Origin of the sequence: Buttiauxella sp. BIGb0471 (assembly GCF_024807715.1) — a bacterium.
GTDB classification, from domain to species: domain Bacteria; phylum Pseudomonadota; class Gammaproteobacteria; order Enterobacterales; family Enterobacteriaceae; genus Buttiauxella; species Buttiauxella agrestis.
The window spans coordinates 115,344-173,014 of the sequence record NZ_JANUEU010000003.1 but is presented as its reverse complement, the minus strand read 5'-3'; the positions used below and the strand labels follow the sequence as shown (position 1 = coordinate 173,014).

Annotated in this window: 46 protein-coding genes and 3 tRNA genes (2 of these 49 cut by a window edge); 36 read left to right on the top strand and 13 right to left on the bottom strand. The window is 50.6% G+C overall.

From position 1 onward, the window contains the following. The 11 genes from ptsP to recD form a co-directional block, all read left to right on the top strand. Positions 1-409: the 3' end of a phosphoenolpyruvate--protein phosphotransferase gene (gene ptsP / locus M2371_RS11610; protein ID WP_115627433.1), read on the top strand. 1,838 nt of this gene lie to the left of the window's left edge; only the last 409 of its 2,247 coding nucleotides appear in the window; its start codon lies off the left edge, out of view; the stop codon is at positions 407-409. A 161-nt stretch (positions 410-570) separates the two neighbouring features. Then, positions 571-1,446 (top strand): prolipoprotein diacylglyceryl transferase, encoded by an 876-nt coding sequence (gene lgt / locus M2371_RS11605; protein ID WP_034498063.1) that lies wholly within the window; start codon positions 571-573, stop codon positions 1,444-1,446. 6 nt (positions 1,447-1,452) lie between these two features. Further along, positions 1,453-2,247, top strand: coding sequence for a thymidylate synthase (gene thyA / locus M2371_RS11600; RefSeq protein WP_172893362.1), 795 nt, complete (start codon positions 1,453-1,455; stop codon positions 2,245-2,247). Between the two features lie 184 nt (positions 2,248-2,431). Next, positions 2,432-2,905, top strand: a complete 474-nt coding sequence (locus M2371_RS11595; RefSeq protein WP_172893363.1) for a prepilin peptidase-dependent protein — start codon at positions 2,432-2,434, stop codon at positions 2,903-2,905. Continuing rightward, on the top strand, positions 2,896-3,456 hold the full coding sequence (locus M2371_RS11590) for a prepilin peptidase-dependent protein (RefSeq protein ID WP_172893364.1): 561 nt from the start codon (positions 2,896-2,898) through the stop codon (positions 3,454-3,456). Before M2371_RS11595 ends, M2371_RS11590 begins: the two co-directional genes overlap by 10 nt. After that, complete coding sequence (locus tag M2371_RS11585; protein WP_259267769.1) at positions 3,453-3,887, top strand: YgdB family protein; 435 nt, start codon at positions 3,453-3,455, stop codon at positions 3,885-3,887. Before M2371_RS11590 ends, M2371_RS11585 begins: the two co-directional genes overlap by 4 nt. After that, positions 3,884-4,210 carry a prepilin-type N-terminal cleavage/methylation domain-containing protein gene (locus tag M2371_RS11580; protein ID WP_259267768.1) on the top strand — a complete coding sequence of 109 codons (327 nt, stop codon included), beginning with the start codon at positions 3,884-3,886 and terminating at the stop codon, positions 4,208-4,210. The genes M2371_RS11585 and M2371_RS11580 overlap by 4 nt, the downstream gene beginning before the upstream one ends. A 7-nt stretch (positions 4,211-4,217) precedes the next feature. After that, entirely contained in the window at positions 4,218-7,592 is a 3,375-nt protein-coding gene (recC, locus tag M2371_RS11575) for an exodeoxyribonuclease V subunit gamma (protein WP_259267767.1), read from the top strand. Between the two features lie 143 nt (positions 7,593-7,735). Next, positions 7,736-10,621, top strand: a complete 2,886-nt coding sequence (gene ptrA, locus M2371_RS11570; protein WP_259267766.1) for a pitrilysin — start codon at positions 7,736-7,738, stop codon at positions 10,619-10,621. A 43-nt stretch (positions 10,622-10,664) separates the two neighbouring features. Further along, entirely contained in the window at positions 10,665-14,207 is a 3,543-nt protein-coding gene (recB, locus tag M2371_RS11565; protein ID WP_259267765.1) for an exodeoxyribonuclease V subunit beta, read from the top strand. Beyond that, positions 14,204-16,039, top strand: a complete 1,836-nt coding sequence (gene recD, locus M2371_RS11560; protein ID WP_259267764.1) for an exodeoxyribonuclease V subunit alpha — start codon at positions 14,204-14,206, stop codon at positions 16,037-16,039. Before recB ends, recD begins: the two co-directional genes overlap by 4 nt. Positions 16,040-16,061: 22 nt before the next feature. Here the strand turns inward: recD and argA are convergent, their stop codons facing one another. Further along, entirely contained in the window at positions 16,062-17,393 is a 1,332-nt protein-coding gene (gene argA / locus M2371_RS11555; protein ID WP_034498150.1) for an amino-acid N-acetyltransferase, read from the bottom strand. A gap of 234 nt (positions 17,394-17,627) precedes the next feature. Here argA and amiC point away from each other — a divergent pair, with 234 nt between their 5' ends. Beyond that, positions 17,628-18,884 carry an N-acetylmuramoyl-L-alanine amidase AmiC gene (gene amiC / locus M2371_RS11550; protein ID WP_259267763.1) on the top strand — a complete coding sequence of 419 codons (1,257 nt, stop codon included), beginning with the start codon at positions 17,628-17,630 and terminating at the stop codon, positions 18,882-18,884. A gap of 125 nt (positions 18,885-19,009) precedes the next feature. Here amiC and M2371_RS11545 read toward each other — a convergent pair. From M2371_RS11545 to M2371_RS11535, 3 genes are all read right to left on the bottom strand, one after another. Beyond that, positions 19,010-19,086 (bottom strand) — tRNA-Met (locus tag M2371_RS11545). Positions 19,087-19,148: 62 nt separating this feature from the next. Then, positions 19,149-19,225: transfer RNA gene (locus M2371_RS11540), tRNA-Met, on the bottom strand. 69 nt (positions 19,226-19,294) lie between these two features. Further along, a tRNA-Met gene (locus tag M2371_RS11535) sits at positions 19,295-19,371 on the bottom strand. Between the two features lie 207 nt (positions 19,372-19,578). Here M2371_RS11535 and mltA point away from each other — a divergent pair. Next, complete coding sequence (gene mltA / locus M2371_RS11530) at positions 19,579-20,679, top strand: murein transglycosylase A (RefSeq protein WP_259267762.1); 1,101 nt, start codon at positions 19,579-19,581, stop codon at positions 20,677-20,679. An 81-nt stretch (positions 20,680-20,760) separates the two neighbouring features. Further along, positions 20,761-21,573, top strand: a complete 813-nt coding sequence (gene tcdA, locus M2371_RS11525) for a tRNA cyclic N6-threonylcarbamoyladenosine(37) synthase TcdA (protein WP_259267761.1) — start codon at positions 20,761-20,763, stop codon at positions 21,571-21,573. Here tcdA and csdE read toward each other — a convergent pair. Both csdE and csdA read right to left on the bottom strand, forming a co-directional pair. Beyond that, the gene (csdE, locus tag M2371_RS11520; RefSeq protein ID WP_172893373.1) at positions 21,561-22,004 is read right to left on the bottom strand and encodes a cysteine desulfurase sulfur acceptor subunit CsdE; all 444 of its coding nucleotides are present in this window, start codon (positions 22,002-22,004) and stop codon (positions 21,561-21,563) included. The two genes, tcdA and csdE, sit on opposite strands and share 13 nt — an antisense overlap. Continuing rightward, positions 22,005-23,210 carry a cysteine desulfurase CsdA gene (gene csdA, locus M2371_RS11515; protein WP_172893374.1) on the bottom strand — a complete coding sequence of 402 codons (1,206 nt, stop codon included), beginning with the start codon at positions 23,208-23,210 and terminating at the stop codon, positions 22,005-22,007. Between the two features lie 194 nt (positions 23,211-23,404). On the opposite strand from csdA, the gene M2371_RS11510 reads away from it, so the two are divergent. From M2371_RS11510 to rlmM, 4 genes are all read left to right on the top strand, one after another. Continuing rightward, the gene (locus tag M2371_RS11510; protein WP_034498036.1) at positions 23,405-23,632 is read left to right on the top strand and encodes a YgdI/YgdR family lipoprotein; all 228 of its coding nucleotides are present in this window, start codon (positions 23,405-23,407) and stop codon (positions 23,630-23,632) included. Positions 23,633-23,975: 343 nt separating this feature from the next. After that, a complete protein-coding gene (gene gcvA / locus M2371_RS11505; protein ID WP_034498034.1) occupies positions 23,976-24,893 on the top strand; it encodes a glycine cleavage system transcriptional regulator GcvA in 918 nt (305 codons plus the stop codon). 49 nt (positions 24,894-24,942) lie between these two features. Continuing rightward, positions 24,943-25,338, top strand: a complete 396-nt coding sequence (locus M2371_RS11500; protein ID WP_034498032.1) for a DUF423 domain-containing protein — start codon at positions 24,943-24,945, stop codon at positions 25,336-25,338. Then, complete coding sequence (gene rlmM / locus M2371_RS11495) at positions 25,331-26,431, top strand: 23S rRNA (cytidine(2498)-2'-O)-methyltransferase RlmM (RefSeq protein ID WP_034498030.1); 1,101 nt, start codon at positions 25,331-25,333, stop codon at positions 26,429-26,431. The genes M2371_RS11500 and rlmM overlap by 8 nt, the downstream gene beginning before the upstream one ends. Positions 26,432-26,469: 38 nt before the next feature. Here the strand turns inward: rlmM and xni are convergent, their stop codons facing one another. After that, positions 26,470-27,225, bottom strand: coding sequence for a flap endonuclease Xni (gene xni / locus M2371_RS11490; RefSeq protein WP_259267760.1), 756 nt, complete (start codon positions 27,223-27,225; stop codon positions 26,470-26,472). Positions 27,226-27,400: 175 nt separating this feature from the next. Here xni and M2371_RS11485 point away from each other — a divergent pair, with 175 nt between their 5' ends. After that, positions 27,401-28,585, top strand: coding sequence for a PLP-dependent aminotransferase family protein (locus tag M2371_RS11485; protein ID WP_259267759.1), 1,185 nt, complete (start codon positions 27,401-27,403; stop codon positions 28,583-28,585). Between the two features lie 52 nt (positions 28,586-28,637). On the opposite strand, the gene kdgT is transcribed toward M2371_RS11485, so the two are convergent. Beyond that, positions 28,638-29,633 (bottom strand): 2-keto-3-deoxygluconate transporter, encoded by a 996-nt coding sequence (gene kdgT, locus M2371_RS11480; RefSeq protein WP_034498024.1) that lies wholly within the window; start codon positions 29,631-29,633, stop codon positions 28,638-28,640. Between the two features lie 414 nt (positions 29,634-30,047). On the opposite strand from kdgT, the gene kduI reads away from it, so the two are divergent. Continuing rightward, on the top strand, positions 30,048-30,884 hold the full coding sequence (gene kduI, locus M2371_RS11475) for a 5-dehydro-4-deoxy-D-glucuronate isomerase (RefSeq protein ID WP_124025536.1): 837 nt from the start codon (positions 30,048-30,050) through the stop codon (positions 30,882-30,884). 45 nt (positions 30,885-30,929) lie between these two features. Here the strand turns inward: kduI and M2371_RS11470 are convergent, their stop codons facing one another. From M2371_RS11470 to queF, 4 genes are all read right to left on the bottom strand, one after another. Further along, positions 30,930-32,294 (bottom strand): L-serine ammonia-lyase, encoded by a 1,365-nt coding sequence (locus M2371_RS11470; protein WP_034498020.1) that lies wholly within the window; start codon positions 32,292-32,294, stop codon positions 30,930-30,932. Between the two features lie 68 nt (positions 32,295-32,362). Next, positions 32,363-33,667: an HAAAP family serine/threonine permease gene (locus tag M2371_RS11465; RefSeq protein WP_034498019.1), complete on the bottom strand. Its 1,305-nt coding sequence runs from the start codon at positions 33,665-33,667 to the stop codon at positions 32,363-32,365. A 477-nt stretch (positions 33,668-34,144) separates the two neighbouring features. Then, positions 34,145-35,509 (bottom strand): nucleotide 5'-monophosphate nucleosidase PpnN, encoded by a 1,365-nt coding sequence (gene ppnN / locus M2371_RS11460; RefSeq protein ID WP_259267758.1) that lies wholly within the window; start codon positions 35,507-35,509, stop codon positions 34,145-34,147. A 115-nt stretch (positions 35,510-35,624) separates the two neighbouring features. After that, entirely contained in the window at positions 35,625-36,467 is an 843-nt protein-coding gene (gene queF / locus M2371_RS11455) for an NADPH-dependent 7-cyano-7-deazaguanine reductase QueF (RefSeq protein ID WP_259267757.1), read from the bottom strand. Positions 36,468-36,535: 68 nt separating this feature from the next. Between queF and syd the strand changes: the two genes are divergently transcribed. From syd to M2371_RS11415, 8 genes are all read left to right on the top strand, one after another. Further along, complete coding sequence (syd, locus tag M2371_RS11450) at positions 36,536-37,084, top strand: SecY-interacting protein (protein WP_172893379.1); 549 nt, start codon at positions 36,536-36,538, stop codon at positions 37,082-37,084. Between the two features lie 655 nt (positions 37,085-37,739). After that, the gene (locus M2371_RS11445) at positions 37,740-38,069 is read left to right on the top strand and encodes a YqcC family protein (protein ID WP_034498147.1); all 330 of its coding nucleotides are present in this window, start codon (positions 37,740-37,742) and stop codon (positions 38,067-38,069) included. Next, complete coding sequence (truC, locus tag M2371_RS11440) at positions 38,069-38,839, top strand: tRNA pseudouridine(65) synthase TruC (protein WP_034498013.1); 771 nt, start codon at positions 38,069-38,071, stop codon at positions 38,837-38,839. Before M2371_RS11445 ends, truC begins: the two co-directional genes overlap by 1 nt. A 27-nt stretch (positions 38,840-38,866) precedes the next feature. Beyond that, positions 38,867-39,316 carry a flavodoxin gene (locus tag M2371_RS11435; protein ID WP_115627457.1) on the top strand — a complete coding sequence of 150 codons (450 nt, stop codon included), beginning with the start codon at positions 38,867-38,869 and terminating at the stop codon, positions 39,314-39,316. Positions 39,317-39,660: 344 nt separating this feature from the next. Further along, complete coding sequence (locus tag M2371_RS11430) at positions 39,661-41,022, top strand: MFS transporter (protein ID WP_172893381.1); 1,362 nt, start codon at positions 39,661-39,663, stop codon at positions 41,020-41,022. Beyond that, a complete protein-coding gene (locus M2371_RS11425; protein WP_259267756.1) occupies positions 41,019-42,359 on the top strand; it encodes a glucarate dehydratase family protein in 1,341 nt (446 codons plus the stop codon). The genes M2371_RS11430 and M2371_RS11425 overlap by 4 nt, the downstream gene beginning before the upstream one ends. Positions 42,360-42,387: 28 nt before the next feature. Beyond that, the gene (gudD, locus tag M2371_RS11420; protein WP_259267755.1) at positions 42,388-43,722 is read left to right on the top strand and encodes a glucarate dehydratase; all 1,335 of its coding nucleotides are present in this window, start codon (positions 42,388-42,390) and stop codon (positions 43,720-43,722) included. Between the two features lie 71 nt (positions 43,723-43,793). Continuing rightward, positions 43,794-44,945, top strand: a complete 1,152-nt coding sequence (locus M2371_RS11415) for a glycerate kinase (protein WP_259267754.1) — start codon at positions 43,794-43,796, stop codon at positions 44,943-44,945. A gap of 75 nt (positions 44,946-45,020) precedes the next feature. Here the strand turns inward: M2371_RS11415 and barA are convergent, their stop codons facing one another. Then, positions 45,021-47,780, bottom strand: a complete 2,760-nt coding sequence (gene barA, locus M2371_RS11410) for a two-component sensor histidine kinase BarA (RefSeq protein WP_259267753.1) — start codon at positions 47,778-47,780, stop codon at positions 45,021-45,023. 60 nt (positions 47,781-47,840) lie between these two features. Between barA and rlmD the strand changes: the two genes are divergently transcribed. The 8 genes from rlmD to adhP form a co-directional block, all read left to right on the top strand. Beyond that, complete coding sequence (gene rlmD / locus M2371_RS11405; RefSeq protein WP_259267752.1) at positions 47,841-49,166, top strand: 23S rRNA (uracil(1939)-C(5))-methyltransferase RlmD; 1,326 nt, start codon at positions 47,841-47,843, stop codon at positions 49,164-49,166. A 57-nt stretch (positions 49,167-49,223) separates the two neighbouring features. After that, positions 49,224-51,452, top strand: coding sequence for a GTP diphosphokinase (relA, locus tag M2371_RS11400; RefSeq protein WP_034497996.1), 2,229 nt, complete (start codon positions 49,224-49,226; stop codon positions 51,450-51,452). 131 nt (positions 51,453-51,583) lie between these two features. Continuing rightward, the gene (locus tag M2371_RS11395; RefSeq protein WP_259267751.1) at positions 51,584-52,060 is read left to right on the top strand and encodes an Hcp family type VI secretion system effector; all 477 of its coding nucleotides are present in this window, start codon (positions 51,584-51,586) and stop codon (positions 52,058-52,060) included. Continuing rightward, positions 52,057-52,842 (top strand): DUF4225 domain-containing protein, encoded by a 786-nt coding sequence (locus M2371_RS11390; protein WP_259267750.1) that lies wholly within the window; start codon positions 52,057-52,059, stop codon positions 52,840-52,842. Before M2371_RS11395 ends, M2371_RS11390 begins: the two co-directional genes overlap by 4 nt. A 396-nt stretch (positions 52,843-53,238) precedes the next feature. After that, a complete protein-coding gene (mazG, locus tag M2371_RS11385) occupies positions 53,239-54,033 on the top strand; it encodes a nucleoside triphosphate pyrophosphohydrolase (RefSeq protein WP_172893388.1) in 795 nt (264 codons plus the stop codon). Between the two features lie 225 nt (positions 54,034-54,258). Further along, positions 54,259-55,899, top strand: coding sequence for a glutamine hydrolyzing CTP synthase (gene pyrG, locus M2371_RS11380; RefSeq protein WP_034497987.1), 1,641 nt, complete (start codon positions 54,259-54,261; stop codon positions 55,897-55,899). An 83-nt stretch (positions 55,900-55,982) separates the two neighbouring features. Further along, positions 55,983-57,287, top strand: coding sequence for a phosphopyruvate hydratase (gene eno / locus M2371_RS11375; RefSeq protein WP_034497984.1), 1,305 nt, complete (start codon positions 55,983-55,985; stop codon positions 57,285-57,287). A gap of 170 nt (positions 57,288-57,457) precedes the next feature. Further along, positions 57,458-57,671, top strand: the beginning of a protein-coding gene (gene adhP / locus M2371_RS11370; protein ID WP_034497982.1) for an alcohol dehydrogenase AdhP. Its footprint extends 803 nt past the window's final position; only the first 214 of its 1,017 coding nucleotides appear in the window; its start codon is at positions 57,458-57,460; the stop codon falls past the right edge of the window.

Genomic DNA, 57,671 nt, shown 5'->3' with positions numbered 1-57,671 from the left:
TTTCATCTCGGTTGGCACCAATGACCTTACGCAGTATTTGCTGGCAGTTGATCGTAATAACACTCGCGTGGCAAGCCTGTACGATTCTCTGCATCCGGCAATGCTACGAGCGTTGAACCATATTGCCAAAGAAGCGGAACGTAACGGGATCGATCTTTGTTTATGTGGCGAAATGGCAGGTGACCCAATGTGTGTGGCACTGCTGGTTGGCATGGGTTATCGCCATTTATCGATGAACGGTCGTTCGGTGGCTCGCGTCAAATATCTGTTGCGCCACATTAGCCTCGAAGAAGCACAACTTCTCGCACAGCGCAGCCTTGAGGCGCAGCTTGCGACGGAAGTGCGCCATCAGGTCGCGTCCTTCATGGAACGTAGAGGGATGGGTGGGTTAATTCGCGGCGGGCGCTAGGCACCTGGCCCATCAGGCATTACACATCTTTTACAAGATCCTCGACTTAACCCTTGAGCCCTTTGTGCTATGATCCGCTCCCTTCGGAGCGCATCTGCACAGATGCGTACTTGCAACCCATCGTCTATTTTCGATGGGGTAACAATGGTTTGTGGTGACAGATGAATAGTGGCTATCTGCATTTCCCTGAATTTGACCCGGTGATTTTCTCCATCGGGCCAGTCTCTTTGCACTGGTATGGTGTGATGTACCTGGTCGGCTTCGTGTTCGCCATGTGGCTTGCGGGTCGTCGTGCTAATAAGCCTGGCAGTGGCTGGACGAAAAACGAAGTCGAAAACCTGCTGTATGCAGGCTTCCTTGGGGTATTCCTCGGTGGGCGTCTTGGTTATGTCTTCTTCTACAATCTGCCATCTTTCCTGGCCGATCCACTCTACCTGTTTAAAGTGTGGGACGGCGGCATGTCCTTCCACGGCGGCCTGGTCGGTGTCATCTGCGTAATGATATGGTTTGCGCGCCGAACCCATCGTTCCTTCTTCCAGGTTTCTGATTTCATAGCGCCACTGATTCCATTTGGCTTGGGCGCGGGTCGCCTTGGTAACTTTATCAATGGCGAGCTGTGGGGGCGTGTTGACCCGAACTTCCAGTGGGCGATGCTGTTCCCAGGTTCCCGCAGCGAAGATATCGGTCTGCTGGCGACTCACCCTGAATGGCAGTCGCTCTTTAACACCTACGGTGTTTTGCCGCGCCACCCATCTCAGTTGTATGAAATGGTTCTGGAAGGCATCGTGCTGTTCATCATCCTGAATCTGTTTATCCGTAAACCACGTCCGATGGGGTCTGTATCTGGCCTGTTCCTGATTGGTTACGGTGCGTTCCGTATCATCGTCGAATTCTTCCGCCAGCCAGATGCGCAGTTTACCGGTGAGTGGGTGCAGTACATCAGCATGGGGCAAATCCTTTCGATTCCGATGATTGTCGCTGGTGTGGCAATGATGGTTTGGGCATATCGCCGTCGCCCCCAGCAACAGCTTTCGTGAGGAAATATGAAACAGTATCTTGATTTGATGAAACATGTGCTGGAAAACGGCACGCCAAAAGATGACCGTACCGGTACCGGCACATTGTCGATTTTCGGTCATCAGATGCGCTTCAATCTGCAAGATGGCTTCCCACTGGTTACCACTAAGCGTTGCCATTTACGTTCCATCATTCATGAGCTGCTGTGGTTCCTGAAAGGTGAGACTAACGTTGCTTATCTGCATGAAAATAATGTCTCCATCTGGGACGAATGGGCGGATGAAAACGGCGATTTGGGGCCTGTGTACGGTAAACAGTGGCGCTCATGGGCAACACCTGATGGCCGCTATATTGATCAGCTGACTACCGTTATTAACCAACTGAAAAACGATCCCGACTCACGCCGTATTATTGTTTCGGCGTGGAACGTGGGTGAGCTGGATAAAATGGCATTGGCTCCTTGCCATGCGTTTTTCCAGTTCTACGTGGCGGATGGCAAGCTTTCCTGCCAGCTTTATCAGCGTTCATGCGATATATTCCTTGGCCTGCCGTTTAATATCGCCAGCTACGCTTTACTGGTGCATATGATGGGGCAGCAATGCGAGCTGGAAGTGGGTGATTTTGTCTGGACAGGTGGTGATACCCACTTGTACAGCAACCACCTTGAGCAGACTCGTTTGCAATTAACGCGTGAGCCACGCGCATTGCCGAAGCTAGTAATCAATCGCAAACCAGAATCACTGTTTGATTACCGTTTCGAAGATTTTGAAATTGAGGGTTACGATCCTCATCCGGCAATCAAAGCTCCAGTCGCTATCTAACGGTTAATAACCTGCCATAACCGGTGCCCTATGTGCGCCGGTTTTTTTTACCTCAATTTCGGCTTTGCGATCCTGTTTCCAGCAGTTCTGCAATTCTACGCAACAATAAAACTTCCCTTCGAGAAGCCTCGAGAAACGAGTTATTGCTGCTGGCGCGTAATTTCGCAGCTGGCACACTCCCACCATGAAAACAAAACAGTCTGGCTTCAGCCTGATAGAAATGATGATAGTCATTGTCATTGTCGCAATGCTCAGTGCTGGCGGTGTCTACGGGTGGCAACAATGGCAGCAACAGCAGCGCTTGCGGATAACCACTCAGCAGATTCGACATTTACTTGAACAGTTACGCAGCGATGCAAACTGGAATAATCGCGACCATTTGCTTGTGGTGAAGCGCTCAGGAAAATCGTGGTGTCTGGCAAGCAAAATGAATGCAGGGAGTGTCTGTAACGCAAGCCAACGCTGGTCATTGCTACAACCATTTGCTGATGTCGATATTGCAGATACCACGCCGGGAATTGGGTTTTACGGGCTTAGGAACACAGCGTGGCCGGGTCATATCACGTTACAAAGCTCCGCCGGAAAGTGGCGAGTTATTCTTTCAACGCAGGGAAGAATTCGCGTCTGCGAAGTTAAAGGGAGCAACAAATGCAGCTAAACCAACAGGGCTTCACAATACTTGAAACGCTTATTGCCATGGCCTTGAGCAGTCTTGTTTTGCTTGGGGCCGGGAGGCTATTTCCAGTGCTTCAGCAGGCGGTATTACTACAGTATCAGAAAGAGACACTGCAAGAATCGCTCTGGCAACTGGCATTCAGTTTAGGTAAACAGCTTCAACGCGCGGGCTATTGTCATGGAAGTTGCCAGGGTGAGGGGCTGGTTATACGCAAAGAGGGCGAGTGTGTCTTGTTGCAATGGGACAATAACAGCAACGGACGCTGGGAACCGTCTGGCCATACCGAAACTGAATTAACCGGTTATAGACTTAATGGCAACAACCTCGAAGCTTTGCGCGGTGCTTCCAGTTGTGAAGGCAGTGGTTGGGAGAAAATCTCCGATCCCGCATCAATGATGATACAAAAATTCTCTGTTACCCGTCTGGCTCGCCACTCACTGCCACCGTTGCTAGTTATCGAGCTGGTTGCCGCTTTTAAAAAAGAGCAAAGCCCTGTGTCTTTGCGCCATATCGTTGTCGGTTATAACCTGTGAATGGGCAATCTGAGAAAGGTAACGCTACCCTGGGCTTTGTGCTGCTGTTGTTTGCCTTAGGAATATTAATGCTGAGCGGGTTGCAGCAGCAGCTAAATCAACAGCGCTACCTGGTCGCAAGCGAAATAGGGTTTCTTAAACAATATGCTGCCGCTGTGTCAGCACAGGCCTGGGGTAGTCAGCTATCCTGGCCGTCGACACCAACCTGGCAGTGCCAGCAACAGTCAGACCAGGGCTGGAATGCTTGCATACTAACGGTGGGGAAAAATGAATTTCTGATGGCGGCTTACGGGAATTTTCCGGGGCAACAATCACCAGTAACTCTTTGGCTGTGGGGTACGTTGGATAACTCACGTTGGATATCAACTCCCCATGGTTGGCTCGACTTTTGCCCTTTAACGGATGCTTCCCGATGCCAGTTACCCCAATGAAATCAAGACAGCGCGGCTTTAGTCTGATTGAAGTGCTGTGTGCTATGGCACTGTTTTCGGTCGTTATGTTGGCATTAATGGGCTACCACCGGGTTCTCCAGCAGGGTTTTCAGTCGCAATGGCAATTTCGTCAGCTCTGGCGCTTAGCTGTAGAAATGGGGGAACCTGAATCGCCTCTGCCCACAAATGAATGGAGAGTCAGCCAGCAGCAGACATCGACGGCAGGATGTGTCAGCATCAATGTTATTATTACCAGCCCTGTCGGGCGTACCGGGCAGTTGTCGCGGTTGCATTGTTCGCAGAAAGAGAAAAGTCAGGAGTAGCGTTTCTATGTTGCGTGTTTACCATTCCAATCGACTGGATGTGCTGGAAGCAATTATGGAGTTTATTGTGGAAAGGCAACCGCTGCCCGACCCTTTTGAACCCGAGGTTGTACTGGTGCAAAGTACCGGTATGGCGCAATGGCTGCAAATGACGCTGGCCCAAAAATTTGGTATCGCGGCTAACATCAGTTTCCCACTTCCGGCGAGCTTTATCTGGGACATGTTTGTGCGCGTACTGCCAAATATTCCTGAGCAGAGTGCTTTCAACAAGCAAAGCATGAGCTGGAAGTTAATGACGCTCATCCCGACGATGCTGGATCAGCCTGAATTCGCTTTGTTAAACCAATATCTGGCAGAAGATGAAAATGGCCGAAAACTCTCTCAGTTAGCCTCAAGAATTGCAGACCTTTATGACCAATACTTGGTTTACCGCCCAGGTTGGTTAAGCCAGTGGGAGAAAGGCGAACTGGTTGATAACGTGGGCGAGGCCCAGTTATGGCAGGCTCCGCTGTGGGCCGCTTTGGTTCGCCACACGCAAGAGCTTGGGCAACCTGAATGGCACCGTGCAAACCTGTACCAACGTTTTATTAACGCTCTGGAATCAAGTAACGAATGCCCGCAAGGTTTGCCTGCCCGAGTCTTTATTTGTGGTATTTCAGCTCTGCCCCCGGTTTATCTTCAGGCATTACAAGCACTGGGTAAGCATATTGACGTGCATTTGCTGTTTACCAACCCGTGCCGCTACTACTGGGGCGATATTAAAGACCCTGCTTATCTTGCACGCTTGATCAGCCGCCGCCGCCGTAGCCATGGGCATGAAGGTATTACTCTTCCGTTATTTAAAGATAGCGACACGGCGTCTTCATTGTTTAATGAAGAGGGTGAGCAAGATATTGGCAACCCGTTGCTGGCCTCGTGGGGAAAATTAGGACGCGATTACACGTTCATGCTTGCTGAGATGCAACGCTTTGAAGAAATTGATGTTTTCGTTGATATCGAACCAGACTGTTTATTGCGCAGTTTGCAGTACGATTTACTTGAGCTGCAAAACAATGCGGTGACAGGTTTGACGCAGGAAGAGTTCGAGCATAGCCACAGTAAAAGAATCCTTTCACCGGATGATAATTCCGTCGCTTTCCATCAATGCCATAGCCCTCAACGTGAAGTCGAAGTATTGCACGACCAGTTGCTGGCGATGCTGGATGCTGACCCAACCCTTACCCCGCGCGATATCATCGTGATGGTGGCGGATATTGACAGCTACAGTCCGTTTATCCAGGCGGTATTTGGCAATGCAGCAGCGGAGCGTCGGTTACCATTTGCGATTTCCGATCGCCGGGCAAGACAAGCGCACCCGGCCCTACAGGCATTTATCTCCCTGCTTTCACTTCCTGATAGCCGTTTTGCTGCGCAGGATGTTTTGGCGTTGCTTGAAGTTCCCGCACTGGCTACTCGCTTCTCAATCAATGAGGAAGGGCTACGCTATTTGCGCCAGTGGGTGAATGAATCCGGAATTCGTTGGGGTATTGATGACGACAATGTCCGTGAATGGGATCTCCCGGCTACCGGGCAGCATACCTGGCGCTTTGGTTTAACGCGCATGCTGTTAGGTTATGCAATGGATAGCCAGGCAGGTGAATGGCAGTCGGTTCTTCCATACGATGAATCAAACGGTTTAATTGCTGAACTGGTTGGGCAACTGGCAGATCTTTTAATGCAGCTTAATAAATGGCGGCATGAACTTACCGTTGCGCGTCCGCTGGCTGAGTGGACTTCCGTTTGCCGTGACATGCTAGCCAGCTTCTTCCTGCCTGATACCGAAACTGAAGGCGCACTGGCGCTGATTGAGCAGCAGTGGCAAGAAATCATTAAATACGGTCTGGAGTCGTGTTATCAGGAAAATGTTTCCCTGATGCTGTTACGTGATGAACTGGCACAGCGCCTCGACCAGGAGCGCATCAGTCAGCGCTTCCTGGCAGGGCCGATAAATTTCTGCACCTTAATGCCCATGCGTTCTATCCCGTTCAAAGTGGTTTGTTTGCTGGGGATGAATGATGGCGTTTATCCACGCACGCTGGCTCCGCTCGGGTTTGATCTTATGAGCCAGAAGCCGCAGCGCGGCGACCGTAGCCGCCGTGACGATGACCGTTACTTGTTCCTCGAAGCGCTCAACTCTGCGCAAGCGCGTTTCTATATCAGTTATATCGGGCGTTCCATTCAGGACAACAGCCAGCGTTATCCCTCAGTGCTGGTAGATGAGTTATTAGATTACATCGCCCAAAGCCATTGCCTGGAACAGGACACAGAACAAACCTGTGACGAAAGCAGCGAGTGGGTAAAAAGGCATCTGGTGCAACTGCATCACCGCACTCCATTTGAAGCCGGAAATTTTGTCTCTGGCGCATCTGCGCAAAGCTATGCCTATGAATGGCTGCCTGCCGCAAGTGAGCAAGGGCAAGCACAAGCCCCGTTCATTCAGCCACTTGAAAACAAAACACATGACGTTATCACGTTGGATCAACTGCAACGTTTCTGGCGCCATCCTGTCCGCGCTTTTTTCCAGATGCGTCTGGGCATTAACTTCCGTCTTGAAGAAACTGAACTGCCTGATGCGGAACCTTTCACCTTAGATAGCCTTGAACGTTTCCAGATGAACCAGGAATTGCTCAATACGCTAGTTCAGGAAGGCGACACGCAGCTGCTATTCAGCCGCTATCGGGCTGCGGGGATATTACCGTTTGGCGCATTCGGTGAAATTTTATGGGAAACCCAGTTAACAGAAATGGAAGAACTGGCGCAAAAAGTGAGAGCCGAGCGACAAAATGGCACCAGCCAGGAAGTCTCGCTCCAGATAGACGGAACAAGTCTGGAAGGTTGGTTGTCGGATGTGCAGGCCGATGGTTTGCTGCGCTGGCGACCGTCGATCCTCAATTCGGCGCATGGATTACAACTGTGGATTGAGCATGTTGTGTGGTGTGCAATGGGAGGAGAAGGAGAAAGTCGTCTGTATGGGCGCGATTCTACTGAGTGGAAATTCCCGCCGATGGATGTTGAACAGGCGAAAAGCTATCTCCAGCAACTTATTGATGGTTATCGGAAAGGATTAGTACAGCCATTGCTATTGCTACCAATAAGTGGAGGGGCATGGATAAAAGCTTGTTACGAACCCGCGAATGATGCCATTTTATGGGATGAGCAAACGCAACAGAAAGCCAAAAGTAAGCTGTTGGCGGCCTGGGAAGGGAATCAGCGAGTCGACGGGGAAGGGGCCGACATGTGGCTGCAACGCCTGTATCGAACGCTCGAGCCTGACTACTACGACGCGATAATCAGTGAAGCCGAGCGCTATTTACTGCCCCTGTTTCGCTTCAATAAAGCTTAAAAAAATGTATAAAAATTGCACAATCCGGCAGGTTCATCTATTATGCGCAGCTTGCTCAGGATTGGCGAAAAAAGAAACAACGACAATGACAGATTGTTTTAAAAGTTGTTAATGATGAGTAAGTTAGTGAATGAGGTTCGTTAATGCCTAAATGCAGCACTTGGTTAAAACCGCTTTTCTTGTTAGTCGCTCTTTGGGCACCATTAAGTCAGGCAGATACGGGTTGGCAGCCTATCCAGGAAACAATCCGTAAAAGTGAAAAAGACAATCGCCAGTACCAGGCAGTACGCCTTGATAATGGTATGACGGTTCTGCTTGTTTCTGACCCGCAAGCTGTTAAGTCATTGTCTGCACTGGTTGTTCCTGTGGGGTCGTTAGAGGATCCGAACGACCATCTCGGCCTTGCTCACTATCTTGAACACATGACACTGATGGGTTCTAAAAAGTATCCAGAGCCTGACAGCCTGTCGGAGTTTCTCAAAAAGCACGGTGGCAGCCATAATGCCAGCACTGCAACCTACCGCACTGCGTTTTACCTCGAAGTGGAAAACGATGCACTGGAAGGGGCAGTAGATCGCTTGTCGGATGCTATCGCTGAACCGAACCTTGCGCCTGAGTACGCTGAACGTGAACGTAATGCGGTCAACGCAGAGCTGACGCTGGCGCGTGCTCGTGACGGCATGCGCATGGCACAAGTCAGTGCCGAAACCATCAACCCAGCTCACCCTGGTTCACGTTTTTCTGGCGGCAATCTGGAAACACTGCGCGACAAACCGGGCAGCAAACTGCTGGATGCGCTGGTGGCTTTCCGCGATAAATACTATTCCGCAAACTTGATGAAAGCGGTTATCTACAGTAATAAGCCATTGCCTGAACTGGCAAAAATTGCGGTAGAAACCTACGGCCGGGTGCCCAATAAAAACATTGAACGTCCGGTGATTGATGTACCAGTAGTGACCGATGCGCAAAAAGGCATTGTGATTCACTACGTGCCAGCATTGCCGCGCAAAGTGGTGCGTGTTGAATTCCGCATCGACAACAATAGCGATAAATTCCGCAGTAAAACGGATGAGTTAATTGGCTATTTGATTGGTAATCGCAGCAATAATACTCTTTCAGATTGGCTGCAAAAACAGGGGCTTGCTGACAGCATTCGCGCTGATTCCGATCCTTTAGTTAACGGTAATAGCGGCGTATTTGCTATTTCGGTGTCGTTAACAGACAAAGGCCTTGCACAGCGTGATGAAGTGGTTGCGGCAATCTTCAGTTACTTGAATAAGCTGCGCGAAAATGGTGTTGATAAAAGCTATTTCGATGAGCTTGCCCATGTTCTGGATCTCGATTTCCGTTACCCATCAATTACACGCGATATGGATTATGTCGAATGGCTGGCAGACACCATGTTACGTGTACCGGTCGAACATACGCTGGATGCGGTTAATATCGCGGATCAATACGATCCCGCAGCGATTAAATCTCGTCTTGATATGATGACGCCGCAGAACGCGCGTGTCTGGTACATCAGCCCGAAAGAACCGCACAACAAGATGGCATATTTTGTTGAAGCCCCTTATCAGGTCGACAAAATCACACCACAAGTCTTTGATGTCTGGCAGCAAAAAGCGGCGACCATCAAGCTGGAATTGCCACAATTAAACCCGTACATTCCTGACAATTTTACGTTGGTTAAACCTGATAAAACTTACGCGCATCCTGAACTGTTGGTGAAAGAACCAGGGTTACGCGTGTTGTATATGCCAAGCCATTACTTCGCGAGCGAGCCTAAAGCTGACGTGACCATGGTGCTGCGTAATCCGCAAGCGATGGATAGCGCTAAAAACCAGGTGCTGTTTGCTCTCAATGATTATCTGGCTGGAATTGCGTTGGATGAATTAAGCAATCAGGCCTCAATCGGCGGAATTGGTTTCTCGACCAATGCTAATAGCGGGTTGATGGTCAACGCCAACGGTTACACACAACGTTTGCCGCAGCTTTTTGAAGCGTTATTAAAGGGCTACTTCTCTTACACGCCAACGCAAGAACAGTTGGATCAAGCGAAGTCCTGGTATGCCCAGATGATGGACTCGGCAGATAAAGGTAAGGCTTACGATCAGGCGATTATGCCGGTGCAAATGATCTCGCAGGTGCCGTATTTCCAGCGTGAAACTCGCCGTGATCTGTTGCCGACGTTAACGTTAAAAGACGTGCTCGATTACCGGGATGGTTTAAAAACCAATGCTAAACCTGAGTTTTTAGTCCTTGGTAATATCACCCCACAGCAAGCTACAGACCTGGCGCATGGGGTGCAAAGCTTGCTCGGGACTAAAGGCAATGAATGGTGCCGCAACAAAGACGTGCTGGTGGATAAACAACATTTATCCATGTTTGAAAAAACCGGCAGCAGCACCGATTCCGCATTAGCTGCTGTATATGTGCCCAAAGGTTTCGATGAGACCACGAGTACGGCTTACAGTTCGATGTTGGGGCAAATCATTCAACCTTGGTTCTACAACCAGTTGCGGACACAGGAACAGTTAGGTTATGCGGTGTTCGCATTCCCGATGTCTGTGGGACGCCAGTGGGGCATTGGTTTCTTGTTGCAAAGTAATGATAAGCAACCGGCCTATTTGTATGAACGATTCAAAGCGTTTTACCCAACAGCCGAGAAAAAGCTGCGTAGCATGAGCGCGGAAGATTTCGCGCAAATGCAGCAGGGAATGATCAGTGAAATTATGCAGGCTCCGCAGACCTTGTCCCAGGAAGCTTCGCAGCTGAGCAAAGATTTTGATCGTGGAAACATGGACTTTGATTCGCGTGATAAAGTAGTCGCCGAAATTAAAAAGCTGACTCCACAAAAACTGGCTGATTTCTTCCATCAGGCTGTAATCGAACAGCAGGGAATGGCGGTACTGTCGCAAGTTTCTGGTAGCCACAATGGTAAAGCAGATTATGCCGCTCCGGATGGTTGGAAAACCTGGAAGGAGGTCAGCGCTCTGCAACAATCACTGCCGCTCGTAGATTCAAAGTGATAGCAGCTAAAATACCTGCAACTTGAAAGACAAAGGGTAAAAAATGACCGGAACCACGCAGCCTCTTGATCCCCTTAGCTTGCCTCTTACGGGGGAGCGGCTGATAGAAGCCTCTGCGGGGACCGGAAAGACTTTTACCATTGCGGCACTGTATTTGCGTCTGCTGTTAGGCCTGGGAGGTAAAAATGCTCATCCCAGGCCGCTTTCTGTCGAAGAGTTGCTGGTCGTAACCTTTACGCAGGCGGCGACGGAAGAGCTTCGTGGCCGTATTCGAGCCAATATCCATGAGCTACGCATCGCATGCGTACGCAATCGTACCGACAATCCTCTGTTCCAGAGTCTGCTGGCTGAAATTCCTGACCTGCATCAGGCGGCGCAGGTTCTGCGTCTGGCCGAACAGCAAATGGATGAAGCGGCGATATTCACCATTCACGGCTTCTGTCAAAGAATGCTGAGTCTGAATGCCTTTGAATCAGGCATGTTGTTTGAACAACAACTCATCGAAGATGAATCACTGTTACGTCGCCATGCTTGTGCTGATTTCTGGCGCCGCCATTGTTATCCGTTGCCTAAACCTGTCGCCCAGGTGATGGCAGAAGAGTGGGCTGGCCCGGAAGAACTGCTCAGAGATATCAATAGCTGGCTGCAAGGCGAACAACCCATTCTGAAACAGCCTCCAGCCGATGACGAAACGTTGCTTGCGCGTCATCAGAAAATCATCGAATCCATTGAAAACGTGAAAGCGCAATGGTGTGTCAGTGCAGATGACATCGCGCAGATCCTGAGTGTGGCGAAGATTGACCGCCGCAGCTATAGCAGTAAAAACTTACCGAACTGGCTGAATATTGTTGGTGTGTGGGCGCAGACAGAAACCACGACCTATAAATTACCCGATCAGCTGGAGCGTTTTTCTCAGTCGATGCTTGATGAGAAAACCAAAGAAGGCCAACCGCCGCAGCATCCTGTTTTCAGGGCGATTAACGATCTGCTGGGCGAACCGCTGACGCTGCGTGATTTAGTCATTGCCCGCGCGATGGCTGAAATCCGCTACACCGTGCAGCAGGAAAAACGCCGCCGTGGCGAACTCGGGTTTGACGATATGTTAACCCGCCTTGATGAAGCGTTGCATAAACCCGGCGGGGATGCGCTGGCAGCGGCGATCCGCAGCCGTTTCCCGGCTGCAATGATTGATGAGTTTCAGGATACCGACCCGCAGCAATATCGTATTTTCAGACGTTTGTATATCAATCAGCCTGATACTGCATTGTTGCTTATCGGTGACCCAAAACAGGCGATTTACGCTTTCCGTGGCGCGGATATTTTTACCTACATGAAAGCCCGGCATGAGGTAAGCGCCCACTACACGCTGGACACCAACTGGCGTTCATCACCGGGGATGATAAACAGCGTAAATACCCTTTTCCAGCAGTTGGATAACCCCTTCTTATTCGCGCAAATTCCATTCTTAGCGGTGAAAGCCGCCCAGAAGAACAATGGCTTACGTTTTACCCTCAAAGGGAAAAACCAGGCGGCGATGTCGTTTTGGGCGCAATCAGGCGATGGCTGCGGTGTGAGTGATTACCAACAAACTATGGCCATGCAGTGCGCACAACAAATTCGGGAATGGTTGAGTGCCGGGCAGCGTGGCGAAGCATTGCTGTGGAAAGGGGAAGAGTCACGCCCGGTACAGTCGTCTGACATCACCATTCTGGTTCGTAGTCGCGGCGAAGCATCGATTGTGCGTGAAGCATTGAGCGCCCTGAATATCCCTTCGGTTTATCTTTCAAACCGTGACTCAGTATTCGCAACGCCGGAATCTCGAGAGATTCTGTGGATTTTGCAGGCGGTACTGGCCCCAGAAATAGAAACGGCGCTGCGTAGCGCCGTCGCCACTAGCATGTTGGGGCTGGATGCCCGAATGATAGAAGCGCTGAACAATGACGAAAATGCCTGGGACTGCCTGGTTGAAGAGTTTTCCGAGTATCGGCAAATTTGGTTACGCCGAGGCGTGATGCCGATGTTACGCGCGCTTATCGCACGACGTCAGGTTGCCGAAAACTTGCTGGCAACACCGGGTGGCGAGCGGCGTCTGACCGATATTTTGCATATCAGCGAGCTGTTGCAAGAAGAAGCCGCGCAAACTGACAGTGAACATGCGCTGGTGCGCTGGTTGGCTCAGCAGGTTGCGGAACCTGACAGTAACGCCTATAGCCAACAACTACGTCTCGAAAGCGACCGACACCTGGTTCAGGTGGTCACTATCCATAAATCAAAAGGGCTGGAATACCCGCTGGTTTGGTTGCCATTCATCGCCAATTATCGGGCGCAAAACAGCGGCCTGTACCATGACCGTTCCACGTTTTCACCTTTGCTGGATTTAAGTGATGACGCGGAAAGCCTGAGTCTGGCAGAAGAAGAGCGCCTGGCGGAAGACTTACGCCTGTTGTACGTCGCGTTGACGCGCTCAATCTGGCATTGCAGTCTTGGCGTCGCACCGTTGTTTAAAGGTAATCGCGCTAAAAAAGGGAACAGCGATTTGCACCTTGGGGCGTTGGGTTATCTTTTACAAAAAGGCGAAGCGAAAGATGCAGCGGGATTACAGATTTGCTTGCAGGAACTGGCGAGCGAGTCGATTAGCGTCGAAGAGCCTAAGTCAGATGATTACACTCCGTGGCAGCCGGTGAGTGAGGCGTTGCCCGAACTTAGCGCACGTACCATGACAAGGCAGGTGGCTGATAACTGGCGAGTCACCAGTTATTCAGGTTTACAGCAGCATGGTAGCAGCCAGGCTCTGGATTTATTGCCGCGCCTGGATGTCGATGCCGCAGGTGCTGCACCGACTCAAAGTGAGCCATTACTTACTCCGCACACCTTTCCACGTGGGGCAGGGCCGGGCACATTTTTGCATAGCTTGTTCGAAGGCATTGATTTTACTCAGCCAATAGATGAAGCGTGGATTGCAAAGCAGTTAAGCGAGCAAGGTTTTGGTGAGCAGTGGCAGCCGATTGTCACCGAGTGGTTGCACACTATTTTGCAGGCACCGTTGAATGACGCGGGCGTGTCGCTTAGCCAGTTAACTCCGCAAGACAGGCAGGTCGAAATGGAGTTCTATTTGCCGATAGAGAGTGATTTGCAGGCAGCACATTTAGATGCCCTCGTGCGGGAATATGACCCGTTATCAAAAGGTTGTCCGCCGTTAAACTTCAAGCAAGTGCGTGGCATGCTGAAAGGGTTTATTGACCTGGTGTTCCGCTGGAAGGGGCGCTACTACCTGCTGGATTACAAATCGAACTGGCTAGGAGAAGACAGCAGCGCTTACACCGGGGAAGCGATGATGGCGGCGATGCAATCTCATCGGTATGATCTGCAATATCAACTGTATACGCTGGCTTTGCACCGTTATTTACGGCACAGAATTCCTGATTATGACTACCAGACTCATTTCGGCGGCGTTATTTATCTCTTTTTACGTGGCATCGAAAGTAATGGCTCCTCACAGGGAATATTTTCAACGTGCCCGGATGAGCAACTGATTGCGAAGATGGACGCACTATTCGCGGCGCAAAAGGACGAGGTGACGCCATGAAAATGTCTGAGCTTTTACAGCAGGCGGTTGAGCAAAAGTTATTGCGTGCGCTGGATGCACAGTTTGCCATGATGATTGCCAGTGATGATCAGCCCGCGGTGATGCTTGCGGCGGCATTGGTCAGCCACGATGCGGGTGAAGGGCATGTCTGCATTCCGCTTTCACGTTTAATCCCGGAGTTCTGTTTTTCCGGGCGTCAGCCAGATTTAGCGGCACAATTTTTTGCGCTTGCCGACCTGAAAAGCGGCTGGCGCGAGACATTGCTGGCTTCCAATGCAGTGAGTGAATACGAAGGCGCGACCCCGCTAAAGCTGATTGGCGAGCGTTTATATCTCAACCGAATGTGGCAAAACGAACAATCCATTGCGCAGTTTTTTGTGCAGGAAAATCGGCCCATTGCGCTTAATGAATCGCAGGTCATTAACGTACTCAATCAGCTTTTTGAGCCGCTGCCCGAGACTGACTGGCAAAAAGTGGCCGCTGCTGTGGCATTAACCCGTCGAATATCGGTGATTTCAGGCGGGCCGGGTACCGGTAAAACCACCACGGTGGCGAAATTGCTCGCCGCGTTAGTCCAGCTTTCGGATGCCCCATCCTTGCGGATTCAACTCGCCGCGCCGACGGGGAAAGCCGCAGCCCGCCTGACGGAATCATTGGGTTCGGCGTTGCGCCGCTTGCCGTTAGATGAAGCGCAAAAAGCCTCATTACCCAACGATGCCTGCACATTGCACCGTTTGTTAGGTGCGCAACCGAACACCCAGCGCCTGCGCTACCACGCCGGAAACCCTTTGCATCTTGATGTGCTGGTGGTGGATGAAGCCTCGATGGTGGATTTGCCGATGATGGCAAAACTGATCAATGCGATGCCTCCTCATGCGCGAGTGATTTTCTTAGGCGACCGCGACCAGTTGGCGTCGGTTGAAGCAGGGGCCGTGCTCGGGGATATTTGCCACTATGTCACGCATGGGTATTCACCTGCGCGTGCGGCAGAGCTGAGTCTGCTCACCGGCTATACGCTTCCTGCGGGAGAAGGTAGTGGCGCGAGCGCGTTGCGTGATGGCTTGTGTTTACTGCAAAAAAGCTACCGCTTTGACAGTAAATCCGGCATCGGGCAACTGGCATTTGCGGTCAATGCCAGCGATGTTAAGCGCGTCAAAACCGTATTTAGCGAAGGTTTTAGCGATATTACTAAACAACCACTGCGTGAAACGGCGGACTACGCCATGATGATTGACGATGCGGTGGAAGGGTATCGACCATACCTGGACTTGATTCGCAATCAGGCAGAGCCCGCTTCTATTCTTGAAGCTTTCGGGCGTTATCAAATGCTATGCGCATTGCGTGAAGGTCCGTTTGGCGTCAGCGGTTTGAATAGCCGCATCGAGCTGGCACTGATTCAAAAACGGTTAATTGAGCGGCCAAATCAGGCGACATCGCGCTGGTATAACGGCAGGCCGATTATGGTTTCTCGTAACGACAGTTCGTTGGGGCTGTTTAACGGGGATATCGGTATCGCGCTGGATAGAGGCGAAGGGTTAAGGGTCTGGTTCCCGATGCCGGATGGCACCATTAAATCCGTACAGCCAAGTCGTTTACCGGGCCACGATACGGCATACGCCATGACGGTGCATAAATCGCAGGGTTCTGAATTTGAACATGCCGCGCTGGTGCTGCCAAACCAGTACACCGCTGTGGTGACGCGTGAACTGGTGTATACGGCGATTACCCGCGCTCGAAATAAGCTGTCGCTGTATGCCGATGATCGGGTGTTAGAAAAGGCAATTGTGACCAGGACTGAACGGCGTAGCGGGTTGATGGAGAGTTTTAGCTAGCCCAGAAGGGCTAGCTTTTTAATTATGCTAAATCTGCCATCAACACTTTTGAACGGCGCTGATAGTTGTACATCTCTTTTTTGCTTTCCGGCAGCAGTTCGACATCCACTGGCATAAACCCGCGTTCCTGGAACCAGTGAATACTGCGGGTTGTCAGCACGAACAACTTGCTTAATCCCATTTGCCGCGCTTGCGTGGCAATGCGTTGCAGCAATACTTCACCGCGTGATGAACTGCGGTAATCCGGATGAACCGCAACACATGCCATTTCACCAATCCCTTCCTCCTGGAATGGATAAAGCGCCGCGCAAGCGATAGTCAGGTTATCGCGCTGGATGATGGTGAACTTGTCGATCTCCATTTCCAGTTGTTCACGCGAGCGGCGCACCAGAATGCCTTGCTGCTCCAGCGGGCGAATCAGCTCCAGAATGCCGCCGATATCGTTAATAGTGGCGCGGCGAATTTGCTCCGCACTTTCCATCACGATTTGTGTCCCGATACCGTCGCGTGAGAAGAGTTCTTGCAACAGCGCCCCGTCTTCCTGATAGCTAATTAAGTGGCTGCGGCGCACACCACTGCGGCAGGCTTTCACCGCGCCACGCAGAAAACGCACGGTGCCAGAGTGGTAATCACCTGCTTCTTCCAGCTCTTCAATACGTTTTTGCGCATCGTTGGGGAACAGTTCTGAAACGATATTGCCGTTGTCGTCGATAACGCCCTGAGAAGAACAGAAGCCGATCATTTTCTCGGCTTTCAGTTTGACCGCCAGCTGCGTGGCAATCTCTTCAGACGTGAGGTTGAAGCTTTCGCCAGTGACAGAAACCGCCACCGGGCCCATCAATACAATTGCACCGTTATCAAGCTGACGATGAATGGCTTCTTCGTCGATGCGACGCACGCGCCCGCTGTGGCAATAATCCACGCCGTCATCCACGCCAAGAGGCTGAGCAATAATAAAATTACCGCTAACGACATTGATGTGCGCACCTTGCAACGGCGTGTTGCCGAGGCTCATGGACAAACGCGCAGTGATATCCAACTGCAACAAACCGGCGGCCTGTTTGACCAGTTCCAGCGTTTTGGCATCGGTGACGCGCGTGTGTTTATGATAGATAGGCTCATGATTATGCGAAGCCAGATTAGTATCAATCTGTGGACGCGCGCCGTAGACCACCACCAGACGAATTCCCAGGCTGTGCAACAGCCCAATATCGTTAACGATACTGGAAAAGTTCTCGTGTTCAATGGCTTCGCCGCCCAGCATAATGACAAACGTTTTTCCCCGATGGGCATTTATATAGGGGACAGTATGGCGGAATCCCTGTACCAGTTCGGTTCTACGTTCCTTCACCACGGCAAGCCCTCACTGCATGATTATTCGTAATTTCTGTATTTTTATTCTTTTATTGCCTCTGGCGCAAGCAGCAATTGCCTCAAAGCTGAAATTTCTGCATCCGCGTAGCCAGGTGCTTGATTGCGAATGTTTACCCTTTAAAGGGTGACAGCCCGAGCGTGTTTCGCTAAAGTTTTCGGCTCAAAAAATAAAATTGGTTATTTGTTTCACGGAAACACACCGCTCAGGAGAGCTATGTCAGATTCCCGTTCGTTAATTAGTCGTCGCCGCTTATTGCAGGGCGCAGGCGCTATGTGGCTACTGAGTGTCAGCCAGGTTGGCTTTGCTGCCTCAAGCCTGGTGGTTGCGGTGCGTGTATGGCCTGCATCGTCATACACTCGTGTCACGCTGGAATCGAACAAGCAGCTTAAGTATAAGCAGTTTGCGTTGAGCAACCCCGATCGCGTGGTTGTCGACATAGAAGGTGTGAATTTAAATTCAGTTTTGAAAGGAATTGGCGGCCAGATTCGCGGCGACGATCCTTTCATCAAGTCAGCACGTGTTGGGCAGTTTGATCCACAAACGGTGCGCATGGTTTTTGAACTCAAGCAGAATGTGACTCCACATCTTTTTGCGCTGGCACCGGTTGCTGAATTTAAAGAACGCCTGGTCATGGATTTGTATCCGGCCAATATGAACAGCGAGCAGGATCCTCTCTTGGCGCTGCTCGAAGATTACAATAACGGCAAGCTGGATAAAGACGCACCGCCGTCTCCGGAGCAAGGGCCGCAACCGGGTAAAGCCGGGCGCGACAGGCCAATTGTTATCATGCTCGATCCCGGCCACGGCGGGGAAGATCCTGGAGCCATTGGGCCGAACAAAACGCGTGAAAAAGATATCGTGCTCAAAATTGCGCGCCGCCTGAAAGCGTTGATTGATAAAGAAGCGAATATGAAAGCCTACATGACGCGCAACGAGGATGTGTTTATCCCGTTAAAAGTCAGGGTGGCAAAAGCGCAGAAGCAGCGTGCGGATCTTTTTGTTTCCATTCATGCGGATGCGTTTACGTCCGGAGCCGCTCGCGGATCGTCAGTATTTGCACTCTCAACCAAAGGTGCCACCAGTACGGCAGCAAAATTCCTCGCCCAAACGCAGAACGCCGCCGACTTAATTGGTGGGGTGAGTAAGAGTGGCGACAGATATCTCGACCATACGATGTTCGATATGGTGCAGTCGCTGACGATTAACGACAGTCTTAAATTCGGTAAAGAAGTGCTGGCCAGATTAGGCAAAGTGAACAAGCTGCATAAAAATAGCGTCGATCAGGCTGGATTCGCCGTGCTGAAAGCCCCGGACATTCCATCCATTCTGGTCGAAACCGCGTTTCTGAGTAATGTAGAAGAAGAGCGCAAGCTGCGTACTGCGACATTCCAGCAGGAAGTGGCTGAATCAATTCTGGCAGGGATTAAGGCGTATTTTGCGGATAGCTCGCGATTAGCGCGGCGCGGCTAATACTTTGTCGGATGACGCTTGCGCTTATCCGACCAACAACGGCATTTCGTCGGGTGGATAAGCGTCATCCACCAAATAACACGAATTTCAGATACAAAAAAACACCCGTTAAGGTGTTTAAATGTTGGTTGCGGGGGCCAGATTTGAACTGACGACCTTCGGGTTATGAGCCCGACGAGCTACCAGGCTGCTCCACCCCGCGTCCGTAAACTTCTTTGTTACCCAAATGATTTTCATCATTGCGCGAATACTCAGCGACTTAGTTGGTTGCGGGGGCCAGATTTGAACTGACGACCTTCGGGTTATGAGCCCGACGAGCTACCAGGCTGCTCCACCCCGCGTCCGTATAACTATTTACTACTCACTGCTAGTGATTTTCATCACCGCGCTAAACTCAGCGACTTTTTAATTGGTTGCGGGGGCCAGATTTGAACTGACGACCTTCGGGTTATGAGCCCGACGAGCTACCAGGCTGCTCCACCCCGCGTCCGTGGAAGCGCACTATACTCTGCTCGGCTTTTGATGCAACCCTTTTTTTAAAAAATACCCGATTTGTCTCATCTAACTGATAATAATTTAATTTAAGTACAAATAACGAACACATCTGGGCTGCGCGAGGCGCAACACGTTTAAATCTTGCAGCGTGTTTGCTATCTTCGCGTGGGATAAAGCGGCGTAACCGGGCGAGGAAGTAATGATAGGACGTTGGACGAAGTACATTTTAACTGGGGTAGTGGTTGCCATTCTGGCGGGCTGCTCCTCAAAACCGACAGATAAAGGTCAGCAATATAAAGACGGGAAGTTTACCCAGCCTTTTTCCCTCGTAAACCAACCGGATGCGGTGGGAGCACCAATAAACGGTGGTGACTTTGCTGAGCAAGTTAACCAGATTCGTTCTGCTTCTCCTCGCCTCTATAATAGCAAGAGCGATGTTTACGGTGCCGTTCAACAGTGGCTGCGTGCCGGTGGCGATACCAGCAAGCTGAGCCAGTACGGTCTTGATGCCTGGCAAATGGAAGGTGCTGACAACTACGGCAACGTGCAATTCACCGGCTACTACACGCCAGTTGTACAGGCGCGTTATACCCGCCAGGGTGAGTTCCAGTATCCAATCTACCGTATGCCACCAAAACGCGGTCGTTTACCGTCTCGTGCGGAGATTTACCGGGGTGGTTTGAGCGAAAGCTACATTATTGCTTACAGCAATTCCTTAATGGATAACTTCATTATGGATGTGCAGGGCAGCGGCTATATCGATTTCGGCGACGGGCAGCCATTAACCTTCTTCGGTTATTCGGGCAAAAATGGCCACGCTTACCGCAGTATCGGCAAAGTGCTTATCGACCGTGGCGAAGTGAAGAAAGAAGATATGTCGATGCAGGCGATTCGCCATTGGGGTGAAACGCACAGCCAGGCTGAAGTGCAGGAACTGCTCGAACAGAATCCATCGTTCGTCTTCTTTAAACCTGCAAGCTTCGCGCCGGTGAAAGGGGCGAGTGCGGTGCCGTTAATTGGCCGTGCGTCGGTTGCGTCTGATCGTTCAATTATTCCTGCGGGCACCACTATTCTTGCGGAAGTGCCGTTACTTGATAACAACGGTAAATTCAGTGGGCAATACGAATTACGCGTGATGGTGGCGCTCGATGTTGGCGGTGCGATAAAAGGTCAGCACTTTGATATCTATCAGGGGATTGGTGCTGACGCCGGTCACCGCGCAGGTTGGTACAATCATTATGGACGCGTTTGGGTGCTGAAAAATGCGCCGGGCACGACCAACAGCGTATTCACGGGTTAATCTTCCCGCAGACGGGCTGTATAATCAGCCCGTCATCTATATCTGCAATAACACCCGCAAAGATTTTCCGAGGATAACGTAATGTCTGTAGTTTTGACCGATGCCTGGCTGCAACGCTTTGGCGGCACGGCCCGTTTGTATGGCCGTGATGCTCTGCAATTGTTTGCTGATGCGCATGTTTGCGTGATTGGCATTGGGGGCGTTGGCTCATGGGCCGCAGAGGCGCTGGCTCGTACTGGTATCGGCGCGATTACGCTTATCGACATGGATGATGTGTGTGTCACTAACACTAACCGCCAGATTCATGCCTTGCGGGACACTGTCGGCCAGGCCAAAACCGAAGTGATGGCGGCGCGTATTCGTGAAATTAACCCGGAATGCCGCGTCACGGTGGTGGATGATTTTATCACTGCTGAAAACACCGCCCAGTTGCTTAATCAGGGTTTTAGTTACGTGATTGACGCCATCGACAGCGTGCGCCCTAAAGCCGCACTGATCGCGTATTGCCGTCGTTATAAGATCCCATTAGTGACAACCGGTGGGGCGGGCGGGCAGATCGATCCTACGCAAATTCAGGTTACCGATCTGGCGAAAACGATTCAGGATCCGCTGGCGGCAAAACTACGTGAAAGGTTAAAAAGCGATTTTGGCGTGGTGAAGAACAGTAAAGGCAAGTTAGGGATCGATTGTGTGTTTTCCACCGAAGCGCTGGTTTACCCTCAGGCTGATGGTTCGGTCTGCGCAATGAAAAGTACGGCTGATGGCCCGAAACGTATGGATTGTGCATCTGGATTTGGTGCGGCAACCATGGTCACCGCCAGCTTTGGTTTTGTGGCGGTATCCCATGTTTTAAAGAAAATGATGGCGAAAGCGGCGCGAACTCAGACTGCCTGAGCCGCAATCTGCACGGCTTGCGCTAATGCTGCAAGCCCGCTGCTGCGAGACGCACTTAATTGATTACGCAGCCCTAAATCGTCAAACAGTGCGAGTGGGTCTTCATTCAGCAACTGTTCAGCTGTTTTCCCTTCAATGGCGGTGAGCAACACCGCCAGCAAACCCCGAACGATTCGCCCTTCGCTGTCACCATAAAAATGCAGCGTGCCATTCGCCTGAAGAGAATGGCCCAACCAGACGCGGTTTTCACACCCGGCAATTTCGATCTTTTCCTGCTTTAAGTCAGCAGGCAGTGCCGGAAGCTGCTTCCCTAACAGGATCAACTGACGGTATTTATCTTCCCATTGCTGCAATGGCGCAAACGTCGAACGCAGGTTATCGGCGGTAATTGAAGTGCCAAAAGGGTGACCGGCTAAAAATCCACTTGTCATTTAATCCCCCAGAATTTCCAGTGCATTGTCGATAGCTTTAACCAGGGCATCGACGTCGCTTTGTGTGTTGTACGGCGCAAACGAAGCACGCAATGTGCCGCTGACACCTAACGCGGCGAGCAACGGTTGCGCACAATGCTGGCCAGCGCGTAGGGATATTCCGGCTTCGGCCAGCAACGTCACCATATCGTTATGGTGAATATTGGCGAAATCGAATGCTAACAGGCTTGAGTCCTGGCAGCGGAAACTACGAAAACCAGGGCGTTTCGCCAGCTCGGCTTCAGCAAGTGTTGCAAGCCCACGGCTATAAGCCTCAGCTTCTTGTAAATCAACAGATTCCAGCCACTCAAGAGCGGCACTCAGGCCAATCACACCCGCGACGTTTGGCGTGCCAGCTTCAAAACGATACGGCACTGGCTGAGTTTTGAATCCTTCAAACGAGACATGAGTGATCATCTTGCCGCCGCCAAGCCATGGCGACATCTCTTCGAGTAACTCAGTTTTACCGTACAGCGCACCGATGCCGGTGGGGCCGTAAAGTTTGTGCGCCGAGAAGGCGTAAAAATCGATATCCAGCGCTTGTACATCCGGTGGGCAATGGACCACACCTTGTGCACCATCAACCATAACAACCGCGCCCGCTGCATGAGCAAGCGTAATCGCTTTTTCCAGGTTCGGGCAGCCGCCTGTGACGTTAGACATTTGACCTAACGCCAGAATTTTTGTGCGTGGGTTTAGAAGCTCAGGGAGTTGGCTTAAATCTGCGAGGTAATCTTTGCCCAGCGGCAATTTTACAATCTTCGCGCCAGTCTGCTCTGCGACCATTAACCACGGCACAAAGTTTGCGTGATGTTCTGCTTCGCTAACGATGATTTCATCGCCGGGCTGTAGACGCGGACGGGCATAACATTGCGCCACGAGGTTAATAGCTTCGGTGGTGCCACGCGTCCAGACAATATCTTTAGCACATGGCGCGTTAAGCAAACCAGCCACGCTATCGCGAGCGGCTTCATATCGTTCTGTCAGGCGTTGGGCTTCGGCAAATTGACTGCGATGAACATTCCCGGCGCTCAGGCTATAAAACTGTCTGGTGGCTTCAATCACCGCGAGAGGTTTAAGTGTGGTTGCTGCGCTGTCGAGATAGACACCGGCATCAGCCAGAGCCGGAAACTGGCTGCGAAATTCGGCTGGATTAAATGATTTCATGATTTTCCTCGTATCCAATGCCGCCGATCGTCGCGCATTTGTCTTAATCGCACAAGGAATACGTAACCTTCGGAATAGTCTGCTTAATCTGGCAAAGTCCGAAAAGACGGTTATGCTAATTAATGTTAGGTGAATCTTTCACCGTGTTTATTTTGAAGTACAAATCAGCATTAAACGCTACTAAGGAGAAGAATATGAACAAGGCAGCCGCAGCAGTATTAGCAGGTGTTATGGTTTTTGGTCTTTCAGCGTGTTCAGGCCCTAATTACGTGATGCACACTAACGATGGTCGGACTATCGTTTCCGATGGCAAACCGCAAACCGATGAAGATACAGGGATGATTCAGTACAAAGACGCTAATGGGAATAAACAGCAGATTAACCGTACTGACGTGAAAGAGATGGTTGAGTTAGATAAGTAAATTTAGAGCAAAAAAAAGCACCGCAATTTGCGGTGCTACATTAATCACTATGGACAGACAGGGTAAATGTACAGGAAGTGAAAAAGGGGTAGCTTAGCTACCGGGGTCTGGAATGCCAGACCAATTGCAAACACAACAACACAACATCACAACCGTAAGCCAAAAGCCCTCCGAAACACGCATTTCAGATAACTTTTCGTTCCGGCTCAGGAAGTGACGCCACTATAGGTATTTGCTGGTGCATCCTCAACGGACAATTTATAATGGCTCAGATAAAAAAAACTAATAGGTTAACTAAGTTCACCTGTTTGTTAATAGACTTTAACATTTAAGCCAATCAACTATGTCCAAGCGTTTGCCCCCTTTAAATGCCTTACGTGTATTTGACGCCGCTGCTCGTCACCTGAGTTTTACTAAAGCGGCCGATGAACTGTTCGTGACTCAGGCCGCCGTTAGCCACCAGATTAAGTCCCTGGAGGATTTCCTCGGCCTTAAATTGTTCCGCCGCCGCAACCGCTCTTTGCTGTTGACGGAAGAGGGGCAGAGTTACTATCTGGACATCAAAGAGATTTTTTCGCAGCTCACCGAAGCCACGCGTAAGCTACAGGCGCGTAGTGCAAAGGGCGCCTTAACGGTCAGCCTGTTGCCTAGTTTTGCCATTCATTGGCTCGTCCCTCGTCTTACTAGCTTTAATACAGCTTATCCGGGAATTGATGTCCGAATTCAGGCGGTTGACCGTCAGGAAGATAAACTTTCGGATGATGTCGACGTCGCAATTTTTTACGGGCGAGGAAACTGGCCTGGCTTGCGTGTGGAAAAATTGTACGCAGAATACTTACTCCCGGTCTGCTCACCAATGCTGTTGACCGGCGAGAAACCGATTAAAACACCTGAAGATTTAGCGCATCATACTTTATTGCATGATGCGTCTCGTCGTGACTGGCAAACCTACACGCGCCAGTTGGGGGTGAGCCATATTAATGTGCAGCAAGGACCAATCTTTAGCCACAGCGCGATGGTGCTCCAGGCTGCGATTCACGGGCAAGGCATTGCGCTGGCAAACAATGTGATGGCGCAATCGGAAATTGAAGCGGGACGTTTAGTTTGCCCATTTAACGACGTGCTGGTGAGTAAAAATGCCTTTTATCTTGTTTGTCATGACAGTCAGGCAGAACTGGGTAAAATAGCGGCCTTCAGGCAGTGGATTCTGGCGAAAACAGCGAGCGAACAAGAAAAATTCCGTTTTCGTTACGATCAATAAGCAACCTTCGCGCAGGCATTGTGCTGCGCCTTCACTTTAGGGTTACACCATGACCAGCCGTTTCATGCTGATTTTTACCGCAATTAGCGGTTTCATCTTTGTTGCTCTCGGGGCCTTTGGGGCGCATGTATTGAGCAAAACGCTTGGTGTTGTGGAAATGGGCTGGATTCAAACCGGCCTCGAATATCAAGCGTTTCACACGTTAGCCATATTTGGTCTGGCCGTTGCCATGCAACGCCGGGTCAGCATTTGGTTTTACTGGAGCAGCGTTTTTATGGCGCTCGGTACTGTTTTATTCAGCGGCAGTCTTTATTGTCTGGCGCTGTCACACTTACGCCTGTGGGCGTTTGTTACTCCGGTCGGCGGATTTAGTTTTCTCGCCGGTTGGATCTTGATGTTGATTGGTGCAATGCGCCTGAAACGTAGGGGCGTAAGCCATGAATAAAGTTATTTTGTACTGCCGACAAGGTTTTGAGAAAGAGTGCGCGGCAGAGATTACCGATAAAGCGGGCCAGCGCGGCGTGTTTGGTTTTGCACGCGTGAAAGAAAACAGCGGTTACGTAATTTACGAATGCTATCAGCAAGATGACGCTGACAAACTGGCGCGTGAATTGCCGTTTCGTGATCTGATCTTTGCTCGCCAGATGATCGTTGCGGGTGAGCTGCTAAAAGATCTTCCACCGGAAGATCGTATTACGCCAATTACCGGCATGTTGACTGGCGTAGTTGAGAAGGGCGGCGATCTGCGCGTTGAAGTTGCTGACACGAATGAAAGCAAAGAGCTGATGAAGTTTTGCCGTAAGCTGACGGTACCGCTGCGTGCCAGCCTGCGCGAAGCCGGGATCCTCACCAATTACGAGACGCCAAAACGCCCGGTGGTGCATGTGTTCTTTATCGCCCCCGGCTGCTGCTACACCGGTTATTCCTACACCACGAATAACTCGCCTTTCTATATGGGCATCCAGCGACTGAAATTGCCTGCTGAAGCGCCAAGCCGTTCAACCCTGAAACTGGAAGAAGCATTCCATACTTTCATTCCGGCGGATGAGTGGGATGAGCGTCTGGCGAACGGGATGCATGCCGTTGATCTGGGAGCCTGCCCTGGCGGTTGGACTTACCAATTAACGCAACGCAATATGTGGGTTTGCTCCGTTGATAACGGCCCAATGGCACAGAGCCTGATGGACACCGGGCAAGTGACCTGGTTGCAGGAAGATGGTTTTAAATATAAGCCAACCCGCAACAACATCTCCTGGATGGTCTGCGACATGGTTGAGAAACCAGCAAAAGTGGCGAGTCTGATGGCGACGTGGTTAGTGAACGGCTGGTGCCGCGAAACTATTTTCAACCTCAAGTTGCCAATGAAGAAGCGCTATGAAGAAGTGTCGCAAAATCTGGCATTGATTCATGAAAAACTGGCAGAGCATGGAATCAGCGCGGAAATTCAGGCGCGCCAGTTGTACCACGACCGTGAAGAAGTGACTGTGCACGTGCGCCGTATGTGGGCCGCTGTGGGCGGTCGTCGCGACGAGCGATAATCACCTTCATTCAACCCTCTCCCTCAGGGAGAGGGTGTTCAGCCCGGTAATCTCAACTGCTGTAAATTCCCATCAAGCTGTAAATCCGTCTGCAACTGCGCCACCTGGCGGCTGATAAACGCACTTTCACGATGCTGTTCTAACTTCTTACGCCATTTCTCAGGTACTTCTTCTAATCGTTCGTACAGCGCTTCGAGCGTTGAAAACTGATTGATCAATTGTGTGGCGCTCTTCGGCCCAATACCCGGAACACCAGAAATTTTACTGCTGCTGATTCCCGCAAGCCCCCAGAAATCGCCCAGTTGCGCAGGCAACACACCGTATTCTTGCGCAATAAATGGCGCATCCAGCCAGCGTTTCTGAAAGTAGTCGCGGATTTGAATGTTCGGTGCGAGCAACTGGCAGAAACCTTTGTCGGTGGAAACAATAGTCGCGCGGTGCCCGCTGGCCGCAATTTTTACCGCAAGTGTGGCGGCAAGATCATCAGCCTCGTTCCCCGCAGAATGCCAGCAGGCGACGCCTCTTTTAGCGAACGCATCTCGCAATACTGGCATTTCCTGATGCAAGGTATCTGGCATTGGTGTGCGCCCCGCTTTATAGTCAGGCAACACCTGATGCCGCCAGCCTTCACGGCGGTCATCGTCGTCAAACACGGCGACAGCGTGCGTGGGCTGACTATGGGTAATCAGCGCATCAAGAGCGTGCAGGCAAGTATCAACGCAGGGCGAGTCTTGAACCGCATGAATACGGCGTATTAAGTTCAGGGCATCAACGATAAGTAAATGAATCATCATGGGTATTTCGCATTCAACATTCTCTTGATGCACAGTAACATTTCTGCGAGACGACCGCGAACGCGGGAATTAAATTCAGGAAAGCGGCTCGCAATATTATTGTTCTGAAAAGCATTGCTAAGTACTTAGGTTGCTATATATATTTTAAACGAATAGAAAAATCAGAGACAACAACATGAGTAATAGTTCACACCTCGCACATCGCATCCAGGCCTTACAACCGTCAGCCATCAGAGAATTGTTGAAGCACAGCAAAATGCCAGGCGTGATTTCTCTTGCTGGCGGCATTCCTTCCAGCGAATTGTTTGATAAAGAAGGGCTGGGAATTGCGACGCAAAAAGTGGTCGCCGAGAATTTTAATGACGCGTTCCAGTATGGCCTGACCGAAGGCAATGTTGAACTGCGTCAGCAATTGGTTGAACTGTGCCAGCAACGTGGGATTACCACCACTTCAGAACAGTTGCTGATCACCTCTGGCTCTCAACAGGCGCTGGATTTGCTGATGCGTGCGTTGGTGAACCCTGGTGATGTGTTTGTGGTTGAGCGCCCAACTTATCTGGCGACGCTGCAAATTCTGAGCCTGAACGAAGCCGATGTGAAATCCGTGGGTAGCGATGAGCACGGGATGATTGTCGACGAACTGGAAGAGTTGCTGAAAACGACGCGTATTAAAGGCGTCTATATCGTTCCGACTTTTGGCAACCCAAGCGGCACAACATTGAGCGCCAGCCGCCGTGAGCAACTGGTCAAACTGGCTGAAGAACATCACTTCGTCATTGTTGAAGATGATCCGTACGGCGCGATTAGTTTCACTGACACTCGCGAGAAAACGCTTCTGCAGGTGGCCACTGAGCGTGGCAGCCAGGAAAACGTTGTTTATACCTCGACGTTTTCTAAAATTCTGGCACCGGGTTTGCGCGTAGGCTGGATTGTTCTGCCGGAATGGATGAAGCAAAAAGTCGCTATCATTAAGCAAGCCACCGATTTGCACGCCAACTCTTTTACGCAATCACTGGTGTCTGCCTATCTCACACTCGACAGGCTTGACCCGCAGATTGAACTGATTCGCGAAGCGTATAAGAAGAAATGCCTGAACTTGTCGAAGTATTTGCATCAGGAATTAAACGAGCACATCACCTTTAACCAACCGCAGGGGGGGATGTTCTTGTGGGCCTCTTTCCGCTACGAATTTGATACCACCCGTTGGTTGCAACAGACGCTGGAAAAAGGTGTGGTGTATGTTCCGGGTGAGTTCTTCTTTAGTGATAATGCCGACAAGAAAACGCTGCGTTTCTCTTACGCAACAGCAACAGAAGAGCAGCTCTATGATGCGGTACAACGCTTAAAAGCGGCGCTATAAGACGAAAAAAATGGAGCCGCAAGGCTCCATTTTTGTATTAACTGTTTAACGATTAATGTGAAAGCTCCACCACATCATCATTTTCATTCTTTTGAGCAACTTTCCCACCCATACGTCTTGAATACAGTGCGGTAATGATTGGTACCAGAATTGCGGTCACAATCACGCTTGCTGCAACCAGCGCGGTTGCTGAAGCGGCGACTGGCTCAAATGCCGGGTTGATTTGCGCAATGATAACCGGGTTAGCCACCGCAGCGCCTGCTGCCGAAGAGGCTGCAATACCCGCTGTACCGTTACCGCCGCCGATGTATTTATCAGCCAGAATCAACGGAATACCCGTAACAACGATAACCGCTACACCCAGCATGATACCCAGCAAGCCGGTGTCCATAATCACGCCCAGGTTGATGGTGTTACCCAGAGCGAAGCCGAAGAACGGAATCAGGACTGGCGTTGCTTTGCTAAAGAAGGTGCGGAAGTCGTGGTCAAGGTTGCCTAATGCAAAACCAATCAGGAAGGGCAGTACGGCACCGATAAAGTGGTGTGGTTCAAAGGATGCCAGACCAGCGGAACCCAGAATCACCATGGTCATCAGAGGGCCAGATTCCAGAGACATCAGCACGAATGCACCTGATTCTTCTTTAGTGCCGTACTGGTTCATCAGGCTCGCGTACAGGCCGCCGTTGGTCATGTCCATCGCAGATACGAGGGCCAGAACGGATAAACCAGCGAACATGCCTGTCTGAATCCCACCTTCAGGAATAAAGGATGCGGCAATCATAGCCACGACCCAGGCCACAGCAATTTTGGTCAGCACCAGGGTGCCGGACTTGCGCAAAACGGTACCTGTTGCACGCAGATCAATTGAGGCACCAATACAGAAGAACCAAACCGCCAGAATAGGAACGGTGCCGCTTATCATCCCTTTAGTAAATGAACCAAAATAGGCACCAGTGTCTGGAGCGAAAGTATTTAAAATAGCTCCAAGAATCAATGGAATCAGCATCATCCCACCAGGAATGCGTTCAATAGTAGCTTTGATCTTCATGGTAATTCCTTATGATTTTTTCATTTTCTACAGCGTGTTAATGAAAAAATGACGTAACAGGTATCAGCGAAAACTGTTAGTTTTCCCTTATTATTTAGGATGTTGGTTCAGAGATGTTCTTTGCTCTAAATGGCAGTTTCATTAACTTCATTGAGCTAATCACCAAGGCTAATGTGCCCCGGCAACGCTTCATGGGATAAACTATCTCTCCGTTGGAACTGCAATTCAATCAAATTGAAACAATATTTCAATTTGGATCACATTATTTATATTCTCAGGTGATAAACTGTCTGTGTGGTGCGGTTAAATGTAGATGACTTGTGAGAAATTCTATTTTAATTGCTAAAATATTATTAATAGTAACGGGCGTGATTGAGTTTTCGCCTGGTATTGCCAGCCTTGAAAGGAAAAGTAATGGATATTCGTCAAAGCATTCATAGCGATCACGCAAAAACCCTGGATACTGCCGGTTTACGTAAAGAGTTTCTGATCGAAACCATCTTTACTGCTGACGAGTACACCATGACCTACAGCCACATCGACCGCATTATTGTCGGTGGCGTCATGCCTGTTACGCGCACGGTGAGTGTTGGCGGTGAAGTCGGTAAGCAGTTGGGGGTGAGCTATTTCCTCGAGCGCCGCGAGTTGGGTGTAATCAATATCGGCGGCCAGGGCACCATTACGGTTGACGGTACTTGCTACGAAATCGGCACTCGCGACGGTTTGTACGTCGGTAAGGGCGCTAAAGAAGTGGTGTTCGCCAGCATCGACCCTGCAAATCCGGCACGCTTCTACTACAACTGTGCTCCGGCACACACCGCTTATCCAACCAAGCGCGTGACACCTGCGGACGTTTCTCCAGTCACACTGGGCGATAGCGTTACCAGCAACCGTCGTACTATCAACAAGTACTTCGTTCCAGATGTGCTGGAAACGTGCCAGTTGAGTATGGGTCTGACTGAACTGGAGCCAGGTAATCTGTGGAACACCATGCCTTGCCATACACACGAACGTCGTATGGAAGTCTATTTCTACTTCGGTCTGGAGCAGGACAGCTGCGTATTCCACATGATGGGCCAGCCGCAAGAAACCCGTCACATCGTGATGCAAAACGAGCAAGCGGTGATTTCCCCGAGCTGGTCAATTCACTCAGGCGTGGGTACGCGCGCGTATACGTTTATCTGGGGAATGGTGGGTGAGAATCAGGTGTTTGACGATATGGATCATGTGAAGGTTGGCGATCTAAGATAAGAAGTCGCTATAAAAAAAACCCGCTTCGCAGCGGGTTTTTTGTTTTTAATCGCAGGACACTTTCATCGCCAGGCCACCGCGTGATGTTTCACGGTATTTGGCGTTCATGTCTTTGCCGGTTTCGTACATGGTGTCGATAACCTTATCGAGGCAAACGCGTGGTTCGCTGGTACGGCGCAAGGCCATACGTGCCGCATTCACTGCTTTTACCGCTGCAATCGCATTACGCTCAATGCACGGAACCTGAACTTGTCCAGCAACCGGATCGCACGTCAGACCGAGGTTATGCTCCATCCCAATCTCAGCCGCGATGCAAACCTGGCTTGGGCTGCCGCCCAGTAATTCCGCAAGACCTGCAGCAGCCATGGAACAGGCAACACCGACTTCGCCCTGGCAACCTACTTCAGCGCCTGAAATTGACGCGTTCATCTTATACAGAGAACCAATTGCGCCCGCCGCGAGGAAGTAACGCGCACAGGAGTTTGTATTAACTTCACGAATGAATTTGTCGTAATAAGCCAGTACCGCCGGAACAATACCGCATGCGCCGTTAGTTGGGGCGGTGACAACGCGACCACCCGCCGCATTTTCTTCGTTTACCGCCAGCGCGAACATGTTAATCCAGTCGACAACGGCCATTGGGTCAGAGTTGTTCTTATCACTGCTGACCAACATTCTGCGTAATGCCGCAGCACGACGGGGGACACGCATTTTACCCGGCAGCACGCCTTCGGTGGTGATGCCACGTTCAATACCGCTGCGCATGACATTCCACACGTCAGCAAAGTGTGCGTCAATTTCAGCCTGCGAACGCATTGCTCGCTCATTGAGCATCATCAAGCCAGACAGCGAAAGCCCACTTTCTTTGCAATGACGCTGCAAATCAGCGGCACTTTTATAAGGATATGGCACGACAACCTGCTGGGACTCTTCCACGCCAAAATGGGCTTCATCAACGATAAAACCACCGCCGATGGAGTAATACGTTTGGCTATAAACAACTTCGCTTCCTGCCAGCGCTGTAATACGCATGCCGTTTTCGTGCAGGGAAAGATTATCTTCATGGAAGTTCATGCAGCTATCGACCGGGAATTCCACTTCATGCTGGCCGTTTGCCAGCAACAGGCGACCGTGAGTATTCACGTCCTGAATAAAATGTGGGATGGCGTCGATATCAACGGTGTCCGGCATATTACCCGCCAGACCCATAATAATGGCGATATCGGTATGGTGACCTTTACCGGTGAGAGAGAGTGAACCGTATACATCAACGACGACTCGCGTGACGTTGCGCAAAATCCCTTGCGCGATCAAATCGTCTGCGAATTGCTTACCGGCTTTCATCGGGCCGACGGTATGGGAACTGGATGGGCCAATACCGATTTTGAAAATATCGAATACGCTAATCATGTTGCGTCCGTTGCCTGAGTAACTTTAAGAGAAAAAACCGCCTGCAGGAGGCAGGCGGTTTATAACTTTTAGATGAACAGCGAGTATAGAGAGTAAGAGATGGCGGAAATAGCAACCAGACCCATAATTACCACAAATACATTGCTGATATGGCCGCTGTATTTGCGCATTGCCGGGACTTTCTGAATCGCGTACATCGGCATCAGGAACAGAATCATCGCGATGATTGGGCCGCCCAGGGTTTCAATCATCCCCAGAATGCTTGGGTTCAGGGTGGCAACAATCCATGTTGTCACCAGCATGAAGATAGCGGTGATGCGGTTCAGTTTGCTGATTTCAATCGTTTTGCCTTTACCGCGCAGGGATTTGATAACCATCCCGTTGAAGCCTTCACGTGCGCCCAGATAGTGGCCGAGGAAGGATTTGGTAATAGCAACAATCGCGATAATCGGTGCCATCCAGGCAATGACTGGCGCGTTAAAGTGGTTAGCCAGGTAAGACAGAATAGAGATGTTCTGTGCTTTTGCTTCGGCCAGGTTTTCCGGGGAAAGGCTCAGTACGCAGCTGAATACGAAGAACATCACGGTAATGACCATCATGATGTGCGCAAAAGACAGGATGCGGGAACATTTCTTCTCAGCTTCGTCGCCGTACTCGTTACGTTTTGCAACCGCAAACGCAGAGATGATAGGCGAGTGGTTAAAGGAGAACACCATTACTGGGATTGCCAGCCACAGCGTCATCCACAAGCCGCTCCCGGTTGCAGGAGATGCAGCTGCACTAAATGACAGGGTATCAAACGCCGCGCTGCTCCACTCAGGGATCAGATATAACGCCAGAGCCATCAAAGCCGCAACAAACGGGAACACCAGGATGCTCATCGCTTTAACGATCATCTGCTCACCGAAACGAACGATGGTCATCAGACCCACAATCAGGATCAGAGACAAAAGCGCACGTGGCGGAGAAACCATACCCAACTGATGCGTAATAAAGCTATCAACGGTGTTAGTGATAGCGACGCTGTACACCAGCAAAATTGGGTAGATAGCAAAGAAGTAGAGCAGGGTAATGACTTTACCTGCGCCCACACCGAAGTGCTCTTCTACAACTTCAGTAATGTCTTCACCAGGGTTTTTACCTGACAGCACAAAGCGAGTCAGACCACGGTGAGCGAAGAAAGTCATTGGGAACGCAAGAATTGCCATGATGAACAGCGGAATCAGGCCGCCAACACCGGCGTTAATCGGCAGGAATAAAACGCCAGCCCCAATTGCGGTGCCGTATAAGCCCAGCATCCACATGGTATCGGACTTGCGCCATGAACTTTTGCTTTCAACCGAGGCAATACTGCCGGTTTGTGTGGTTTCCATCTACTACTTCTCCAAAGGAACATATTGATTCGAAAACTGGGTCAATCGCGATGCCTTGCCATTGACTGTTGAAATTTAATGCTGGTAGCGGGCGGTTTTATAGTAATTTTGGCCAGTGATAATCAGCGGGCGGAAAGATACATTCATGTTGTCAATTCATCAGTGATCAAGATCGCAATTGTAAGAATCCACTGCTTGTGTGGTTTTTGGCAGATTTTCACTCTGCATCTGATATTTTGTGTGATATTTACGCCCTAAAATTACGGGTATTGTAGATAATAAACCGTTGTTTCAGTCTTTGCTCGCAGGGTAATTATCTGTATAAGCAGGATTTTTAGCATGGAATTGATCTGAGGTATTCGTTTACGTGAAGATGTTTATGCTGATACGGGTAACATGAAAGTGGGCGATTTTAGCGGGAAAAATGAGAAAAAAATATGGAAATAAAAAAGGGCGGAGTCACTCCGCCCTGAGGATTCAGGTGCAAATCTCGTAGCAAGGAATGTAAGCACTGCCTGGTAATTTCATGCGGTGCTGGGCAACAAAGCCCTGAAGCAGGTCATCCATGCGTCGCATCATTTGTGCGTCGCCGTGAATTTTGTACGGGCCAAATTGTTCAATGGCACGTATCCCGCCCTCTTTTACGTTACCCGCAACAATACCGGAAAACGCCCGGCGCAAAGAAGCCGCCAGTTGCTCCGCAGGTTGGTCCGGATAGAGCTTGAGATTGGCCATATTTTCATGGGTTGGCTCAAACGGCATTTGTAGATCAGGGGCAATACGAATCGACCAGTTGAAGCTATAAGCATCGCCCGTTTCGCGGCGATTCTCTTTCACTTTTGGCATGGCCTTTTTCATCTGACGTGCGACTTCAGCCGGGTCGTCGATAATGATTTGGTAATGACGACGCGCCTGCTCACCCACCGTGTTGACGATAAACTCGTCCAGAACGCGGAAGTAGTCAGCGCTCTCTTTCGGCCCGGTCAAAATCAGCGGCAATACCTGGTCGTGGTTATGCGGGTTCATCAAAATGCCGAGCAGATAAAGCAGTTCTTCTGCTGTACCCACGCCGCCAGGGAAAATGATGATGCCATGCGCGATTCGCACAAACGCTTCGAGGCGCTTTTCGATATCCGGCATGATTATCAGTTCATTTACCAATGGGTTAGGTGGTTCTGCGGCAATGATTGACGGTTCCGTCATACCAATAAAGCGGCTTTCTCTATAGCGTTGCTGGGCATGGCCTACCGCGGCACCTTTCATCGGTGCTTCCATGGCTCCAGGGCCACAGCCGGTACAAATATTGAGTTCGCGCAGACCGAGTTGAGTACCGACACGACGTGCGTAGAGGTATTCGTTTTCGTTGATCGAGTGCCCGCCCCAGCAAACCACCAGGTTTGGCGCTTCGCCAACATGCAATGCACGAGCGTTACGTAGAATAGAAAACACCATATTGGTGATATTTTCGGGGTCTGCCAAGTCGAGGTTTTGGAAGCGCCCAGCGGTGGAAATCTGGCCGTTCACGAACAAAATGTCGCGTAGCACGGCAAACAGGTTGGCTTGCAAAGCCCGGATGATGCGGCCATCAACAAACGCATCATCAGGTGGATTAATCAGTTCAAGTTTGACGCCACGTTCGCGGCGCAGCACGTTGATATCGAAGTTTTCGTAACGCGATAACAGCTCTTTACTGCTATCGGTCTGGCTTCCTGAGTTAAGTACGGCAAGTGAACAGTTGCGAAACAGTTGATAGAGGTCGCTGCTGGCCGTGCGTTTAAGCATATCGACTTCCAGCTGCGACAACATATCCATTGAGCCTAACGGGCTAATATGTGTAATCAAGTTAACTCCTTACGAAGCGTAAAGTGCCGCTCCCAATGATTACAATAGCCCTGGCATGTTCAATTTAACAACCTGAAAACAATAATCCTTCCGCAGGCTGCGAGGCGTTTCGCACTTATTGACGAACCAGACGGCCAAATGCCGGATGGAAATCGGTATTGGTACGCCACGGGTTAATGTCCAGACCGCCGCGACGAGTATAGCGTGCATAGACGCTGAGACTCTCCGGGCGGCAGAATTGCTGAATATCATTAAAGATGCGCTCAACGCACTGCTCATGGAATTCGTTGTGCTGGCGGAATGACACCAGATAACGCAGCAATTTTTCCCGGTCGATGCGCGGGCCACGGTAACGAATCTGAACGGAACCCCAATCTGGCTGGTGGGTTATCAGGCAGTTGGATTTCAGCAGATGGCTCACCAGGGTTTCATCTACGATTTCGTCGCCCGCCGCACCACTGAGGTAATCGGCGTTAAATTCGTAGTTATCAATAGTGATATTTTGCTCATCTATACACTCGCCGGTGAATGCCGCGATTTCCTGCCCTTCGAGCTCATGCAGACGGAACAACACCACGCTGACATCACCTTGTGCGCAGGCACTTAAATCACGCTTTAGCGCCTCCTGAACCGTTTCCCAGTCTGCAAATTGGGTCTGATTAAAGCTGTTCAAATAGAGTTTGAAGCTTTTGGACTCAACCAGATTGACGCTGTTCGCATCAAGCTGCACATGCCCGACTGCTACCTGTGGCAAACCGTTACTGTTCAGCCACGACAATTCGTACAACGTCCAGATATCGCCTCCGCTGAATGGCAGGCTATCTGCATATAAGCCTAATGGGTCGCGGTTCAGGCTGCGAGGGACGGCCTGGAGTAAAGACGGTTGGTATTGATCCTGGTAAGCGGTTGGCTTACCCAGTGTCAGGCCACTCAGTGCCTGGTGGTTTTCATAAGACATGTGTCACCGATAGAATGCAGGTACAATTGGTTCCTATTGTACCGCAGCCTTGAGGGAGTGAGAAATTGGTGGATAACGAAGTACGTCAGGCGCTGGAAGATTTCACTGAGCGCTTTTGTCAGGCCTGGCGTGAACAAGCTGAAGGGTGGCCTGCAAGTGAAGAATTATATGGTGTGCCATCGCCGTGTATCGTGACGACAACCGGTAACGATGTGCGCTGGCAGCCGCAGCCATTTGCCCCCGCAAACGATCTCAGCGCGGTTGAGCGGGCGATGGATATTGCCTTGCAGCCTGGCGCGCATCAGTTTTACACCACCCAATTTGCCGGTGACATGCCTGCGACTTCGGGCAACCAGGCGTTAACGCTGTTGCAGGCGTGGAGCGAAGACGATTTCCAACGCGTACAAGAAAACTTGATTGGTCATCTGGTCACTCAAAAACGCCTGAAGCTTTCTCCGACGCTGTTTCTGGCTACCACACCTGATGAAATGGAAGTGGTGTCTCTGTGTAATCTTACCGGTGAAGTCGTGCTGGAAAAAATTGGCACCAAACAGCGTACAACCCTCGCCCCTTCACTGAATTTGTTCCTGCAAGGCTTACAACCGCAGGTCATTTAAGCGTTAATCGCTATCAGTCTTGTGAGAGATCTCTTACACGAGTTGTAAGAGATCTCTAACTTTTCATGCAGAGCTTTCATGTCGATAAATTGATTAGTTATTTTATATCAACATATTGGGTGGTTTTACGCCTGCTTTTGAATGAAAGTTATCGTAAGCTTTGGTTGTGAGTGGGTTGTCAGAGTGAACGAAATAGAGGATTCTATGTCCGTCGACAGGACGTCGGGAAGTGAAGGAGACATTAGGATGATGTCACTTCATTGAAGAAGTGGAACACACCAGGATGGTGTTGCAAGGAAGGCTTCTGGATGAAGCAAGGATCACTCAGGAAGAGTAAGGGACACCTCCAGGACGGAGAATGAGAGCCGAATCAGGAACATTCGGTGGGTCTGGAAGACCAAAGGATTATGCATCAGGACGATGCCGGAACACCTCAGGATGATGGTAGCAGGACGCGAGTACGACGGATTGTAGGTCAGGAGACCGCAGGACATAGTTGTCACGGACGAGCAGGGAGCACCAAAAGTAGCCGGATTAGCTGCGAAACGAACCGGGAGCACTGTTTATACAGTGCTCCCTTTTTTTATGCATTTTTTCGCTCAGCCTAAGAAGTGATATGCTTGCCGGCTTCTTTTGACTGATGCTCGAGGTTTCCATGGAACGCCACGCGCTGGTACGCCAGCATCTACACATCATTGAACAGGTTTTGCGTGACCACCAACTTTGGCAGGGCTGTGCGCCAAACGCTGAAGCCTTTGAAAGCACGCAACCATTTTGCCTGGATACGATGCAGCCTCACGAATGGTTGCAATGGGTTCTGATTCCCCGAATGCACGCACTTCTTGATGCTCAACACCCTCTGCCTGCTGATTTTGCCCTCGCGCCCTATTACGAAATGGCGTTGGATGCGGCACATGTCGGACGTACGCCGCTGTTAAAAGCCCTGCAAGAACTTGATGCGCTGTTTGTAAGTGACAAATCCTGATGCTGGAAATTATTTATCAGGATGAATGGCTGGTTGCGGTCAACAAACCCTCGGGGTGGTTAGTTCACCGTAGCTGGCTGGACCGCCATGAAACGGTCTTTGTGATGCAAACCGTGCGTGACCAAATTGGCAAACATGTGTTTACCGTGCATCGCCTCGACAGGCCCACGTCAGGCGTATTGCTGATGGCCCTTTCCAGCGAAGTCGCGCATTTGTTATCCCAGCAGTTTGAAAATCACCAAATTCAAAAGCGCTACCACGCAGTGACTCGCGGCTGGCTTGAAGATGAAGCGGTGCTGGATTACCCACTGGTGGAAGAGCTGGATAAAATCGCCGATAAAAAAGCGACTCAGGATAAAGAAGCGCAGCCAGCGGTAACGCATTATCGTGGGTTGGCGACCGTAGAAATGCCGGTTCCGGTTGGTCGTTATCCAACCGCACGCTACAGCCTGGTTGAGCTGGAGCCTAAAACTGGGCGCAAGCACCAGTTACGTCGCCATATGTCGCACTTACGCCACCCCATGATTGGTGATTCTAAACATGGCGACCTGCGTCAGAACCGCGCTGCGGCCGAACATTTTGGCTGCCAGCGGTTAATGCTGCACGCAAGCCAGCTTTCGTTAAACCACCCGGTAACAGGCGAACCGCTGTGCCTTCGCGCTAACCTTGATGACACCTGGATGCAGATGATGTCACAGTTTGGCTGGAGCGGCTTACTGAGTGACATCGAAAAGGTTGAGTTTGTGGCAAGCAACGGCCAGGATGAATAATACCGCCGTAACGCAAGGAGTTAACTGATGGCCGAAGTAGGGATTTTTGTAGGAACAATGTATGGAAACTCGCTGCTGGTAGCAGAAGAAGCCGAAGCGATTTTAAAAAAGAATGGTCATAAAGCTACCGTTTTTGAAGATCCTGAGCTTGCTGACTGGCAGAAATTTAGCGACCAGTACGTGTTAATTGTGACTTCAACAACCGGCCAGGGCGATTTGCCAGACAGCATCGTTCCTCTGTTTCAGGCGATAAAAGACAAAATCGGATACCAGCCTGAATTGCGTTACGGTTTGATTGCATTAGGTGACAGCAACTACGAACATTTTTGCGGGGGCGGAAAGCAATTTGACGCTTTACTGCAAGAGCAAGGTGCGAAACGCATCGGTAATGTTTTAGCCATTGATGCCAACGATCATCCGGAACCTGAAGCGGTTTCTAACCCATGGGTTGAGCAATGGGTGACGTTGTTAAAGTAACAAAATGAATCCTGGCAGGTGAAGTCACACTTCCCTGCCGCCGAATATTTTTACCTCGTCTTGCAGTCGAAGTATAGACCCTTCATTTTATCTGGTTGTTTCAAAAATCGTGAACCATCCCCCAGAACGTTAGACAGACGCCATAAACTGCTCACGAAACGTCCGGCAAACTTGTGTCTTTGCACGATGAGACACGCTCACTCCCTGAATATACTTTCCCTCGGCATCAAAAAAACCGCAGATTCAGCACCACAAAAAATACTGCGGATGGGCCGATACCTCATTCTGATACCCTACAAGTGCAGAGTGGATCATAGCCAAAAGCTATAATTCAGGAGTGCAACATGAATTCAATTAGCCAGACGGCGAGCGTGGCCGAGAAAAGAACCAACGCTCGCTATTGGATAGTCGTCATGCTCTTTATCGTCACCTCGTTTAACTATGGTGACCGCGCCACGTTATCTATTGCCGGTTCGGAAATGGCAAAAGATATCGGCCTCGACCCTATCGGCATGGGGTATGTGTTTTCCGCGTTTTCCTGGGCATACGTTATAGGGCAAATCCCCGGCGGCTGGTTGCTTGATAAATTCGGCTCAAAACGCGTCTATTTCTGGTCCATCTTTATCTGGTCGATGTTTACCTTGCTGCAAGGTTTCGTCGATATCTTTAATGGTTTTGGCATCATCATCGCGCTGTTCACTCTGCGCTTCCTGGTGGGTTTGGCCGAAGCACCTTCCTTCCCCGGTAACAGCCGAATCGTCGCAGCGTGGTTCCCGGCACAGGAACGCGGCACGGCGGTCTCGATTTTTAACTCCGCACAGTATTTCGCCACCGTTATCTTCGCGCCAATCATGGGTTGGTTGACGCACGAAGTTGGCTGGTCACACGTGTTCTTCTTTATGGGCGGCCTGGGCATCATCATCAGCTTCGTCTGGCTCAAAGTGATTCATGAGCCGAACAACCATCCAGGCGTAAACCAAAAAGAACTGGAGTACATCGAAGCGGGCGGTGCGCTGATCAACATGGATCAGAAGAAGCCTAAAGAACATATCCCAATGGCGCAGAAGTGGGGCCAGATCAAACAGTTGATCGGATCACGCATGATGGTTGGGATCTATATCGGGCAGTACTGCATCAACGCCTTAACCTACTTCTTTATTACCTGGTTCCCGGTGTATCTGGTGCAGGAAAAGGGCATGTCGATTCTGAAAGCCGGTTTTGTTGCCTCAGTACCGGCTGTGTGTGGATTCGTGGGTGGCGTGCTCGGCGGGGTCATTTCTGACTGGTTGATGCGCCGCACCGGTTCGTTAAACATCGCCCGTAAAACGCCAATCGTGCTCGGGATGTTGCTCTCAGTCAGCATGGTGTTCTGTAACTATGTTGAGTCCGAAATGATGGTTGTCGGCTTTATGGCGATGGCATTCTTCGGCAAAGGTATCGGTGCGCTTGGCTGGGCGGTGATGGCTGATACCGCGCCGAAAGAAATCAGCGGTTTGAGCGGCGGCCTGTTTAACATGTTCGGCAACGTTTCTGGCATCGTGACGCCAATCGCTATCGGCTACATCGTCGGCACATCCGGGTCGTTTAACGGCGCACTGATTTACGTTGGCGTTCATGCGATTGTCGCGGTGCTGAGTTACCTGGTGATTGTCGGCGATATCAAACGTGTCGAACTCAAACCTGTCACTGCGGGGCAATCATCATGAATACTCAGGCAAGCCCGATGATTAAGGATATGAAAGTCATTCCGGTGGCGGGCCATGACAGCATGTTGCTCAACATTGGCGGCGCGCACGGTGCCTTTTTCACGCGCAACATTGTTGTTCTGACCGATAACGCCGGGCATACCGGTGTGGGCGAAGCGCCCGGTGGTGAAGTGATTTATCAGACGCTGCTCGACGCGATCCCGCATGTCGTCGGTCAGGAAATTGCGCGCATGAATCGCGTGGTGCAGAACGTTCACAAAGGTAATCAGTCGGCGGACTTCGATACCTTCGGCAAAGGTGCGTGGACTTTCGAGCTGCGCGTGAATGCGGTGGCGGCTCTTGAGGCGGCATTGCTTGATTTGCTCGGCAAAGCGCTGAACGTTCCGGTTTGCGAATTGTTAGGGCCGGGCAAACAGCGCGATGAAGTCACCGTTTTAGGATATTTGTTTTACATCGGCGATCGTAACAAAACCGATTTGCCGTATCTGGATGGCAAAAATGCGCGTCACGACTGGTATGAACTACGCCACCAGCAGGCGCTGAACAGCGAGTCTATTGTGCGTCTCGCCGAAGCCGCGCAAGACCGTTATGGCTTCAAAGACTTCAAACTTAAAGGCGGAGTGTTACCAGGCGAGCAGGAGCTTGAAGCCGCACGCCAGCTGAAAAAACGCTTCCCGGACGCACGAATAACCGTAGATCCGAACGGCGCATGGCTGCTCGATGAAGCTATCGCGTTGTGCAAAGGCATGGGTGATGTGCTGACGTATGCCGAAGACCCCTGCGGCGCGGAACAAGGTTATTCCGGCCGGGAAGTGATGGCGGAATTCCGCCGCGCGACGGGCTTACCGGTGGCGACCAATATGATTGCCACCAACTGGCGCGAAATGAGCCATGCCATCATGCTTAATGCAGTGGATATACCGCTTGCAGACCCGCATTTCTGGACGCTCAGCGGTGCGGTTCGCGTGGCGCAGATGTGCGACGAATGGGGGCTAACGTGGGGCTGTCACTCCAATAATCATTTCGATATTTCACTGGCGATGTTCACCCATGTGGGTGCTGCGGCACCGGGCAAACCGACCGCCATCGACACGCACTGGATTTGGCAGGAAGGCGATCAGCGCCTGACTCAATCACCGCTGCAAATAGTCAACGGTAAAATCGCGGTGCCGGAAGCACCTGGCCTTGGCGTGGAACTTGACTGGGAACAGGTGCAAAAAGCCCATGAGGTGTATAAATCCCTTCCGGGCGGCTCGCGTAACGATGCAACGGCCATGCAATATCTGGTGCCGGGCTGGAAGTTCGATCGCAAACGTCCGGCATTTGGCCGCAATTAATTCATCTTGACGACAAGGAACGAATAACATGACAACTTCTACACCGATAGTCACCGCGATGCAGGTTATTCCCGTTGCGGGTCACGACAGTATGTTGATGAACCTGAGTGGCGCACACTCGCCTTTCTTCACCCGTAATATCGTGATTATCAAAGACAACTCCGGCCACACTGGCGTGGGTGAAATTCCAGGCGGAGAAAAGATCCGTCAGACTTTGGAAGAAGCATCGCAATTGGTGATTGGCAAAACGCTCGGTGAATACAAAAATATCCTGAACCTGGTGCGTGCCGAATTTGCCGACCGCGATTCCGGCGGCCGGGGTTTGCAGACCTTTGATTTGCGCACCACCATTCATGTTGTGACCGGCATTGAATCGGCCATGCTGGATTTGCTCGGCCAACATCTGGGCGTAAACGTGGCCTCTTTACTGGGCGATGGGCAGCAACGCAGCGAAGTCGAAATGCTGGGTTATCTGTTCTTTGTGGGCAACCGCAAACAGACTCCGTTGCCTTATCAGAGCCAGCCCGATGAGAAATGCGACTGGTATCGCATTCGCCATGACGAAGCCATGACACCGGATGCGGTCGTGCGCCTGGCAGAAGCGGCTTACGAGAAATACGGTTTTAACGATTTCAAACTCAAAGGCGGCGTATTAGCCGGGAGCGAAGAGGCCGAAGCGGTGACGGCGCTGGCAAAACGTTTCCCACAAGCCCGCGTGACGCTAGATCCGAATGGTGCCTGGTCGCTGGATGAAGCGATTAGCATCGGTAAGCAACTGCGCGGCGTTCTGGCCTATGCGGAAGATCCGTGTGGCGCGGAACAAGGTTATTCAGGTCGTGAAATTATGGCGGAATTCCGCCGTGCCACAGGCTTGCCAACGGCGACCAATATGATTGCCACCGACTGGCGACAAATGGGCCACACGCTTTCTCTGCAATCGGTCGATATCCCACTGGCTGACCCACATTTCTGGACCATGCAAGGCTCGGTGCGCGTCGCACAAATGTGCCATGAGTTTGGCCTGACCTGGGGTTCGCATTCTAATAACCACTTCGACATTTCTTTGGCGATGTTCACCCATGTTGCCGCTGCAGCGCCCGGCAAAGTCACCGCTATCGACACTCACTGGATCTGGCAGGAAGGCAACCAGCGCCTGACTAAGCAGCCATTTGAAATTAAAGGCGGCATGGTGCAAGTCCCTAAAACACCGGGCCTTGGCGTTGAACTGGATATGGATCAAGTGATGAAAGCGCATGAGCTTTACCAGCAACATGGGCTTGGCGCGCGCGATGACGCCATGGCGATGCAGTACCTGATTCCAGAATGGACGTTTAATAATAAGCGCCCTTGCATGGTTCGTTAGGCTATACAAAACCTTCTGAAACCGCGTAGGTCGGATACGCGTTGCGACATCCGACATTAAATGGACGGCATATGAAAATTGTCATCGCACCAGATTCTTACAAAGAGAGCCTCAGTGCTCTCGAGGTGGCGACACAGATTGAAGCCGGGTTTCGGGAGGTGTTCCCCAATGCCCATTATGTGAAATTGCCCGTCGCTGATGGAGGTGAGGGCACCGTAGAAGCGATGGTTGCTGCAACAAACGGTGAAATCATTGAGGTGAATGTCACCGGGCCGTTGGGCGACCCGATTCAGGCGTTTTATGGAATTTCAGGCGACCAGCAGCAAGCCTTTATCGAAATGGCGGCGGCGAGTGGCCTGGAGCAAGTGCCAACCGCATTACGCAACCCGCTCAACACCACATCATGGGGAACGGGCGAGCTAATACGCTGTGCGTTGGATAGCGGTGTAAAAAGCATTTTAATTGGGATTGGCGGCAGTGCGACCAACGACGGCGGCATTGGTATGGTGCAGGCGCTGGGGGCGCGTTTGCTCGACAGCGACGGCGAGCCGCTGGGACTGGGCGGCCGGGAAGTTGCGCGACTGGCGTCCATCGATATTTCCGGGCTGGATAAACGGTTGCAGGATTGTCGCATTGAAGTCGCGTGTGATGTCACTAATCTGCTCACCGGTAATGAAGGGGCTTCGGCAGTATTTGGCCCACAAAAAGGCGCGACGCCTGAGATTGTCCGCGAGCTTGATCAGGCGCTGGAACACTATGCAAAAATCATTTCCCGCGACCTCAATATTGATGTGCTGGAGCTGTCAGGCGGCGGTGCTGCGGGTGGTATGGGCGCTGCACTTTATGCGTTCTGTCATGCGCAGTTGCGCCAGGGCATTGAGATAGTCACCGAAGCGTTAAAACTCGATGAAATAGTGCGTGATGCTGACCTGGTGATTACCGGAGAAGGGCGCATCGACAGCCAGTCAATCCACGGAAAAGTGCCGATTGGCGTGGCGAAAATAGCCAGGCGCTACAATATTCCCGTCATTGGGATTGCCGGGAGTTTAACGGCGGATGTCGGCGTGGTGCATGAACATGGTCTGGATGCGGTATTTAGTGTGCTGTATAGCATTTGCACGCTGGAAGATGCGCTGAAAAATGCCGGGGAAAACTTGCGAATGGCTTCACGCAATATCGCCGCCACCCTGGCAATAGGCGGTGGATGTCGCTTCAAAAGTTAAGGCGGGGGCGCTGCGCTTGCCCGCCCTACGAAAGGCTTCCTGGTCGGATAAGCGGAAGCGTCATCCGACATTAAATTAGCTGAGCATCCGCTGGGCTTCTTTCGAAACGTTATTCATTTCATCAAGCAACTCAAGAAGCTCAGGCTCCAGGTCTTCGGGCTTCACCCCACAGCGCAACTCATGCTCCAACTGGCGGCACAAGCTTTTCAACTTTGGTACGCCGCTGTAGCTGCAACTGCCGTGAAGCTTATGAATGATATCCACTAACCCTTCCGGGTTTTCCCCTACCAATTGCTCCTCAACTTTGTTACGAACTTCAGGCAGGAAAGCCAATAGCATTTGCAGCATGTCACGCGCCAGATCCGGCTTATTCGCCGCCTGTTGCAACGCAAGCGCCCAGTCCAGCGTCTGGTTTTGCGGGCTGCTTGGTAAGGTTGTTTCAACGTTCGTCACTGAGGCTGGAGCGGTAATCGCTCCCGGCTGATAGCGCATCAGCAGGCTATACAATTTTTTCTCTTCGATAGGTTTGGCGAGATAGTCGTTCATCCCGGCACTTAACAATTTCTCTTTTTGCCCTGCCATGGCGTGTGCGGTGACGGCGATAACCGGAGTTTGCTGGTGGTGTGGCATTTGGCGAATCAGTTCACAGGCACGTATACCGTCCATTTCCGGCATCTGAATATCCATCAAAATAATGTCTATCTGCATCTGCTTCGCACGTTCAATCGCTTGTGCCCCGCTGCCACACAGTTCGACACTCTGAACATGATCGTCAAGCAACGCGCCAATCAACTTAAGGTTTGCCGGGTTGTCATCCACGGCCATTACCGTCAGCGGTAATTTTTTATTCTCAAGGCTATCGACGAGTGCAGGATTCGCATTAAAAGTGTGTTCGGCCAGTAACGGCAGCAAACGTGTCGAGGTAACAGGCTTCAGCAAGCAACCAGCAACGCCCTCTTTTTTCAGAGATTCTGCATCGACCTGGCAATGGCTTGGTAGCGCCAGAATCAGGCAGTCGGTCATGGTGACGGCTTTCGCCAGTTTTGGATTGGCAATGGAAAGGGAATCGCGGAACGCCACCGGCAAACCAAACAACATGATATCGTAGTGCGCCTCGGCGAGAGTCATAAACGTCGGGCTGTAAATCACCTCAAGCGGCGTATTCGCCAGAATATTGAGCGTGCTTTGCGCGGCAGTGGCATTTTGCTCGATATACGCAATGCGCTTACCTGCGAGGTTTTCGGTGGAGTAACCGTCCAGAACCGCGTTGGAATTGAGATCCAGGTTGATGTAGAACCAGAAGGTAGAGCCTTGATTTGGCTGGCTATGGAATGAAATATCGCCACCCATTTCGCTCACCAGTTTCTGCGTAATCACTAACCCAAGGCCGGTGCCGCCGTGGCGACGTGAAATACTCGCATCCGCCTGACGAAACGCCTGGAATAAACGCGACTGTTCCTGCTCGGGAATACCGATGCCGGTGTCGTGAATACGCATTTCTACCTGGACTTTATTGTTGCCCTGCGAGCGTTTTTCGACCACCAGATCGATATTGCCGCTTTCGGTAAATTTAATCGCATTCCCCACCAGATTCGTCACCACCTGCTGCAAACGCAGCGGGTCACCAATCACGTTATCCGGTACATCATTCTTAATGTGGAGCGTCAGTTCCAGACCTTTGTCATGTGCCGAATGCGCCAGTAAAGTCACCACTTCGTCGAGCGTATTGCGCAGCGGGAAAGGAATACTTTCGAGGATCAATTTGCCCGCTTCCAGCTTCGAGAAGTCCAGCACGTCGTTGATAATCGTCAGTAAGTTATTCGCTGAACGTTCAATGGTATGCAAGTGATCGCGCTGCGTAGCGTTCAGATCGGTTTTCAGCGTCAGACGGGTAAAACCAATCACGCCATTTAACGGGGTGCGCAGTTCGTGAGACATATTCGCGAGGAATTCAGACTTAATACGTGCCGCTTCCTGAGCGCGTTTCTTCGCCAAATCCAGCTCCACGTTCTGGATTTCCATCTGCTCCAGCGTTTCGCGCAAGTCAGATGTCGCCTGGTCAATATTGTGCTGCATCTCTTCGTGATAAGCGGTTAGCGACATCGCCATCGAATTGATACCATTTTTCAGCATATCTAATTCGCCGAGCATAAAACCTTCCACCCGGCTGTCGAGCTGCCCGCGTCTGATTCGGTCAACGGTATTCACCATATTGCGAATCGGGCCGGTGACATCGCGCATCAGGCGATAAGCAAACAGCATGGCGATACCGACGCAGAACAACATCATCAGCGTCGAGATAAAAATTTCCCGGTATTGCTGCAAACGTACGGATTTCAGATCAAGTTCAATCGCGACATAGCCGAGCGTGTTTCCTGCTGGCTTGGCGTCAGTGACTTCTGATTCGTCGGGGGAATAGCTCTCAGAAATAATCGGCGTGCGCAGGATAATGGAATCGCCATAGCGCGTGATGCTCAAGCTGTGCGGCGGTTTTTCGTTGTTTGGCAACTTGAGTGCGGACGCATTGAGCTGATAATTAGAGGTGACAAACAGTTTATTGTTTTCATCGAAAACCGAAATTGCCCGCACAATATCAGAATGGCGGCGGTGCAGAACGCTGACCAACTGGCGAATCGACTCGCGGCTGTGGAAGCTCATACCGTATTCGCTCGCAACCGCCAGCGGCTCGATTATATTGGCGCCGGAATCTTCTAACTGACGCTGCAAGTCATTGTAACGATGGACGACAAAAAAGATGCTGAGCAATAAACCGATCATTAATGTCGGCGCCAGAATCAGGATCATCATGCGTGCGCGCAGGCTGTAGTTGGTCATGGGGTTCCGATATGGGACAATTGAAGCAATAGTTAATATTTTGAGAGAGCATTCTGGCTCATGGCGCAATTCTACTCTGCAAAGCGACGGGTTACGACTCGTCAGATCATAACCGTGACGGTTAACGACCTTGACCCGTTTGGCCAAGGCGTCGCACGCCACAACGGTAAGGCGCTTTTTATCCAGGGCGCACTGCCTGGTGAACAGGTCGACATTACCATTACTGAAGATAAACGTAACTTTGCTCAAGCTAAAGTTAAGCGGCGTTTAAACGATAGCCCGCAACGTGCGACACCGCGTTGTCCGCATTTTGGTGTCTGTGGCGGCTGCCAGCAGCAACACGCCAGCATCGAACTGCAACAACAAGCCAAATCCAGGGCGCTGGCCCGCATGATGGGCAAGCGTGAAAACCCGGCGGTGGTGGACGAAATAATTTCTGGAACACCATGGGGTTATCGTCGTCGTGCGCGTTTGGGGTTGAATTACCTGGCGAAAACACAGACGTTGCAAATGGGGTTTCGTAAATCTCAGGACAGTGAACTGGTGAATATCCAGCGTTGCCCGGTTTTGGTGCCCCAGCTTGAAGCGCTGCTAGAACCTTTGCACGAATGTTTAGCCAGTTTAAAAGCCGTTCGCCGTTTAGGGCATGTTGAATTGGTTCATGCCGATAATGGCCCGTTGATGGTGCTGCGTCATTTAGATGCTCTGAATGATGATGACAGGCAAAAACTGGAACGCTTTTCGCATTCTCATGGCGTCGATCTGTTTTTCGCGCCTGACAGTGAGACACTCACGGCCCTGGGTGATGTTCAGCCCAGCTATCATTCAGACGGACTACGCTTAACGTTCAGTCCGCGTGATTTCATTCAGGTGAATGATGGCGTGAATCAGCAAATGGTGGCGCGTGCTATTGAATGGCTGGATATTAAGCCAACTGACCGCGTGCTGGATCTGTTCTGTGGAATGGGAAACTTTACGCTCCCGCTTGCCACGCGCGCTGAAAGTGTCGTTGGAGTGGAAGGCGTTGCTGCGCTGGTGGCAAAAGCTGAATATAATGCAGAATGTAATTCGCTGAAAAATGTCACATTCTTCCATGAAAACCTGGAAGATGACGTGACTCGTCAGCCCTGGGCTGCCCAGGGTTTTGACAAAATATTGCTCGACCCCGCACGCGCGGGTGCGCCGGGTGTCATGCAGCATGTGATTTCACTTGCGCCAACGCGAGTGGTCTATGTTTCATGTAATCCGACCACGCTTGCCCGCGATAGCGAGGCATTGCTGGCTGCAGGCTACCAACTGCGCCAACTTGCAATGCTGGATATGTTCCCGCACACAGGGCACCTGGAGTCAATGGCGCTGTTTGAGCGGTTAGATCAGGTCGAGTGATTTGATACATACCCGATAAAGTTCAAGGCGTAGGGTATACACCGAAGAGGATGGACAATGGTTGCGGTAAGAAGTGCACATCTCAATAAAGCTGGCGAATTTGCGCCCGACAGATGGATTGCGAGCCTCGGGATCACTAACCAGCAGTCATGTGAACGCTTAGCCGAAACCTGGCGGTATTGCGAGCAACAGACGAAAGGCCACCCGAACGCAGAGCTGCTGTTGTGGCGCGGCGTCGAGATGGTGGAAATTCTGTCGATGTTGAGCATGGACAACGACACCCTACGCGCCGCTTTGCTGTTCCCGCTGGCAGATGCAGGCGTCGTGACCGAAGAAGTGATGCGCGAAAGCATTGATAACCAGGTTGTGACGCTGATTCATGGTGTGCGCGACATGGCGGCTATTCGCCAACTGAAAGCGGCCCACACTGATTCCGTTTCTGCTGAACAAGTCGATAACGTTCGCCGCATGTTGCTGGCGATGGTCGATGATTTCCGCTGCGTGGTCATCAAACTTGCCGAACGCATCGCGCACCTTCGTGAAGTGAAGGACGCGCCGGAAGACGAACGCGTCCTGGCGGCAAAAGAGTGTACCAATATTTATGCACCACTCGCCAACCGCCTCGGTATCGGCCAGCTCAAGTGGGAACTGGAAGATTACTGCTTCCGTTACCTGCATCCTGATGAATACAAACGTATCGCCAAATTGCTGCACGAGCGTCGAATAGATCGTGAGCATTACATCGACGAATTCGTTAGTGCGCTGCGTAAGTCGATGAAAGAAGAGGGTGTGAAGGCTGAAGTGTATGGCCGTCCGAAACACATCTACAGCATCTGGCGCAAGATGCAGAAGAAATCCCTCGCCTTTGACGAGTTGTTTGATGTGCGTGCGGTGCGAGTGGTGGCTGAACGTTTGCAGGATTGCTACGCTGCGCTCGGTATCGTGCACACGCATTACCGCCACATGCCTGACGAGTTCGATGATTACGTTGCCAACCCAAAACCGAACGGTTATCAGTCGATTCATACCGTGGTGTTGGGGCCAAACGGCAAAACTATTGAAATTCAGATCCGTACTAAGCAGATGCATGAAGAGTCGGAACTGGGTGTGGCGGCGCACTGGAAATACAAAGAAGGCAATGCCAAGAGCGGAAGTTCAGGTCATGAAGATCGCATCGCGTGGCTGCGTAAACTGATCGCCTGGCAAGAAGAAATGGCGGACTCCGGCGAGTTGCTGGACGAAGTGCGCAGTCAGGTATTCGACGACCGCGTGTATGTGTTTACGCCGAAAGGCGACGTGGTTGATTTACCGGCAGGCTCTACGCCGCTGGACTTTGCCTACCATATTCATAGCGATGTCGGGCATCGTTGCATTGGCGCGAAAATCGGTGGGCGCATCGTGCCGTTTACCTATCAGTTGCAAATGGGCGATCAAATTGAAGTCATCACTCAGAAGCAGCCGAACCCAAGCCGTGACTGGTTAAATCCGAACCTCGGGTACATCACTACCAGTCGTGGGCGTGCCAAAATCCACAACTGGTTCCGTAAACAAGATCGCGATAAAAACATTCTGGCCGGGCGTCAGATCCTCGATGATGAAATTGAGCATCTGGGTATCAGTCTGAAAGAAGCCGAAAAGTCATTACTGCCGCGCTACAACTTCAATGACATTGAAGAATTACTGGCGGCCATTGGCGGCGGGGATATTCGTCTTAACCAGATGAGTAACTACCTGCAAGCGCAGTTTAATAAGCCAACGGCGGCTGAACAGGATGAGCAAGCCCTACGCCAGCTGGAGAAGAAATCCTACACGCCACAATCGCGCAGCAAAGATAATGGACGCGTGGTGGTGGAAGGTGTTGGCAACCTGATGCACCACATCGCACGTTGCTGCCAGCCGATTCCGGGTGATGAGATTGTTGGTTTTATCACTCAGGGGCGCGGTATTTCCATACACCGGGCCGACTGCGACCAGCTTGCGGAACTGCAATCCCACGCACCAGAACGTATCGTTGATGCGGTGTGGGGCGAAAGCTACTCCAGCGGTTATTCGCTGGTGGTGCGTGTTACCGCCAATGACCGCAGCGGCTTGTTGCGCGATATCACAACCATTCTGGCGAATGAAAAAGTGAACGTATTGGGCGTTGCGAGCCGCAGCGACACAAAACAGCAACTGGCGACCATTGATATGAATATCGAAATCTACAACCTGCAAGTGCTGGGCCGGGTATTGGGCAAACTGAATCAGGTGCCTGATATTATCGACGCCAGGCGCTTGCACGGCTGATAGAGTTTTAATATTGCAGCGGAAGTATTTCCGCTGCTTATTTCAAATGCTTAATCATATATGTTTATGCCGTTGTTTTTCCTTATGAGCTGAGTAAAGTATATTCTTCGTGTTCATTTAAAGGATTAGCCATGGCACATTCTATTTATATGAGTCTGACAGGAAATAAACAGGGTCTTATTTCACAAGGTTGTTCATCGATAGAGTCGATTGGTAACAGATGCCAGTTATCTCATGCCGATCAAATTCAACTTCTTTCATTCAAACATCATATTCTTTGCGACAAAAATGTTAACCACCTCCCTGTCACATTGATAAAAGCCATTGATAAAGCGACACCGTTACTGGGCGTCGCAATATCTAATCAGGAAGAATTAACACTCGTTATCGATTTTTATCGCACGGCTTCAGATGGACGGCAGGAAAAATATTTCACCATAAAAATTAATCGTGCAGTAATTGTTGAGATGTTCATTGATTACCCACACTCAGTAACGCAAAGTGAGGTTCAGCCTGAGGAGGTTATTTCGCTGCGCTATAACGATATTACCTGGGAACACCATGCGGCTGGAACTTGCGGGTATAGTTTCTGGGAAGATCGCGTATGACAGATGCGAGATTTCCCTCTGAAATTGAAAACAGTTTTTCCTTTCAGACATTACACCGATTATCGTTACAGCTTAAGAATTTGGGTGAGCATGTGGCGCGAAATTACCTGCGACAGTCGTATATAAAACGCAGCTTCCTGGCAGAGGTTCAACAGTTAATATCACAGAGTGAAACGGCTTTTGTCGAGGGCCGAATAAGTTTGAATGCTGCGACTTATGTATTGCAGCAAGAGTATAATTACCTTAAAAAATCCAGTGACGACCTCTTTGCTCAACGAGTGCAGCAATGGATCATTATTGAAGCTGAAAAGGAGGCTGAAACTGAGCGTAATGGTTGGAAGACATTAGTTATTAAACAAATCGGTTTTGTGGGTGGGGGAACACAAATTATAGCGGGATATGGTGCTTGTGCGGGGACGTTAGGGCTAGGTTGTGCAGCGTTTGGAGGAACTCTTATTGCCCACGGTACAAATAATATGTATGAAAATGGATATTATTTGTTATATCGAAAAGAAAAAGTCGGTTATGTGAAACAAGTTTATCAGATCGTCGCAAAAGAAGCGGGGTTTACTGAAAAACAGGGCGAAAATGCTTTTGCTGTGGTTGACCTTGGGTTATCTGTAAATGGTTTACTTACCAAAGTGAACAAACCAGAAGCGTGGCGATTATTCCGATATATGAACCAAGATAAAATTTATGCTTTCAAAAAAATGACACCGTCCGAACTAACGATTGAAATCTCCTCAGATAGTGCAACGATAGCTGGCTTAGAAAAGGAATAATGATGGAGGATGTTTTTTTTCTGTTTTTGTATCTCATTACTTCGGTTGTGTTTGTTGTGATACAGGGGATGTGTTTCGTTTATGCTGTGAAATTTAATACTTCATTATTTGTGGTTGTGTATGTGATCTCTGTCATGATTCTTGGTGGCACGCAATTCCATATTTTGAAATATGGAACATTCCCCTATGGTTTACTATCAAATCTGAACATATATTTAAATGACGACTGGATTATGTATATCTCAACTTTTTTTGTATGGATTCATGGCATGATTCTTCCTCTTTTTTTTAACATTTTGACTCAACCTAAAAAAACGTGGAAAGAGTAATTTCATTGAAACTCGACCTCAGTTTTTGCTATAGATAGCCACAAATTTGACAAAAAATAGAGCCGATATGTCCTCTCAAATTACCCGCCTACTGGGCATTATGAAGCGCCTGCGTGACCCGGAAACAGGCTGTCCATGGGACCGTGAGCAAACCTTCACTACCATCGCACCTTACACGCTGGAAGAAACCTACGAAGTGCTTGATGCCATCAACCGCGAAGATTTTGACGATTTACGCGGTGAGCTGGGTGATTTGCTGTTCCAGGTCGTGTTTTACGCGCAAATGGCGCAGGAAGAAGGGCGCTTTGATTTCGACGATATCTGCAAAGCTATCAGCGACAAACTCGAACGCCGCCACCCGCACATTTTTGCCGACGGCACAGCCGGAAACAGTGCCGAAGTGTTAGAGCGTTGGGAACAAATCAAAAGTGATGAGCGTGCGGAAAAAGCGCAGCATTCGGCGTTAGACGATATTCCTCACGCATTACCTGCATTGATGCGCGCGCATAAAATCCAGAAACGTTGTTCGACGGTGGGTTTTGACTGGACCACGCTTGGCCCAGTTTTAGACAAAGTCTATGAAGAAATCGACGAAGTGATGCATGAGGCAAAGCAAGCCGTCGTTGATGAAGCAAAACTGGAAGAAGAAGTCGGCGATTTATTGTTCGCTACCGTCAATTTAGCACGCCATTTAGGCACCAAAGCTGAGACGGCATTACAAAAAGCCAACCTGAAGTTTGAGCGTCGTTTCCGCGAAGTGGAAAGGATTATTGCCGACAGGGGGCTGACAATGACCGGAGTTGACCTGGAAATCATGGAACAGGTCTGGCAGCAGGTTAAACGCCAGGAAACTGAAATTTAAAGCGTTTTTGTGGTCAAGCGCTTTTTATGGCAATTCCAATTTAACAAGCGCTTGATTTACGTCAAAAACATTTATGCCAAACGGGCTATTTTCATTGCCCTGACAAAGCGCGAGGTCAGGGCTTTGCAGACAGAATGAAAGTTTGTGGCGCCGATACTGTTCGGGTATACTACTTTCCCGTCCTGGTACTTCCATCGTCTTTAAACCTAACTCTTCAGGTTCAGCATGACAACGAACTATATTTTTGTGACCGGCGGGGTCGTTTCCTCTCTGGGTAAAGGCATTGCCGCAGCCTCCCTCGCAGCTATTCTCGAAGCCCGTGGCCTCAACGTATCCATCATGAAACTCGATCCGTACATCAACGTCGATCCGGGTACCATGAGCCCTATTCAACATGGGGAAGTGTTCGTTACAGAAGACGGCGCTGAAACCGACCTTGATTTAGGTCACTACGAGCGTTTCATTCGCAACAAAATGACACGTCGTAACAACTTCACCACTGGCCGTATTTACTCAGAAGTTCTGCGTAAAGAGCGCCGTGGCGACTACCTGGGCGCGACAGTTCAGGTTATTCCACACATCACGAACGCAATCAAAGAACGCATCCTTGAAGGTGGCGAAGGCTACGATGTCGTGCTGGTTGAAATCGGCGGTACTGTAGGCGATATCGAATCCCTGCCGTTCCTCGAAGCGATTCGTCAGATGGCGGTTGAAGTGGGTCGTGAGCACACCCTGTATATGCACCTGACTCTGGTGCCATACATGGCTGCTGCCGGTGAAGTGAAAACTAAGCCGACTCAACACTCCGTAAAAGAACTGCTTTCTATCGGTATTCAGCCAGATGTGCTGATCTGCCGCTCTGACCGCGTTGTTCCGGCTAACGAACGTGCAAAAATTGCATTGTTCTGTAACGTCCCGGAGAAAGCGGTTATTTCTCTAAAAGATGTCGATTCCATCTATAAAATTCCAGGTCTGTTGAAATCACAGGGTCTGGACGATTATATTTGTAAACGATTCAGCTTGAACGTTCCTGAAGCTAACTTGTCCGAATGGGAACAAGTTATTTATGAAGAAGCGAATCCGACAAGCGAAGTCACAATTGGTATGGTCGGCAAGTACATTGAACTGCCAGATGCCTACAAATCTGTGATTGAAGCATTGAAACACGGTGGTTTGAAAAATCGTCTGACCGTTAACATCAAGCTGATCGACTCGCAGGATGTTGAAACTCGCGGTGCTGAAGAAGTGCTGAAGGGATTGGATGCTATCCTTATCCCTGGCGGTTTCGGTTACCGTGGTGTGGAAGGCAAAATCGCCACCGCGCGTTATGCTCGTGAGCAAAACATTCCGTATCTGGGCATTTGCTTAGGTATGCAGGTTGCGCTGATTGAGTTCGCACGGAACGTTGCAGGCATGGCTAACGCCAACTCAACTGAATTTGTGCCAGACTGTAAATACCCGGTGGTCGCCTTAATCACCGAGTGGCGCGACGAAGAAGGTAACGTTGAAGTTCGTACTGAAAAGAGCGACTTAGGCGGCACCATGCGTCTTGGTGGCCAGCAGTGTCAGTTGACCGATGGTAGTCTGGTGCGCCAGATGTACGGTGAACCGACAATTACTGAGCGCCATCGCCATCGTTATGAAGTCAACAACATGTTGTTGAAGCAAATTGAAGCAGCAGGTCTGCGCGTTGCGGGCCGTTCCGGTGATGACCAACTGGTAGAAATCATCGAAGTGCCAAATCATCCGTGGTTTGTTGCTTGCCAGTTCCACCCGGAATTTACTTCCACTCCGCGTGATGGGCACCCACTGTTCGCAGGCTTTGTTAAAGCTGCCGGTGAGTTCCAGAAGCGTCAGGCGAAGTAAGAGAGAGTTAGAACGACAACGCGCGAATGTTTCGCGCGTTGTTTGTCTGGAGTTTTAGTTTAACTTGTACTGAGGAAAATCTAATGTCCAAAATCGTTAAAGTCATCGGTCGTGAAATCATCGACTCCCGTGGTAACCCGACTGTTGAAGCTGAAGTTCATCTGGAAGGCGGTTTCGTAGGTATGGCTGCTGCACCATCAGGTGCTTCAACTGGTTCCCGCGAAGCGCTGGAACTGCGCGATGGCGACAAATCTCGCTTCCTGGGCAAAGGCGTTCTGAAAGCCGTTGCTGCAGTTAACGGCCCGATCGCTGCGGCTGTAATTGGTAAAGATGCGAAAGACCAGGCTAACATCGATAAGATCATGATCGACCTGGACGGTACCGAAAACAAATCCAACTTCGGTGCTAACGCAATCCTAGCTGTTTCTCTTGCTGCTGCTAAAGCTGCTGCTGCCTCTAAAGGCCTGCCGCTGTACGCACACATCGCTGAACTGAACGGCACCCCAGGCAAGTTCTCTATGCCTCTGCCAATGATGAACATCATCAACGGTGGCGAGCACGCTGATAACAACGTTGATATCCAAGAGTTCATGATTCAACCAGTTGGCGCGAAAACTCTGAAAGAAGCCATCCGTATGGGTTCTGAAGTTTTCCACACCCTGGCTAAAGTTCTGAAATCTAAAGGTATGGGTACTGCTGTTGGTGACGAAGGTGGCTATGCGCCAAACCTGGGTTCCAACGCTGAAGCACTGGCTGTAATCGCTGAAGCGGTTAAAGCTGCAGGCTACGAGCTGGGTAAAGACGTTACTCTGGCTATGGACTGTGCTGCTTCTGAATTCTACAAAGACGGTAAATACGTTCTGGCTGGCGAAGGCAACAAAGCTTTCACCTCTGAAGAATTCACTCACTTCCTGGAAGACCTGACCAAACAGTACCCAATCGTTTCTATCGAAGACGGTCTGGACGAGTCTGATTGGGATGGTTTCGCATACCAGACCAAAGTCATGGGCGACAAACTTCAGCTGGTTGGTGATGACCTGTTCGTTACTAACACCAAAATCCTGAAAAGAGGTATCGACAACGGTATCGCTAACTCCATTCTGATCAAATTCAACCAGATCGGTTCTCTGACCGAAACTCTGGCTGCGATCAAAATGGCGAAAGATGCTGGCTACACTGCAGTTATCTCTCACCGTTCAGGCGAAACTGAAGACGCTACCATCGCTGACCTGGCTGTTGGTACTGCTGCAGGCCAGATCAAAACTGGTTCTATGAGCCGTTCTGACCGTGTTGCTAAGTACAACCAGCTGATTCGTATCGAAGAAGCTCTGGCTGCTGCGGGCACACCAGCTCCGTTCAACGGTCTGAAAGAAGTTAAAGGTCAGTAATTCGTTACTGCTTTAAATTCTGATTAAAAAACCCGCTTCGGCGGGTTTTTTTGTGCGCATTTTTCACCAAACCTGAGCCACTCTCGCATAAACCAGGAATGCAGTTTGCGGTTGCCAGTGCTCTCGACCAGGATTAGTGGGTTATTTCACTCACAGGTCAGGAGACCGCCATGAAAGCTGCAGTTGTTAACAAAGACCACTCTGTCGGCATCATAGATAAACCCGTTCGTGCTCTGAAACACGGCGAGGCATTACTGACAATGGAGTGTTGCGGTGTTTGCCACACCGATTTGCATGTGAAAAACGGAGACTTTGGTGATGTAACCGGCATTACGCTGGGTCATGAAGGGATCGGGGTGGTGAAGTCCATCGGCCCCGGCGTCA

Excerpts from the sequence above, each read along its gene's own strand:
- lgt (WP_034498063.1), top strand. The coding sequence starts at position 571 with ATGAATAGTGGCTATCTGCATTTCCCTGAATTTGACCCGGTGATTTTC.
- thyA (WP_172893362.1), top strand. The coding sequence starts at position 1,453 with ATGAAACAGTATCTTGATTTGATGAAACATGTGCTGGAAAACGGCACG.
- M2371_RS11595 (WP_172893363.1), top strand. The coding sequence starts at position 2,432 with ATGAAAACAAAACAGTCTGGCTTCAGCCTGATAGAAATGATGATAGTC.
- M2371_RS11590 (WP_172893364.1), top strand. The coding sequence starts at position 2,896 with ATGCAGCTAAACCAACAGGGCTTCACAATACTTGAAACGCTTATTGCC.
- M2371_RS11580 (WP_259267768.1), top strand. The coding sequence starts at position 3,884 with ATGAAATCAAGACAGCGCGGCTTTAGTCTGATTGAAGTGCTGTGTGCT.
- recC (WP_259267767.1), top strand. The coding sequence starts at position 4,218 with ATGTTGCGTGTTTACCATTCCAATCGACTGGATGTGCTGGAAGCAATT.
- ptrA (WP_259267766.1), top strand. The coding sequence starts at position 7,736 with ATGCCTAAATGCAGCACTTGGTTAAAACCGCTTTTCTTGTTAGTCGCT.
- recB (WP_259267765.1), top strand. The coding sequence starts at position 10,665 with ATGACCGGAACCACGCAGCCTCTTGATCCCCTTAGCTTGCCTCTTACG.
- recD (WP_259267764.1), top strand. The coding sequence starts at position 14,204 with ATGAAAATGTCTGAGCTTTTACAGCAGGCGGTTGAGCAAAAGTTATTG.
- amiC (WP_259267763.1), top strand. The coding sequence starts at position 17,628 with ATGTCAGATTCCCGTTCGTTAATTAGTCGTCGCCGCTTATTGCAGGGC.
- mltA (WP_259267762.1), top strand. The coding sequence starts at position 19,579 with ATGATAGGACGTTGGACGAAGTACATTTTAACTGGGGTAGTGGTTGCC.
- tcdA (WP_259267761.1), top strand. The coding sequence starts at position 20,761 with ATGTCTGTAGTTTTGACCGATGCCTGGCTGCAACGCTTTGGCGGCACG.
- csdE (WP_172893373.1), bottom strand. The coding sequence starts at position 22,004 with ATGACAAGTGGATTTTTAGCCGGTCACCCTTTTGGCACTTCAATTACC.
- csdA (WP_172893374.1), bottom strand. The coding sequence starts at position 23,210 with ATGAAATCATTTAATCCAGCCGAATTTCGCAGCCAGTTTCCGGCTCTG.
- M2371_RS11510 (WP_034498036.1), top strand. The coding sequence starts at position 23,405 with ATGAACAAGGCAGCCGCAGCAGTATTAGCAGGTGTTATGGTTTTTGGT.
- gcvA (WP_034498034.1), top strand. The coding sequence starts at position 23,976 with ATGTCCAAGCGTTTGCCCCCTTTAAATGCCTTACGTGTATTTGACGCC.
- M2371_RS11500 (WP_034498032.1), top strand. The coding sequence starts at position 24,943 with ATGACCAGCCGTTTCATGCTGATTTTTACCGCAATTAGCGGTTTCATC.
- rlmM (WP_034498030.1), top strand. The coding sequence starts at position 25,331 with ATGAATAAAGTTATTTTGTACTGCCGACAAGGTTTTGAGAAAGAGTGC.
- xni (WP_259267760.1), bottom strand. The coding sequence starts at position 27,225 with ATGATGATTCATTTACTTATCGTTGATGCCCTGAACTTAATACGCCGT.
- M2371_RS11485 (WP_259267759.1), top strand. The coding sequence starts at position 27,401 with ATGAGTAATAGTTCACACCTCGCACATCGCATCCAGGCCTTACAACCG.
- kdgT (WP_034498024.1), bottom strand. The coding sequence starts at position 29,633 with ATGAAGATCAAAGCTACTATTGAACGCATTCCTGGTGGGATGATGCTG.
- kduI (WP_124025536.1), top strand. The coding sequence starts at position 30,048 with ATGGATATTCGTCAAAGCATTCATAGCGATCACGCAAAAACCCTGGAT.
- M2371_RS11470 (WP_034498020.1), bottom strand. The coding sequence starts at position 32,294 with ATGATTAGCGTATTCGATATTTTCAAAATCGGTATTGGCCCATCCAGT.
- M2371_RS11465 (WP_034498019.1), bottom strand. The coding sequence starts at position 33,667 with ATGGAAACCACACAAACCGGCAGTATTGCCTCGGTTGAAAGCAAAAGT.
- queF (WP_259267757.1), bottom strand. The coding sequence starts at position 36,467 with ATGTCTTATGAAAACCACCAGGCACTGAGTGGCCTGACACTGGGTAAG.
- M2371_RS11445 (WP_034498147.1), top strand. The coding sequence starts at position 37,740 with ATGGAACGCCACGCGCTGGTACGCCAGCATCTACACATCATTGAACAG.
- truC (WP_034498013.1), top strand. The coding sequence starts at position 38,069 with ATGCTGGAAATTATTTATCAGGATGAATGGCTGGTTGCGGTCAACAAA.
- M2371_RS11435 (WP_115627457.1), top strand. The coding sequence starts at position 38,867 with ATGGCCGAAGTAGGGATTTTTGTAGGAACAATGTATGGAAACTCGCTG.
- M2371_RS11430 (WP_172893381.1), top strand. The coding sequence starts at position 39,661 with ATGAATTCAATTAGCCAGACGGCGAGCGTGGCCGAGAAAAGAACCAAC.
- M2371_RS11425 (WP_259267756.1), top strand. The coding sequence starts at position 41,019 with ATGAATACTCAGGCAAGCCCGATGATTAAGGATATGAAAGTCATTCCG.
- gudD (WP_259267755.1), top strand. The coding sequence starts at position 42,388 with ATGACAACTTCTACACCGATAGTCACCGCGATGCAGGTTATTCCCGTT.
- M2371_RS11415 (WP_259267754.1), top strand. The coding sequence starts at position 43,794 with ATGAAAATTGTCATCGCACCAGATTCTTACAAAGAGAGCCTCAGTGCT.
- barA (WP_259267753.1), bottom strand. The coding sequence starts at position 47,780 with ATGACCAACTACAGCCTGCGCGCACGCATGATGATCCTGATTCTGGCG.
- rlmD (WP_259267752.1), top strand. The coding sequence starts at position 47,841 with ATGGCGCAATTCTACTCTGCAAAGCGACGGGTTACGACTCGTCAGATC.
- relA (WP_034497996.1), top strand. The coding sequence starts at position 49,224 with ATGGTTGCGGTAAGAAGTGCACATCTCAATAAAGCTGGCGAATTTGCG.
- M2371_RS11395 (WP_259267751.1), top strand. The coding sequence starts at position 51,584 with ATGGCACATTCTATTTATATGAGTCTGACAGGAAATAAACAGGGTCTT.
- M2371_RS11390 (WP_259267750.1), top strand. The coding sequence starts at position 52,057 with ATGACAGATGCGAGATTTCCCTCTGAAATTGAAAACAGTTTTTCCTTT.
- mazG (WP_172893388.1), top strand. The coding sequence starts at position 53,239 with ATGTCCTCTCAAATTACCCGCCTACTGGGCATTATGAAGCGCCTGCGT.
- pyrG (WP_034497987.1), top strand. The coding sequence starts at position 54,259 with ATGACAACGAACTATATTTTTGTGACCGGCGGGGTCGTTTCCTCTCTG.
- eno (WP_034497984.1), top strand. The coding sequence starts at position 55,983 with ATGTCCAAAATCGTTAAAGTCATCGGTCGTGAAATCATCGACTCCCGT.